Origin of the sequence: Enterobacter cloacae complex sp. ESBL7 (assembly GCF_041679625.1) — a bacterium.
GTDB classification, from domain to species: Bacteria; Pseudomonadota; Gammaproteobacteria; order Enterobacterales; family Enterobacteriaceae; genus Enterobacter; species Enterobacter asburiae_B.
In genome coordinates this window covers 57,401-99,929 of the sequence record NZ_JBGORN010000013.1, presented here as the reverse complement: position 1 = coordinate 99,929, position 42,529 = coordinate 57,401, and the positions used below count along the sequence as shown (strand labels likewise).

Genomic DNA, 42,529 nt, shown 5'->3' with positions numbered 1-42,529 from the left:
CCTGGCGGCTTTAGCGCGGTGGTCCCACCTGACCCCATGCCGAACTCAGAAGTGAAACGCCGTAGCGCCGATGGTAGTGTGGGGTCTCCCCATGTGAGAGTAGGGAACTGCCAGGCATCAAATAAGTAGAGAGGCCATCTGCAAGGATGGCCTTTTTGCGTTTAAGCATTCAGAAATTTGTAGGCCGGATAAGGCAAAGCTGCCACCCGGCAAGTCAGATCGCACTCCACTCCACAATAAACTCCGCAATCCCTTCCACATCATTTAAATCCAGCATCGGAACTTCAAGCGGCAATACAACATCACTGGCCACCGCAATCACATGCTCATCCAGCGTTAATTCGCTGAAATCATGCCCGGCATCGCTTCTGAACAGCAGGATCTTAGGCACGGCCTCATGCTTAAATCCCTCGACCAGCACCAGATCCAGCGTGGCGTGATCCATCCGGCTGACCAGATAAGCGAGATCCAGCGGTGCCTCATCCGGCGTTTCTGTCATCAGCGCCCAGCGTTGAGTACTTGCCACCATCGTTTGCGCTGCACCCGCTTTACGCAATGCATAGCTATCTTTTCCCGGTCTATCGACATCCATATTATGATGGGTGTGCTTAATCAATCCTGGACGGATACCTTTTGCACAAAGCGCAGGAATGAGCTTTTTCAGCAGAGTGGTTTTTCCGGTCCCACTCCAGGCAGAAATGGCGACAACAGATATCATCTTTTCTCCTGCATCATCTGCAAATCGTCAGGCGTATTCACATTCACAAAAGCTGATTTTAAATCGCTAAAATCAACGGGATGACCACCAGACTCGCGCATAAAAGCCATCACCCTGCGCTCTCCCGCAGCCAGATAGGACTGCAGGGCTGGCGCCAGGGATCGGTGCATCAATGCGATAGCAGGATGATCACGCTCGCCGTCATTTACCCAAACCACGGGAGCCGTACCCCGAAGCAGCAACAAACGTTCGACAAGACAGGACGGAATAAACGGGGTATCGCAGGGACAGAAGATGAACCACTCTCCGCGAGACTGTTGCATGACCGAAAGCATCCCGGCCAGCGGTCCCGGGTAATCCTCAAGGATATCCTGGTAAACGGCATACCCGCTGAGCTGGTAAGTGTCGATATGCCGGTTAGCACTGATGACCATTGTCGACACCTGGCCTGCGAGCGTATCAGCGACACATTGCCATAAGGGTTTGCCGTTCAGGCGTTGAAGCCCCTTATCTTTTCCCCCCATTCGCGTCGCTCTGCCACCTGCCAGAACGACCCCAATGATTTCCTGGCTAAGATTCACGAATATCGCCTCTTTTATTGTGGGATTGACCCTGCTAACGTGTCACTCTAAATGAAAGGAGCACCACCATGAAATGTAAACGTCTGAATGAAGTTATTGAACTCCTCCAGCCCGCCTGGCAAAAAGAGCCAGAGCTAAATCTGATGCAATTTTTACAGAAACTGGCGAAAGAGTCAGGTTTTGACGGCGATCTGGCAGACCTTTCTGACGACATCCTGATCTATCACCTTAAAATGCGTGACTCTGCCAAAGATGCTGTTATTCCTGGTATTCAGAAAGATTATGAGGAAGATTTTAAGACCGCATTACTGCGCGCCCGAGGCGTAATTAAAGAGTAAAAGCTTGTAAGCGGCGGCACCGAAATCGCCACAAGATGATATCCTGAATCATTCGTATAATTTCCGGATGATCGGATGAACGACCAGGCTTTTACTTTCCAGACATTACACCCGGACACCATTATGGATGCCCTGTTTGAACAGGGTATTCGGGTGGATTCCGGGCTAACACCGTTAAACAGCTACGAAAACCGCGTCTATCAGTTTCAGGATGAGGATCGTCAGCGCTTCGTCGTAAAATTCTATCGTCCTGAACGCTGGTCCGCAGAACAAATTCAGGAAGAGCATCAGTTTGCTCACGATCTGCTGGATGACGATGTTCCCGTTGCCGCACCGCTAAAATTCAATAACCAAACGCTCCTCACGCACGAAGGGTTTTACTACGCTGTATTCCCGAGCCTGGGTGGCCGCCAGTTTGAAGCGGATAATATCGATCAGATGGAGTGGGTTGCCCGCTATCTTGGGCGCATACACCAGACGGGACGCAAAAAAGCCTTTATTGCCCGCCCGACTATCGGGATTCAGGAATACCTTCTTGAGCCGCGCGGAATATTCGAAACGTCTGCCATGATCCCCACTGCGTTAAAGGATGATTTCCTCAACGCCACCGATAAGCTCATTGCTGCTGTTAAAACCTGCTGGCGCGACGATATTTCTGTCCTGCGCCTGCATGGCGATTGTCATGCCGGAAATATCCTCTGGCGTGATGGTCCGCTGTTTGTCGATCTCGATGATGCTCGTATGGGGCCAGCGGTTCAGGACCTATGGATGCTGCTCAATGGCGACAAAGCCGAGCAACGCATGCAGCTTGAAACCATTATTGAAGCTTATGAAGAATTTAGCCCGTTTAATTCAGACGAAATTGCCCTGATTGAGCCTTTACGTGCGATGCGTTTTGTTTATTATCTCGCATGGTTAATCAGGCGTTGGGACGATCCCGCATTTCCCCGGAATTTCCCGTGGCTTACCGGAGAGGATTACTGGCGTAGCCAGATATCTACATTTACTGAGCAGGTCAAGGTTCTTCAGGAACCCCCTCTGCAATTAACGCCGATGTATTAATTGGACACACCCAGGAGAGAGTTAATCATGAAAAAAATTTGGCTGGCGCTGGCAGGTATGATTCTGGCATTTAGCGCTTCTGCTGCGCAGTTTACCGACGGCAAACAGTTCATCACGCTGGACAAACCGGTTGCTGGCGAGCCACAGGTTCTGGAGTTCTTCTCGTTCTATTGCCCACACTGCTATCAGTTCGAGCAGGTTCTGCATGTTTCTGACAACGTGAAGAAAAAGCTGCCAGAAGGCACCAAAATGACCAAGTACCACGTCGAGTTCCTGGGCCCATTGGGTAAAGACCTGACCCAGGCGTGGGCGGTTGCGATGGCACTGGGCGTGGAAGATAAGATCACTGCGCCAATGTTTGAAGCCGTACAGAAAACCCAGACCGTTCAGACCACTGCGGATATCCGTAAAGTGTTCGTTGATGCCGGCGTGAAAGGGGAAGAGTATGACGCAGCATGGAACAGCTTTGTGGTGAAATCTCTGGTTGCTCAGCAGGAAAAAGCGGCTGCTGACCTCCAGCTTCAGGGCGTTCCGGCGATGTTTGTTAACGGCAAATACCAGCTGAACATGCAGGGCATGGACACCAGCAGCATGGATATCTTCGTACAGCAGTATGCTGATACCGTGAAATACCTGGTTGAGAAGAAGTAATTTCGCTGATGTAAAAACGCCGGTCACTGACCGGCGTTTTTGTATGAAGATTTAATATTGTTTATCTGTTCGTCTTTCTCTTTCCAGAGCGTATTAAGCCACTGCTGGAAACGACGCTTGAAATTCTTATCGTTAACGTAATCACCGTGCAGCCCGGCATCTATCGGGACCAGATCGACACGCACAACAATGCGCGTCAGTTTGCCGCTGAGCATATCGAAGAACGGCGTCTTATCGTTTTCCGGATAGCAGAGCGTGACGTTCAGGAGTTTATCGAACTGTGATCCCAGCACGTTAAGCGCCATCGCAATACCCGCAGCCTTTGGCGGCAGCAGATGCTGGTAAGGGGAGCGAGTTTGTTGATGCTTCTCTTCCGTAAACCGGGAGCCTTCAACAAAGTTAACGATGGTCGTTGGATGCGCACGAAACTTTTCGCAGGAACGGCGCGTGGTCTCCACATCTTTGCCGCGACGCTCGGGATGACGAATCAAATAGCTGCGCGAATAGCGTTTCATAAACGGCATATCAAGCGCCCAGCAGGCCAGCCCGATAAAAGGCACCCAGGCGAGCTGCTGTTTCAGAAAGTATTTGTTCATCGGGATGTGTTTGCGAAAAAGTACGCATAACACCACGATGTCCGCCCAGCTGTGGTGATTGCAGATCAGCAGATACCAGTTCTTCTTGTTAAGACTCTCCAGCCCTTTGATATCCCACTTCAGATACGGGTTCAGGCACAGCAGGATCGCCAGTCCTTCGCACCAGCAGTACATCATGAAGTTACAAAATGCGGACACGGCTCGCCACACCATGGGAACAGGCAGCAGCAGTTTAACGATCCCGGCGATAATGATCGGCACAGAGCAGGCGACAGTCACCAGGATAGTTAAAATGATGCTTAACAGTAATGTTATTGCAGCGAGCAATCTCGGCATGATGAGCTTTTTCAGGTAGTTAGCTGTAAGTGAGCGGTCGGCTATGCAACGCCGGGCGCTGATTTTACCAGAAAACAGACAAATTAATGGCGCTTTGACGTGATGATTTGGCCGCTTTTACCCTGTCGCAGACGATTTCTCTGTGATTGTGCGCTTAACAAGGCTTATATCCACATAGACTAAATTGCCATCAGTTGACCATATAGATAAGATCTAATGCTATAACAGCATGATAATTAAGATCTAAAAATTAACGCATATGTATTTTTTACGTCTGTTATTCATATGAAGTGAAAATATACACAAACTTATCCACAGTTTGATTTTTGCGAGCGATCCTCACGATCGCAAAATCTTTTCCTGTATCTGGCGCTAATACCTGATGTTTTCATCCTTCTGTGGCATCCTTTACCCATAAATTGATTAAAGGCACGGACATTATGGTTCAGATCCCAGAAAACCCTCTTATTCTCGTCGATGGCTCTTCTTACCTGTATCGGGCATATCATGCGTTTCCTCCTCTGACCAATAGCGCAGGGGAACCCACCGGCGCAATGTACGGCGTGCTGAACATGCTGCGCAGCCTGATCCTTCAGTATCAGCCAACCCATGCGGCTGTGGTCTTTGATGCGAAAGGTAAAACTTTCCGCGACGAGCTGTTTGAGCATTACAAATCTCACCGTCCGCCAATGCCTGACGATCTGCGCGCGCAGATTGAGCCGCTGCACACCATGGTAAAAGCGATGGGGCTGCCGCTGCTGGCCGTCTCTGGCGTTGAAGCCGATGACGTCATCGGTACGCTGGCGCGTGAAGCAGAAAAGATGGGGCGTCCTGTGCTGATCAGCACCGGTGATAAAGATATGGCGCAGCTGGTGACGCCAGGCATCACCCTGATTAACACCATGACCAACACCATTCTGGGGCCAGAAGAAGTGGTCACAAAGTACGGCGTGCCGCCTGAGTTGATTATCGACTTCCTCGCGTTGATGGGCGACTCCTCGGATAACATCCCGGGTGTCCCTGGTGTCGGTGAAAAAACCGCGCAGGCGCTGCTCCAGGGGCTGGGTGGTCTGGACACGCTCTACGCGGAATCGGATAAAATCGCCGGGCTCTCCTTCCGTGGCGCAAAAACCATGGCCGGAAAACTGGAAGAGAACAAAGAGGTGGCTTATCTCTCCTATAAGCTGGCCACAATCAAAACCGATGTCGAACTGGAGCTGGGCTGTGAGCAGCTTGAAGTGCAACAGCCTTCCGCTGACGGTCTGCTGAGCCTGTTTAAGAAATACGAATTCAAGCGCTGGACCGCTGACGTGGAAGCCGGTAAATGGCTGCAGGCGAAAGGGGCCAAACCTGCTGCAAAGCCGAAGGAGACAATCGTCGTTGACGCAGAAGAGCAGGCGGAAGAAGAAGCCGTGGCGCTTTCCTTCGACAACTACGAAACCATTCTTGAAGAGTCACGGCTGATCGCCTGGATCGAGAAGCTGAAAAAGGCGCCCGTCTTCGCCTTTGATACCGAAACCGACAGCCTCGATAACATCTCTGCCAATATGGTTGGCCTGTCATTTGCGACAGAGCCGGGTATTGCCGCCTACGTCCCTGTGGCGCACGATTACCTGGATGCGCCGGAGCAGATCTCCCGTGAACGCGTGCTTGAGCTGCTGAAGCCGATCCTGGAAGACGAAAAGGCGCTCAAGGTCGGGCAAAATCTCAAGTACGATCGCGGCATTCTGCAAAATTACGGCATTGAACTGCGCGGGATTGCCTTCGACACCATGCTTGAATCCTACATTCTGGACAGCGTCGCGGGCCGCCATGATATGGATTCCTTATCTGACCGCTGGCTCAAGCACAAAACGATCACCTTTGAAGAGATTGCCGGTAAAGGGAAAAATCAGCTCACCTTTAACCAGATCGCTCTGGAAGAAGCGGGGCGCTACGCGGCGGAAGACGCAGATGTCACGCTACAGCTGCACCTGAAGATGTGGCCAAAACTGCAGAAGCATGAAGGTCCGCTGAACGTGTTCCAGCATATCGAGATGCCGCTGGTGCCCGTGCTGTCACGCATTGAACGCAACGGCGTGAAGATTGACCCAACGGTGCTGCATAACCACTCCGGGGAGCTGGCGCAGCGTCTGACCGAGCTCGAGCAAAAAGCGCATGAGCTTGCAGGCGAGCCGTTTAACCTCTCTTCGCCGAAGCAGCTGCAAACCATTCTGTTTGAAAAGCAGGGCATCAAGCCGCTGAAGAAAACTCCTGGCGGCGCGCCGTCAACCTCTGAAGAGGTGCTGGAAGAGCTGGCGCTGGATTATCCGCTGCCAAAAGTGATTCTGCAGTACCGTGGTCTCGCGAAGCTGAAGTCTACCTACACCGACAAGCTTCCGCTGATGATCAACCCGAAAACGGGTCGCGTGCACACGTCGTACCATCAGGCTGTCGCGGCGACCGGTCGTCTCTCATCAACCGATCCCAACCTGCAGAACATCCCGGTACGTAACGAAGAAGGCCGCCGTATTCGCCAGGCTTTCATCGCACCAGAGGATTATCTGATTGTCTCTGCTGACTACTCGCAAATTGAGCTGCGCATTATGGCGCATCTGTCCCGCGACAAAGGCCTGCTGACCGCGTTTGCCGAAGGGAAGGATATCCACCGGGCAACCGCGGCGGAAGTCTTCGGCTTGCCGCTGGACAGCGTGACCAACGAGCAGCGCCGCAGTGCTAAGGCGATCAACTTCGGTCTGATTTACGGCATGAGCGCATTTGGTCTTTCGCGCCAGCTCAACATTCCGCGCAAAGAGTCGCAGAAGTATATGGATCTCTACTTCGAGCGTTATCCGGGCGTGCTGGAATATATGGAACGCACCCGCGCGCAGGCGAAGGAAAAAGGTTACGTCGAAACCCTGGATGGCCGCCGTCTCTACCTACCGGACATCAAATCCAGCAACGCGGCGCGTCGCGCTGGTGCAGAGCGTGCGGCGATCAACGCCCCGATGCAGGGTACCGCGGCGGACATTATTAAGCGTGCAATGATCGCCGTTGATGCCTGGCTGGAAGAAGAGAAGCCTCGCGTGAAAATGATCATGCAGGTACACGATGAACTGGTATTTGAAGTGCACAAAGACGACCTCGACGCCGTGTCGAAGAAGATCCACGAACTGATGGAAAGCAGCATGACGCTTGACGTGCCGTTGCTGGTGGAAGTGGGAAGTGGCGAAAACTGGGATCAGGCTCACTAAGGGTTCTTCGCATAACGCGCTTTTTATGTAAGTTTGCAACATAACAACGCGCGTTTTGTGACAATCATTAGAATTCCCTATGTAAAGAATGAAAAAAAACTACAAAAAGTGCTTTTTCTGCAGCACAAAAAGGGGTAGAGTTGTCGGCGTAGGGTACAGAGGTAAGATGTTCTATCTTTCAGACCTTTTACTTCACGTAATCGGATTTGGCTGAATATTTTAGCCGCCCCAGTCAGTAATGACTGGGGCGTTTTTTATTGCGTCAAAGAAAAATTCAGGCAAAAAAAACGCGGCTATCGCCGCGCTCGGTATTACTCTTCTTCCGCTTCCGTCGCGGGTTCCAGCTCGCTAAACCAGGTATCGAGCTTCTGACGCAGCTTGTCCACGCCCAGCTTTTTCAGCGAGGAGAACGGCTCAACCTGCACATCACCGTTGAACGCCAGCACCGCTTCGCGAACCATATTCACCTGCGCTTTACGCGCGCCGCTCGCCAGCTTATCGGCTTTCGTCAGCAGCACCAGCACGGCGATATCGCTTGCTACAGCCCAGTCGATCATCTGCTGATCCAGATCTTTCAGGGGATGGCGAATATCCATCAGCACCACCAGACCTTTCAGGCACAGGCGTTTTTCCAGGTATTCACCCAGCGCACGCTGCCACTTGATTTTCATCTCTTCCGGTACCTGCGCGTAACCGTAGCCCGGTAAGTCGACCAGGCGTTTGCCCTCTGCGACTTCAAACAGGTTGATCAGCTGGGTACGGCCAGGTGTTTTTGAGGTACGCGCCAGGCTCTTCTGATTGGTCAGCGTATTCAGGGCGCTGGATTTCCCCGCATTGGAGCGGCCAGCAAATGCCACTTCAATACCGGTATCAGAAGGAAGGTGGCGAATATCGGGCGCACTGGTGACAAAATGCGTCTGTTGGTAGTTCCAGGTAGTCACGTGGTCGTCTCCAAAATCGTAATCTGAAGGGGATTATACCCGAATGCAGCCAAAAGGCTTTTCTGATTGCTATGAGCTGTAGGCGAATGCCCCAACCTGTGTGAGAGATCGGCCAGTGATGCTATGGGAGATTTCAGAGAATTCGCAGGCGTCAAAAAATCCAAACTGTTTTAAATCATAAGCTTATTTCCGGGTGATTGTCTGAAAAATCCTTTTTGTACCGTTTCGTTGCTTGTTAGTTTAACGGAACAAGGTAAAGTGTGCGTCAGGGCGAGGAAGCCAACAGGAAATCGACTTAAGGATTAGGGTCAGGAGCGCCAGGAGGCGAAGACGCAGGATTGTCAGGATGACCAGCGCCTGGAGGCGTTTTAAAAGGAAATGGAACCGTATCACGGACGGTATTAGCCAAGGGATAAACAGGGTTTGTTGTTGGCAAACACGGAATGTCTGACCCGCTAAGGGTTGTGAGTCAGGAAAAAAGGCGACAGATTGCTCTGTCGCCTTTTTTCTTTGCTTGCTTTCTGCTAGATTTCGCCGCAATTCTATACTGAAGAAAACGACTTAAAGATAAAACATCATGAAAAAACCAACCTCCGCTGCGGGCGCGAAACGCCCTGCAAAAGCACGCCGCAAAACGCGCGAAGAACTGAACCAGGAAGCGCGCGATCGCAAACGCGACAAAAAACATCGCGGTCACGCTGCGGGTAGCCGTGCCAACGGTGGTGGTGCAGCGGGTGCTTCTGCAAAAGGCAAACAGCAGAAAGACCCTCGTATCGGCAGTAAAACTCCCATTCCACTGGGCGTGACAGACACCCCGGTCACTAAGCAGCACAAACCAAAGAGCGAGAAACCTATGCTTTCACCGCAGGCTGAGCTGGATTTGCTGGAGAACGATGAGCGCCTGGACGCGCTGCTGGAACGTCTTGAAGAGGGTGAAACCCTGACCGCTGAAGAGCAGTCATGGGTGGATGCCAAACTGGATCGTATCGATGAACTGATGCAGAAGCTGGGCCTGTCATACGACGATGACGAAGATGAAGAAGAAGACGAGAAGCAGGAAGATATGATGCGTCTTCTGAAGGGTGGAAACTAACATTTGCACCCGGCAGGCACGATAGTCCTGCTTATAACCCTTCCGGTTATATGTTATCTGGTGTGGTTATTCGTTAAACTACGGCGGTTGTCGCGGCGACAGAAGTGGCTGCGCACCCGAATGATGGCCCGCGATGGGGCCAGAACGGGCCGCCGTATACGAACGCGACACCAACGGAAGGAGTGAGCATGTCAGCACCAACTATCGACTGGGATTTGGCCCTAATCCAGAAATATAACTATTCCGGGCCGCGTTATACGTCATACCCCACCGCGCTGGAGTTCTCCGATGCCTTCGGCGAGGCTGATTTCCAGCAGGCTGTCGCGCGCTATCCTGAGCGTCCGCTGTCGCTCTACGTCCATATTCCGTTCTGCCACAAGCTGTGTTACTTCTGCGGCTGCAATAAAATCGTTACCCGTCAGCAGCACAAAGCCGACCAATATCTTGACGCGCTCGAACAAGAAACTGTGCATCGCGCGCCGCTGTTTGCCGGTCGTCACGTCAGCCAGCTGCACTGGGGCGGCGGCACGCCAACCTATCTGAACAAAGCGCAAATCAGCCGCCTGATGACCCTGCTGCGCGGCAATTTCAGTTTTAACGCCGACGCTGAAATCTCGATCGAAGTCGATCCGCGTGAAATTGAGCTGGATGTACTGGACCACTTACGCGCCGAAGGCTTCAATCGTCTGAGTATGGGCGTGCAGGATTTCAATAAAGAGGTTCAGCGTCTGGTGAACCGCGAGCAGGACGAAGAATTTATCTTTGCCTTACTCAATCACGCGCGCGAGATTGGTTTCACCTCGACCAATATTGACCTGATTTACGGCCTGCCAAAGCAAACGCCGGAAAGCTTCGCCTTCACCCTGAAGCGCGTGGCCGAACTCAACCCGGACCGCCTGAGCGTCTTTAACTATGCGCATCTGCCGACGCTCTTTGCCGCTCAGCGCAAAATCAAAGATGCCGATCTTCCTTCTGCCCAGCATAAGCTGGATATCCTGCAGGAAACCATCACCTCGCTGACCGAAACCGGCTATCAGTTTATCGGGATGGATCACTTTGCCCGTCCGGATGACGAGCTGGCGATTGCGCAGCGTGAAGGCGTTCTGCACCGTAACTTCCAGGGCTACACAACCCAGGGCGATACCGATTTGCTGGGGATGGGCGTCTCCGCTATCAGCATGATTGGCGACTGTTACGCGCAGAACCAGAAAGAGCTGAAGCTTTACTACCAGCAGGTTGATGAAACGGGCAACGCGCTGTGGCGCGGCATTGCGTTAACGCGCGACGACTGCATCCGACGCGATGTGATTAAGGCGCTAATCTGCAACTTCCGTCTCGATTTCAGCGACGTTGAGTCGCAGTGGGATCTTCACTTCAGCGATTATTTTGCGGAAGACCTGAAGCTGATTGCACCGCTGGCGAAAGACGGGCTGGTGGATGTGTCGGAGAGCGCGATTGAGGTCACGCCGAAAGGGCGTCTGTTGATCCGTAATATCTGCATGTGCTTTGACGCGTATCTACGTCAGAAAGCGCGACTGCAGCAGTTCTCGCGGGTGATTTAAGGCGCATTGCAAAATGCACGAAACGTAGGCCGGGTAAGGCGAAGCCGCCACCCGGCTTTTACGTTCAACTCCGCTAGCTAAACAGCCCAACCAGCGCCGCACACAACATAGCCGCAACGGCTGTCTGTGGCGTGTGGCTTTCAGCGGCTCCGCTAGAGAGCATATTCACGATTGTTTCCAGCATGATGTTCACCCCCAATTTCCGGGCACGATCATACAAAACTCATCGGAACAGTAAAGCGCAAAATAACGGCAATTTGCGCTCAATTAATAACCTTTACACAGCGGCGTGCGATCACTCCATTCCCAGCTCTTTAAGCTTGCGCGTCAGGGTATTACGTCCCCATCCCAGCAGGCGAGCGGCTTCCTGCTTATGACCCTGCGTATGACGAAGCGCGGTAGTTAACAGGGTACGCTCCATCTCCGGCTGAGCTTCAGACAGCAGGTTTTGATGACCGGAACGCAGCGCGCGGTCGGCCCACTGCGCCAGAAGCGTCGCCCAGCTGTCCGGCAGCGCGTGCCCGGTACTGCTTTCAGGCGCGGTCGCTTCAAACAGCTCGGCCGGTAAATCCTGAATCAGCACTTCCTGCCCGGCGGCCATCACGGTTAACCAGCGGCAGGTGTTTTCCAGCTGACGCACGTTGCCCGGCCACGCCAGACGCGTCAGAGCGGCATCGGTTTCCGGGTGAAGCTGCTTGGCTTCCACGCCCAGCTCGCGGGCGGCTACCTGCAGGAAATGACGCGCCAGGCGGGGAATATCTTCCCGACGCTCACGCAGCGGCGGCAGATGAACGCGGATGACGTTCAGACGGTGGAATAAATCCTCACGGAATTTTCCTTCCTGAACGCGTTGCTCCAGATTCTGGTGGGTCGCGGCGATAATGCGCACGTCCACCTTTACCGGCGCATAGCCTCCCACGCGATAAAACTGCCCGTCGGCCAGCACGCGCAGCAGGCGGGTCTGGACATCCAGCGGCATATCGCCAATTTCATCCAGGAACAGCGTACCGCCGTCAGCCTGTTCAAACCGGCCCTGGCGAATGGTATTGGCGCCGGTAAATGCCCCTTTTTCATGGCCGAACAGTTCGGACTCAATCAAATCCTTCGGGATCGCCGCCATATTCAGGGCGATGAACGGTGCTTTTGCCCGCGGGCTGTGGCGGTGCAATGCATGCGCCACAAGCTCTTTACCGGTTCCCGATTCACCGTTAATCAATACGCTGATGGACGAGCGGGACAAACGACCGATAATGCGAAACACGTCCTGCATCGCCGGCGCTTCGCCGATGATGTCTGTCGTTGGCCCAAAATCGGGTGCGTGGCGCGGCTGTTGCTGCTCCTGATAATGGCTAATCGCGCGCTCAACCAGCGCCACCGCTTCGTCGATATCAAAGGGTTTGGGCAGGTAATCGAACGCCCCTTGCTGATAGGCGCTCACTGCGGCATCCAGATCGGAGTGCGCGGTCATTATGATGACCGGAAGCATAGGGTGGCGTTGTTTGATCTGCTTTAACAGCGCCAGCCCGTCCATGCCCGGCATACGAATATCCGAAAGCAGAACATCTGGCGTTTTGGTGGTGAGTGCGTCGAGCACTTCGCTGCCGCTCTCAAACGTCGTGCAGCTTAATCCTGCCCCAGTGAGCGCGCGTTCAAGCACCCAACGGATGGAGCTATCGTCATCGACTACCCAGACTATCCCTCGTTGCATAAACGTCACCTTTATTTTTTAATCGGCAGGAAAACCGAAAACTCGGTATGTCCCGGCCAACTGGTAAATTCAATTTTCCCGGAGTGTTGATCGATCAAACTGCGGGCAATGGATAAGCCCAGGCCGGTCCCGCCTTCGCGACCGCTTACCATCGGGTAGAACAGGGTGTCCTGCAAATGCGATGGAATGCCGGGCCCGTTATCCTCAACGTCGATTCGGGCGGTCAGCCGGTAGCGCACGCCGTGTAACGTGAGCTGGAAGGCGGTGCGGGTGCGTAAAATAATCTCACCGCCTTCAGGCCCCAGCGCCTGCAGGGCATTACGCACAATATTCAACAGGACCTGCTCAATCTGGTCCGGGTCATGGGCCAGTTCCGGCAGGCTTGGGTCGTAATCACGTACCAGCGTGACGTTCTCCGGCAGCTCCATTGAAACGAGCTTCACCACCCGCTCAGCGACTTTATGGATGCTTTCCGTGACGTGCATTCCCGGCTGCTGCGGACCGAGAAGACGGTCTACCAGATTCCGCAGACGGTCCGCCTGCTCAATGATGACGTTGGTATACTCCGCCAGCGCGGGATCGGGCAGCGCCTTGGTCAGAAGCTGCGCCGCGCCGCGTAATCCACCCAGCGGGTTTTTGATTTCATGCGCCAGACCGCGCACCAGGTCACGGGCGGCAATCTGCTGCGCGTGCTGAAGCTGCTCCTGGCTCAGTCGACGCTGATTATCCATCGGCGCCATTTCCAGCAGGATCAGGCCTTCGGGAAGACGTTGCGCGGTTAGCGACAGAATATGCGAGCGCCCGTCGATCACCAGCGTCACTTCGTTATCGGTAAACCCCTGGCCGGCCTGCAAACTTTCCTGCATCAGGCCAATATTCAGCGAAAAATAGCTCAGGAGTTCAGGAAGCGGGGTGCCGAACAGTTTACGTGCGCTTTGGGCGAGCAGCTGCTGCGCCGCCGGGTTGGCGTAATGAACGGCCAGCTCGTCATCGACCAGCAATATGCTGTTAATCAAAGAATTGAGGATCTGCCCAGCATCGGGCAGCGTGCCAGTTGCCATTCAGCAGTCTCCTGGAGTCGTTTGCACTAATTTAGTGCAGTATAGCGTTTTCGGCGTAAAAAGCGCGTGAGATCAGGTTGTTGGTGGAGAAAAAAGCCCATCCGGAGATGGGCTAAAAGTTTCCACGGCAACTACCCCCGGCGCTTATCACGCCGGGTAAAACAACTTTTATTAAACGCTGTAGTACAGCTCGAACTCAACCGGGTGTGGCGTCATACGCACGCGGTCGTTCTCTTCCATACGCAGGGCGATGTAAGCATCGATAGCGTCGTCAGTGAATACGCCACCTGCAGTCAGGAACTCGCGGTCTGCGTCCAGCGCCTGCAGGGCTTCTTCCAGAGAGCCAGCAACCTGTGGGATCTCTTTCGCTTCTTCTGGCGGCAGGTCGTACAGGTTTTTGTCCATCGCTTCGCCCGGGTGGATCTTGTTCTTGATACCGTCCAGACCGGCCATCAGCAGTGCTGCGAAGCACAGGTATGGGTTAGCCGCTGGGTCCGGGAAGCGAACTTCGATACGACGTGCTTTAGGAGAAGCCACCACCGGAATACGGATAGAAGCAGAACGGTTACGTGCAGAGTAGGCCAGCATCACTGGCGCTTCGTAGCCCGGGACCAGACGCTTGTAGGAGTTCGTGGTTGGGTTCGCCAGGGCGTTGATCGCTTTAGCGTGTTTGATAACACCACCGATGTAATACAGCGCCTGCTCGGACAGACCGGCATATTTGTCGCCAGAGAACAGGTTGGTACCGTTCTTGGACAGAGACATGTGGCAGTGCATACCGGAACCGTTATCGCCAAACATTGGTTTTGGCATGAAGGTCGCGGTTTTACCGAAACGGTGCGCAACGTTGTGCACAACGTATTTGTAGATCTGAATTTCGTCCGCTTTTTTGGTCATGGTGTTGAAGCGGGTTGCCACTTCGTTCTGACCAGCAGTCGCCACTTCGTGGTGGTGAGCTTCAACAACCAGGCCCATCTCTTCCATCACCAGACACATGGTGGAACGGATGTCCTGTGCAGAGTCGACCGGAGGAACCGGGAAGTAACCGCCTTTCACGCCAGGACGGTGACCTTTGTTACCGCCTTCGTATTTAGTGGAGGAGTTCCATGCACCTTCGATGTCGTCGATAGCCACGTGGGAGCCAGAAATAGAGGCACCGAAGCGGATGTCATCGAACAGGAAGAATTCTGGCTCTGGCCCGAACAGAACGGTGTCTGCGATGCCGGTAGAACGCAGGTACTCTTCAGCGCGTTTCGCGATAGAACGTGGGTCGCGGTCGTAGCCCTGCAGCGTGCCTGGCTCGAGGATGTCGCAACGGATGATCAGGGTTGGTTCTTCGAAGAACGGATCAATGACCGCCGTGGTCGCGTCTGGCATCAGAACCATGTCGGATTCGTTAATGCCTTTCCAGCCACCAATGGAGGAGCCGTCAAACATTTTGCCTTCTTCAAAGAATTCGGCGTTCACCTGATGAGCAGGGATTGTGACGTGCTGTTCTTTACCTTTGGTATCGGTGAAGCGCAGATCAACAAACTTCACTTCATGTTCGTTCAGCATCGTCAAAACGTGTTCAGCGGACATACTTAACTCTCCAGATTGGTCATTGTCGTCGTGGTAACGAGGTCTTCAATTTCTGTTTGTACTGGCTGGTGCCATGTATTTTTTATAAAGCGAAATCTGTGCCAACTTTTAAATCACCCCAAAAAGGCGTTATCATGCGCACCATAGTGCAAAAGGGCTGCACCACAATGGATTTGTTGCACCAGTATAGTGCTTCAATGTGAACATTGAGCACCATATTGGTGCAATTTACGTTAAAGTGCCCTTTTACCGCTCCGTGAAAGCGATCACAAAGCATCTCTGCAATACTTGTTTGCGGGGGATGTTTGTGATCCTGTTTTGTAGTGCGATTAATCCGTGTACAATAACGCGCTATTTCTAAATGCCTGAGGCAAAGTTGTGATCGAAAATTTGCGTAACATCGCCATCATCGCGCACGTAGACCATGGTAAAACTACCCTGGTTGACAAGCTGCTGCAGCAATCCGGTACGTTTGATGCGCGTGCCGAAACCCAAGAACGCGTGATGGACTCCAACGATTTGGAGAAAGAGCGTGGGATTACCATCCTCGCGAAAAACACCGCGATTAAATGGAATGACTACCGTATCAACATCGTTGATACCCCAGGGCACGCCGACTTCGGTGGTGAAGTTGAACGTGTAATGTCCATGGTAGACTCCGTTCTGCTGGTCGTTGACGCAATGGATGGCCCAATGCCACAGACGCGCTTCGTGACCAAAAAAGCTTTTGCCCATGGTCTGAAGCCAATCGTTGTTATCAACAAAGTTGACCGCCCTGGCGCGCGTCCTGACTGGGTTGTTGACCAGGTCTTCGACCTGTTCGTTAACCTCGACGCGACCGACGAGCAGCTGGACTTCCCTATCGTTTACGCATCTGCGCTGAACGGTATCGCAGGTCTGGACCACGAAGACATGGCTGAAGACATGACCCCGCTGTATCAGGCGATTGTTGACCGTGTTCCTGCGCCAAACGTCGATCTCGACGGCACCCTGCAGATGCAGATCTCTCAGCTCGACTACAACAACTACGTTGGCGTAATCGGCATTGGTCGTATCAAGCGCGGTAAAGTGAAGCCTAACCAGCAGGTTACTATCATCGATAGCGAAGGCAAAACCCGTAACGGTAAAGTCGGTAAAGTACTGACTCACCTGGGTCTTGAGCGTATCGAGAGTGACGTTGCGGAAGCGGGCGACATCATCGCTATCACCGGTCTGGGTGAACTGAACATCTCCGACACCATCTGCGATCCGCAGAACGTCGAAGCGCTGCCAGCCCTGTCCGTTGATGAACCAACCGTATCCATGTTCTTCAACGTCAACACCTCTCCGTTCTGTGGTAAAGAAGGTAAATTCGTTACCTCTCGTCAGATCCTTGACCGCCTGAACAAAGAGCTGGTGCACAACGTTGCGCTGCGCGTTGAAGAAACCCAGGATGCCGATGCATTCCGCGTTTCTGGTCGTGGTGAGCTGCACCTGTCTGTTCTGATTGAGAACATGCGTCGTGAAGGTTTCGAAATGGCGGTTTCCCGTCCGAAAGTAATCTTCCGCGAGATCGACGGCCGTAAACAAGAGCCGTTCGAAAACGTAACGCTGGACGTTGAAGAGCAGCACCAGGGTTCTGTGATGCAGGCTCTGGGTGAGCGTAAAGGCGACCTGAAAAACATGAATCCAGATGGCAAAGGCCGCGTACGTCTCGACTACGTGATCCCAAGCCGTGGTCTGATCGGCTTCCGTTCTGAGTTCATGACCATGACCTCCGGTACCGGTCTGCTGTACTCCACCTTCAGCCACTACGACGACGTGCGTCCGGGCGAAGTGGGCCAGCGTAACAACGGCGTGCTGATCTCCAACGGTCAGGGTAAAGCGGTTGCGTTTGCGCTGTTCGGTCTGCAGGATCGCGGCAAGCTGTTCCTGGGTCACGGTGCTGAAGTTTACGAAGGCCAGATCATCGGTATTCACAGTCGTTCTAACGACCTGACCGTAAACTGCCTGACCGGTAAGAAACTGACCAACATGCGTGCGTCCGGTACTGACGAAGCAACGGTTCTGGTTCCACCGATCAAGATGACTCTGGAGCAGGCTCTGGAATTCATCGATGATGACGAACTGGTAGAAGTGACTCCACAGTCAATTCGTATCCGTAAACGTCACCTGACCGAGAACGATCGTAAACGTGCTATGCGCGGTGCGAAAGAAGAGTAATACGGTCAATCCGTAGGCCGGGTAAGCGTGAGCGCCACCCGGCAACTAAAAAGCCGCTGATCTCTCAGCGGCTTTTTTATTCGATGATCGCCAGAATTCTTCATTACCTGGGGCGTTATGTCCCGAAGCTATCTCTTTCCTGTGAAATTCACGGATTAGGGTAACTCTGCTCCATTTATCACGAACACCCGATCTGCCGATGCAATCGTGGTTTCGCGATGCGCGATAATAATCCTGGTGATGTTCATCTCCTGTATGGACTGATTGACCTCACTTTCACTGGTTTTATCAAGGTGGCTGGTCGCCTCGTCCATGAATAAAATACCCGGTTTGCGGTATAATGCCCGGGCAATATAAATCCGCTGTTTTTGACCCCCGGACAACCCTTCCCCAAGTTCACCAATCAGTGTCTCGTAACCCATTGGTAGCTTTAAAATGTCATTATGAATATGGCTTGCGATGGCGCATTGCACCAACCACTGCTCGTCAATGTCAGGCCGAAAACCGGCGATATTCTCTTTGATAGAGCCTGAAAACAACTTATCTTCCTGCATGATACAGGCAATGCGTTCAGCATAATGCTCAAAACCAAGTTGCTTAATATCAATGCCATTAATTCGGACGCAGCCGTTCGACGGTTCGAATAAACCGCACAACACTTTCATCAAGGTGCTTTTACCTGCACCCGATACGCCCGTAATAGCAATACTCTCCCCGGCATGAATGGTCAGATTCAGTTGGCTGAATATAGGGTCCGCATGGTTATCATAACGGTAGGTCAAATCCTGAGTTTCGAGCGTTAAGGCTCCGTGTGGTAAACGCAGCGGGCTGGTGGCCGTTGAAGAAGATGCTTCCTGCAGCGCAATATCGGCAACGCGTTCATTATGTAAGTTGATGAGCTTCAGCTGAATGATAAAGTTGATCAGGGCATTTATTCGGTCATAGAACTGACTCCTGAAGGTATTAAACGCGATAAACATACCGATGGTTAAATGACTATCCATCATCAGCCTGCCGCTAACCCACAGGATAACAATTTGATCGCAGGCGGCGATAAAAGAGACGACACCACCAAAGAAGAGATCCATTCGCGTCAAACGAATGCCGGTATTGACCTTATCTGAAAAAAGATTAAACCAGTTATTGATTCTCAGGTCAGTCATCCCCTGAATCTTAATCGTCGCGATACCGTACAGGGTTTCCATAAAATAAGAATTAAGACGTGCTTCCTTGATTAACTCTTCTTCGGATAACTGGCGATAGTATCGATAGGTAGCAAACCGAATGAAGGTGTATATTGCGGTAAAAGAGACCACTATCATGCTGAGCTGAAGGTTGTATAAAAACATCATTACCAGCAAACCCATGAGCATTAGCGTATCAATAATGCTACCAGTTAAACCTGTGGTAAAAGTGGCCCGTATAACATCAAGCGAGTGGAAACGAGACTGAATATCCCCCAGTTTGCGTCTTTCAAAATAGGTGGTTGGTAGCTTAATAAGGTGAGAAAAAAGGCTAAAACTCCACTGGACGTCGATGAGTGTACCCAGTATCAGCGTGGTCCAGGAGCGAATGATACTGACCGTCAAACGTAACAGAATCAGAATAAACAGCCCAAGACAGATGATATTAAGTAAACCGTAATCTCCGGATGCAATGACATGATCCGTGACTAATTGTGTTCCCACAGGCAACAGCAGGCTGATCAACTCAATCACCAGCGATAAGAAAAATATCTTCGCCAGTGATGTCATCAGTCCGTTGATATTCTTTAATAACGTGGAGGCTTTTAACCTGTTTTGCTTCTTTTGAACTGAGAAAGTGGTTCCCGGCCATACCTCAAGCACAACACCAGTAAAATGTTGGGACAATTCAGGAATGCTAATCACCCGTCGTCCAAACGCAGGGTCGTGGATCACCGCGCTGTTCTTATCGACCTTAATCAGTACGACAAAATGGTTAAAATCCCAATGCAATATGCAGGGCTTACGCACGGCATGTAATTCATGAAGGCCCACGGACAATGCGCGTGACGACATCTCCAGTTCACTGGCAATTGCTTTTATCGCATGAAGGTTGACCCCACGTGATGACAAATTGAATTGTTGCCGGAGTTGCAGTAGATCGACCTGCTTGCCATAAAAACTGCATATCATTGAAAGACAGGCCAGGCCACATTCAGACGCTTCAGTTTGAAAGACAACTGGGATGCGTTTAAATATCCTCAAATCCAACTTGTGCAGCAGCGTCTCAAGTGTATAAAGTTTATTCATTACCCGCGTCCGTTACGCTCATTTTCATTTCGTAAAATGGCGATAATAACCACTCATAGATATGTCTCTTTTCAAGGAAAAGAGAAATCTGCGCTTTGGCTCCCTGGCTCAGTGAGAGTTGTTTTCCATGAACTTGCACAGACTGTAGGTCAGGTTTGATCATGATTTTGTACCAGGACTTTTTATCGTCGTAGAATTCGTGTGCGATGGTCTGTTTTGACAGGAGTTCTGGCTTCGATGCCGGAAGCCTGGATATTGCTGATATTGATGCCCTGAACTGACCAAATTTTTCATAAGGAAAGGCGTCGTAACTGACATTAACGCGCTGGCCAATCGCCAGATAAGGAAGAACTTCATCGGGAACCCAGGTTTCGAGATAGCATGGTGAATGGATATTCTGCTGAACTCGCGCCAGTACATCGCCTGCGCCGATCATCTTACCTTGCGCCGTATTGATGGAGTCGATTAAGCCATCGGCTGTTGCCTCGATGACATAATTACCTTCCGCTTCTGTATTTAACTTTTCTTTTTCCAGCTCGTATTTTTGTTGCTCAAGCTGGTAAATCTGATGGTCATAATCGGCGCCCTGGGACTGGATCTGCTGATTGAGCGTATCGACCTGAACCTGGTCTTGTGATTTTCTGGCGACCAGGTCAGAAACATTGCTCTGCTGTTGATAGAGTAGTGCGTTTTGACTGCTCATCTGGTCTTTGGTGACCAGACCTTTTTCCTGATAACCACGGTAATCGTTAACGTTCTTCTCAATCTGATGCAGTTCCCGCTCAGCCTGCACCAGTAGCCCAGATGAGGTATTAAAACTGGACTGATAATGATCTTTTTGAGTCGTCAGCGCGTTGAGAGTACGTTTTTTCGAAGAGTTCAAATTTGCCATCATTACGCTGATACTCTTTATCTGTAGCGCGATCTCCTTTTTTTTATTCTCATCAACCAGGCCTGATTGCGTCGATACACCCGAATGAATGAGAAAGAGAGCATCACCTTTTTTTACGCGATCGCCTTCATTAACAAAACTCTGCACGACTGTACCCTGCATTGATGCAGAGATATTCACTGAGCCAGGGAAAGTGGTTATTTCACCGTGAACGATGACGCGACGGGTGTAGGAACCTTTGGTAATAAAAATAGAAATGGAAGCAATAAAAAAAATGCTGAGCAATATGATAAGAGCAAAAGGGATGCCCGGCAGAAGAACAGCTTTCCCTTCCCACCGTGTACTCTGATATTCAATAGCTTCCTTGCGAAACATATCTGGCCTCATGCGGGGTGGAAATAGCCGCCAAATATCAGCGGCTATGAGTTATAATGGTTCAGGAATTAATGTCTACCGTGATCATTACCCTGGCGGCCACCGCCACTTTTCGAACCACCATTACCTTTTGATGAACCACCGCTTTTACCACCAACGTTAACCGAGCAACCACCGCTAAAGGATGTGCTTTCAGAGTGAGAACCATCTTTGTTAGTGGTGCTGGTGTGAGAATAGCTGCCATTACAACCAGCGCTACCACCACCGAACATCCCACCAATCGCACTACCGATAGAACCCCACATTCCTGCACCGCTGACGTTACTTAATTCACTTTCATTGAGTTCACGCATTATTAATTTTCCTTGCAATAGTGAGCAAAAGGTATACCCATAATATCCATAGACTTTTTCCATACCATTTCACCATCCGTGAATGAAATGTTTTTTACGCCAAAACGCGTAAAATCCTTTTCGCTGTACGTCGACAGACCTGTGTCTGGATCACCAATATTTTCTTTTTGCCCGCAAAGTGGCATCATCCATGACACATTTATATCTTTGTAGAATGCTTTATCCGTTTTTCTTATTTCTGAGAAAATGCGATCTGTTATCGTTGTGTCTGTATTGATTTCTCCGTTAACCGTAGTTGTTAACTTATTGTCATCAGAATTAGGCGACCCATGGAAACCAATAATGGAACCATAGTTGATGATTTTGTTTTTTGCCGCTGGGAAAAGATAGTTAGCACAGGAAGAAAGGCATAATCGCCTGACCTCAATGTTAATTTCTTTATCATGAATAACTTGTGCTATTTTTATTGCAGTTTCGACATCGCCGCCACCACTGTTTATCGATATCGTTCTGACAGGGATAAGGTTTTTTCTGATAAGCCCCACAATGATTTTGTCATCATCTTTGGATATGTTTCCGTCGATATATAACGTATCAAAAACGAGGTGGGTTGAAAGTTTTGGTTCAAGCCCTTGCTTCACAATCAGTTGGCTAGAGAGTTGATATAAAATATCTCTGCTGGCTTTTTTAAATCGGTAGGCATTGTATGAATAAATAGCGAAAGCGCAGAGTAAAGCTATTAAAACGGCACTGAGGACGTATCCCTTTTTAATCTTCACGAAAGTGCAGCTCCATGTGTAAAGTAATGTAAACTTAGCATTATAAAAAAGAAGATAAATAGAGTATTTGTATCTAAATGTAAATTTAAGTAAAGTGAACTTGTTGCAATTTCTCGCAAAGCCGCGAGAAATGGGATTGCCATGGCAAAAACTGGGGGAATATGGTGATGAGAAAAAGTTTATGGAAGCGTTTTTCTATAATTTTTTGCAAAATGAACTAAAAAGTATATCTTCGCAAAAACGCACTTAAATAAAACCCATCCCAGCCTATCGCCCGAAAGCCAATATCATCTTCCTGGGCTAAATTTTTGTTCTTCATACTGCTCCCTCTCAGCTGAATCTCGTGCATAGCCAAACTTTATCTTTCCCGCTACAGTTACCTCTCCACGGCGAGCAGGAGATAACCATGCTTTATATCTTTGATTTAGGAAACGTAATCGTCGATATCGATTTTAATCGCGTGCTGGGTGCATGGAGCGACTTTAGCCGCGTTCCGCTGGCGACACTGAAGCAGAATTTCGCGATGGGCGAGACCTTCCATCAGCATGAACGCGGCGAGATCGGTGATGAAGAATTCGCTGAACGTTTCTGCCAGGAGATGGACCTACCGTTAAGCTACGAGCAGTTTTCTCACGGCTGGCAGGCAGTATTTGTCGCCATCCGGCCTGAAGCGATCGACATCATGCATAAGCTCCGCAAGCAGGGCCATCGGGTCGTTGTGCTGTCAAATACCAACCGTCTGCACACCACGTTCTGGCCTGAGGAATACCCTGAAGTTAAGGCGGCGGCCGATAAGATCTATCTTTCGCAAGAGATGGGGATGCGTAAGCCTGAAGCGCGAATTTATCAGGCTGTTCTCCAGTCGGAAGGATTCACCGCGGCCGATGCGGTCTTTTTTGACGACAACGCCGATAATATAGAGGGAGCTAACCAGTTGGGTATAACGTCAATTCTGGTGACCGGAAAAGAGACGATACCAAACTACTTTGCGAAGCAGCTATGCTAAAAACCGTTCATCAAAAAGCCACGCATCATACTCGCCCCCTGAGGGCCTGGCTGAAACTGCTCTGGCACCGTATTGATGAGGACAACATGACCACGCTGGCGGGTAACCTCGCCTACGTGTCGTTGCTCTCATTAGTGCCGCTGGTGGCGGTCATCTTTGCCCTGTTTTCCGCCTTTCCGATGTTTGCGGACGTCAGCCTGCAGCTTCGCCATTTTGTCTTCGCGAATTTCATTCCTGCAACAGGGGATGTCATCCAGAACTACATTGAGCAGTTTGTTGCCAATTCCAGCAAGATGACGGCAGTGGGGGCGTGCGGTCTTATCGTTACCGCGCTGCTGTTGATGTACGCCATTGATAATGCGCTGAACACGATCTGGCGGAGTAAAAAAGCGCGGCCAAAGGTCTATTCCTTTGCCGTGTACTGGATGATTCTCACGCTGGGGCCGCTGCTGGCCGGGGCGAGCCTGGCGATCAGTTCGTATCTTCTCTCCTTGCGCTGGGCGAGTGATTTAAACGGCGTAATTGATAATGCGCTTCGCATCTTCCCGTTAATCCTGTCGTGGCTCTCGTTCTGGCTGCTCTATAGCGTCGTGCCGACCACGCGCGTACCTAACCGCGATGCGGTTGTGGGAGCGCTGGTGGCGGCGTTGCTTTTTGAGCTCGGTAAAAAAGGGTTTGCCCTCTACATCACCATGTTTCCGTCCTATCAGCTGATTTACGGCGTGCTGGCGGTGATCCCCATTTTGTTTGTCTGGGTCTACTGGACCTGGTGTATCGTCTTGCTTGGTGCCGAAATAACTGTCACTCTCGGTGTGTACCGCGAACTTAAAAAAGCAGCAGAAGCTGAAAAACAATTAGAAGCAGACCAACCATGATTGCATTGATACAGCGCGTAACCCGTGCCAGCGTCACCGTGGAGGGAGAGGTGACGGGTGAAATTGGCCCAGGACTTTTGGTGTTGTTAGGTGTCGAAAAGGATGACGACGAACAAAAAGCCAACCGCTTGTGTGAGCGCGTGCTGGGCTACCGTATTTTCAGCGATGCGGAAGGCAAGATGAACCTGAACGTCCAGCAGGCGGGCGGCAGCGTGCTGGTGGTTTCCCAGTTTACGCTGGCTGCGGATACCGAGCGCGGCATGCGCCCGAGCTTCTCCAAAGGTGCCGCGCCGGATCGTGCAGAAGCACTTTACGAGTACTTTGTTGAGCGTTGTCGCCAGCAGGAAATGAATACGCAAACTGGACGATTCGCTGCAGATATGCAGGTTTCGCTGGTGAACGATGGCCCCGTCACATTCTGGCTCCAGGTATGAGCCAACTGGCGGCGTGGCCGCGGGTAACAAGAGAGAGTACAGCTATGTATCACCTTCGAGTACCGCAAACGGAAGAAGAGTTAGACGCTTATTACCAGTTCCGCTGGGAAATGCTGCGCAAGCCACTGCATCAGCCAAAAGGATCTGAACGCGACGCCTGGGATGCGATGGCCCACCATCAGATGGTGATGGACGAAGAGGGTAACCTCGTCGCCGTCGGGCGCCTGTATATCAACGCCGATAACGAAGCGTCGATTCGCTTTATGGCGGTTCATCCCTCCGTTCAGGACAAAGGTCTGGGAACGCTAATGGCGATGACCCTTGAGTCCGTCGCCCGTCAGGAAGGTGTTAAGCGCGTTACCTGTAGTGCCCGAGAAGATGCCGTAGATTTTTTCGCCAAGCTCGGCTTTGTGAATCAGGGGGAAATCACGACCCCACAAACCACGCCGATTCGTCATTTTTTGATGATCAAACCCATCGCCACGCTGGATGATATTCTTCATCGCGCCGACTGGTGTGGACAGCTGCAGCAGGCCTGGTATCAGCACATTCCGCTCAGCGAAAAAATGGGCGTGCGCATTCAGCAGTACACCGGACAAAAATTTATTACCACCATGCCGGAAACCGGCAATCAAAACCCGCACCACACTCTGTTTGCCGGAAGTCTTTTCTCACTTGCCACGCTCACCGGCTGGGGGCTCATCTGGCTGATGCTTCGCGAGCGCCATCTGGGCGGCACCATCATTCTTGCTGATGCTCACATTCGCTATAGCGCACCGATAAGCGGCAAGCCGAGCGCCGTGGCCGATCTGGGGTCACTGGGCGGCGATCTGGACCGCCTGGCGCGCGGCCGCAAAGCCCGCGTACAAATGCAGGTTGAACTGTTTGGCGATAAAACACCGGGTGCGGTGTTTGAAGGCACCTACATTGTTCTTCCAGCGAAGCCCTTCGGCGCGTATGAAGAGGGTGGGAACGAGGAGGAGTAACGGTCATCTGGAAAGTGGCTCGCAAATACACAACGTAGCAGGAAGTACCATTCGCTTTATTCAGCGTATCCGTTTAACGTAATCGGCCAGGGGTACGTCATTGACGTACATTGGGCATTTGTTACCATAAGCCAATGGCGTATGATTAATGCTATTCATTGAAACGGATATTTTCACAGAAGACGTCAAAACGTTACTGGATGACGACGAATATCATAGGTTCCAGGTATTCCTGGCTACGCAACCGGAGTTCGGCGATCTTATCCAGAATACGGGAGGCCTGCGAAAGATTCGCTGGCTTGCTGGCGGTAAGGGGAAGCGTGGTGGAGTCAGAGTCATCTATTTTCATCGTACGCGTGAGTATGAAATTAGACTGCTGCTCATCTACCGCAAAGGAATCAAAGATGACCTTTCTGCAAGTGAGAAAGCCATTCTGAAAAAGATGATTGAGAGGTGGTAAATGGATAAGGCGCTATTTGAGCGATTAACCAAAAGCATGGCGCAAATGAACGAAATTGCCGAGGGCAAACGTGAGCCATCGCGCACCTTTCAAATCGACGCGATAAAAATTAAAGAAATTCGTCAGGCGTCCGGGCTATCGCAGCGTAAATTCGCGAATTTAATTTCTGTTAGTGTCGATACACTGCGTAACTGGGAACAAGGCAGGCGCTCACCTACAGGTCCGGCTAAAGCGCTGCTGCGGGCTATTGCCAACGATCCTCAACATGTTATCCCTGCACTTTCGCAGTAATTAGCCCGGCAGCAAAGAGGCTGACCGGGCTAAATGGGAATTACTCCCCTTCACCCGGGAACAGGAACGGGTTGATCGAGCTGCGGGCAAAGCCCTCCTGCTCCATCTTCGCGTCCAGAATCAGCGAGGCGAGATCGTCGGCCACGGCTTCGACTTTCGGGTCTTTTTCCTGATACAGAATCTTCAGGTAGGTCCCGCAGTCGCCGCAGCTTTCGGCTTTCACTGCCGCTTCTTCATTTTCCAGCGACCAGTAATTCAGATCGCGGGTCTGCTCGCAGTTGCTGCACTTGATGCGCACCACGTGCCACTCGGTTTCACACAGGTTGCAGTGCAGGTAGCGCAGCCCCTGAGTGGTGCCGATTTGCACCATGCTGGAGACCGGCATGGAGCCGCAGACCGGGCAGAACTGGCGCGCCTCGCCGTATTCGGCGCGGGCTTTACCGGGGATCAGGCTTGCCATTTGCGCCCAGTAGAGCGACAGCGCAGCCCAGATAAACGGCGCTTTATCGCTGCTCACCAGAGCGAAGTCGGAGGCAAACAGCGCGCTCGCCATCTCTTCCAGCTCCAGGTCAGAGGCTTTTTCCAGATTCTCAATGACCGCCAGCGCGGTGCCGCTCATCTCCGGCTTCAGCTCGGCAATGAGCGAATGCAGCAGCTTTTGCCAGTGCTTGTCGCGCGGCAGGACGTGAATGTCCAGCGGCGGCTTGCCCTGCGCGTTGGCTTCTTTGATGTGCGCGGTCAGATCCATTTGCAGCGGGTGGTCGTACAGCACCACTTCCTGCGCGTGGGCAACCAGCGCGGCAAAGCGCAGAAAATCGCCCAGCGGGTTGTTCTCTGCCAGCTCGCGCAGACGCTCTGCGCGGCGGTTGTAGAGGTTCTTGAGTCTGGGGAATAACAACGGCGGAATATAATCCGCCGTGCGTTTCTCGCTCGACCCCAGCTCATCTTGCGGGATTATGCGAATACTCATTCAGATGACTTTTCCTGTTTCTGGCGGACTTCACGGTACCAGCGTGGGTGATGTTTCTTCGCCCACGTACTGGTTACCCATCCTTCCACCATCGCGGTAATGGTGCCTTTCACCCAGAGGGCGGCGTAGATATGCACCATGATAACCACAATTAACGCCACTGCGGCAAATGAATGCAGCATCAGCGCGAATCGGATCACCGGGATTGAGAAAGCAGGCGCAAAGTACGGACGCCAGATGATCACGCCGCTCACCAGCAACAGGACCAGGAAGATAATCGCCGCCCAGAATACGCATTTCTGGCCGAAGTTATAACGCCCGGTATCACCCACTTCCTCGTTGACGACGATCTTACGAATATTCTTCGCCCAAAAGATATCATCCCGATTGATTAGGTTATGGTGCCAGTAGCGGAAAAACATGATGATAAACGAGGCAAACATCACCACACCTACGAACGGGTGAAGGATGCGCGCCAGCTGTGGCGTACCCAGTACCTGCATCAGCCAGTTGAAGGACGGGAAGAAGAACCCCAGCCCGCTTATCGCCGCCAGCATGAAGCAGAAGGCGGTGACCCAGTGGTTGATGCGTTCCGGCGCGGTGTAGCGCACGATGGTGTCACGTTTTCTCATTTGCGCACCTCGTCTTTCTCTTCATGCAGGTTGTCGTCTTCCTCTTCCGCGCGGTTCGGACCAACGCCGACGTAGTGGAAGATGCTCGCTGCGAAGGTGGCAGCAAAACCGACCGCTGCCAGCGGTTTCCAGATGCCTTTCCAGAACTTCACGGTGGCGCTGATTTCCGGGTTCTCCGGCAGGCCGTGATACAGGTTCGGCTTGTCGGCGTGGTGCAACACGTACATCACGTGCGTACCGCCAACTCCGGCCGGATCGTACAGGCCCGCGTTGTCGTAACCACGGGTTTTCAGCTCGCCCACGCGCTCTGCCGCCAGCGTTTTCATATCCTCTTTGGAGCCAAAGTGGATTGCGCCGGTTGGGCAGGTCTTCACGCACGCTGGCTCCTGGCCGACGGTGACGCGGTCTACGCACAGCGTGCATTTGTAGACGCGGTTGTCTTCCGGGTTCAGGCGCGGTACGTCGAACGGGCAGCCCGCGATGCAGTAGCCGCAGCCGATGCACTGTTCGGACTGGAAGTCGACGATACCGTTGGCATACTGAATGATAGCCCCTTCTGACGGACATGCCTTCAGGCAGCCCGGATCCGCACAGTGCATACAGCCGTCTTTGCGGATAAGCCATTCCAGTTTGTCGTTCTGCTCAACTTCCGAGAAACGCATCACCGTCCATGACTTGGCGGTCAGGTCCGCCGGGTTGTCATACACCCCGACGTTATGACCCACTTCGTCACGCAGGTCGTTCCACTCAGAACACGCCACCTGACAGGCTTTGCAGCCGATACAGGTGGTCACGTCGATAAGCTTCGCCACTTCCTGCTGGTGGTCCCGCGCCTGAGGCGCGGGCGTGAAACCGTTAGTCGCGGAACGACGGATAATGTCTTGAGATTGATAAGCCATAAGTCGTCTCCGTTACACCTTTTCCACGTTCACGAGGAAGGCCTTAAACTCCGGCGTCTGCGTGTTCGCATCGCCGACGAACGGCGTCAGGGTATTCGCAATGAACCCTTTCTTCGCCACGCCCTCATAGCCCCAGTGGATCGGAATACCGATGGTATCCACCTGCTGACCGTGAACGTTCAGCGTGCGAATACGCTTGGTCACCACCGCCTTGGCCTTGATATAGCCGCGATTAGAGGAGACCTTCACGGTATCGCCATGGGCAATGCCGAGCTTGCCCGCCAGCTTCTCGCCGATCTCCACAAACTGTTCCGGCTGCGCGATGGCGTTAAGCAGCGCGTGCTTGGTCCAGTAGTGGAAGTGCTCGGTCAGACGGTAGGTGGTGCCCACGTACGGGAACTTGTCCTTTTTACCCAGCGCTTCGAAATCGCCCTTAAAGATACGGGCTGCCGGGTTAGAGACCACGTTCGGGTGCAGCGGGTTGGTACCCAGCGGCGTCTCAAACGGCTCGTAGTGTTCCGGGAACGGACCTTCCGCCATCTTATCGATAGCAAACAGACGTCCCATCCCTTCAGGCTGCATGATAAACGGCCCAACGTCGCTGCCCGGTGCGGCAGTGCTGTAGTCCGGAATATCCACGCCGCCCCATTTCGCGCCGTCCCACTTCAGAAGCTGACGCTTCGGATCCCACGGGTTGCCCTGCGGGTCAGCGGATGCGCGGTTATAAAGGATGCGGCGGTTGAGCGGCCACGCCCATGCCCAGCCCAGCGTATTGCCGAGGCCCGACGGGTCGGCGTTATCGCGGTTGGCCATCTGGTTGCCCTTCGGCGTCCAGCTACCGGCAAAGATCCAGCAGCCGCTTGACGTGGTACCGTCATCGCGCAGGTGTGCGAAGGTGCTGAGCTGATCGCCTTTCTTCGCCAGCACGGTACCGGTGGCCGGGTCGATAACATCCGCCAGCGCCTTACCGTTGCTCTCCATCGCCACTTCTTCCGGCGCTGGGTTTTCCGGCGTCGAGTAGTTCCAGCTCATATTAAGCACCGGTTCCGGGTTCGCGCCGCCTTCTTCCGCATACATCTTACGCAGGCGTAAGAAGATGCCGGCCAGGATCTCGCCGTCGTTCATGGCGATGCCCGGGGCGTCCGCGCCTTTCCAGTGCCACTGCAGCCAGCGTCCGGAGTTGACGATAGAACCGTTCTCTTCCGCGAAGCAGGTCGACGGCAGACGGAACACTTCGGTCTGGATCTTCGACGGATCGACGTCGTTCGATTCACCGTGGTTCTGCCAGAAGGTTGAGGTCTCGGTATTGAGCGGGTCAATCGTCACCAGGAATTTCAGCTTCGACAGAGACTCAACAACCTTGTTCTTGTTCGGGAACGAGGCAACCGGGTTAAAGCCCTGGCACAGATAGCCGTTCACTTTGCCCTGGTGCATCATCTCGAAATACTGCAGAACGTCGTAACCTTTGTCCCACTTCGGCAGCCAGTCAAAGCCCCAGCTGTTTTCAGCCGTCGCTTTATCGCCGAAGAAGGCTTTCATCATCGAGACGAAGAACTTCGGATAGTTGCCCCAGTAGTTTACCTGGCCTTCGAGCAGCGGTTTAGGCGTGCTGGCAGTCAGGTAGGTTTGCAGATCGGTCTGTTTCTCGCTTGGCAGGTTCATGTAACCCGGCAGGCTTTGAGACAGCAGGCCGAGGTCGGTCAGACCCTGAATGTTGGAGTGACCGCGCAGGGCGTTGACGCCGCCGCCTGCCATTCCCATGTTGCCGAGCAGGAGCTGAACCATTGCCATGGTACGGATGTTCTGCGCGCCGATGGAGTGCTGCGTCCAGCCGAGGGCGTACAGGAACGACGCGGTTTTATCTTTCGCGCTGGTTTCGGCGATAAGCTCGCACACCTTCAGGAAGTCAGCCTTCGGCGTACCGCAGATGTTTTCGACAACCTCCGGCGTGTAGCGGGAAACGTGCTCTTTCAGCAGGTTCCACACGCAGCGCGGGTGTTGCAGGGTGGTGTCGCGCTTCGCAAAGCCTTTTTCATCCAGCTCGTAGTTCCAGCTGGTTTTATCGTATTTGCGTTTTTCGGCGTCGTAACCGCTGAACAGGCCATCTTCGAAGTGGTAATCCTCACGCACGATCAGGCTGGCGTTGGTATAAGCTTCGGTGTATTCGCGGTTATATTTTTCGTTGGTCATCAGGTACAGCAATACGCCTGACAGGAAAGTGATGTCAGTACCTGAACGAATTGGGGTGTAGAAATCCGCCACTGACGCAGTACGCGTAAAGCGGGGATCGATCACAATCAGTTTCGCACCGTTGTGGATTTTGGCTTCCATCGCCCAGCGGAACCCGACAGGGTGCGCTTCAGCGGCGTTACCGCCCATCACCACAATGAGGTTGGCGTTCTTGATGTCGACCCAGTGGTTGGTCATCGCACCGCGACCAAATGTTGGAGCAAGACTTGCTACCGTTGGTCCGTGTCAGACACGCGCCTGGTTGTCGACCGCGAGCATACCGAGTGCGCGCGTAAATTTCTGGGTTAAATAACCGGTTTCGTTGCTGGAAGCAGAGGCACACAGCATCCCGGTGGAGAGCCAGCGGTTGACCGTGACGCCGTCGGCGTTCTTCTCAACAAAGTTGGCATCGCGGTCTTCTTTAATGTGTTTTGCGATGCGGTCAAACGCCTCTTCCCAGCTGATTTGCTGCCATTTATCGGAGCCAGGCGCGCGATATTCAGGGAACTTGAGGCGGCTTTCGGAGTGGATAAAGTCCACCAGACCGGCCCCTTTCGGGCACAATGCGCCGCGGTTGACCGGATGATCCGGGTCGCCTTCGATATGGAAAATAGACGCTTTGGCGTTTTTAGCACCGTCGCCGAGGCTATACATCAACAGCCCGCAACCGACAGAGCAGTACGTACAGGTATTACGGGTTTCACGGGTGCGCAGCAGTTTATACTGCCGCGTTTCCGCCAGCGCTACGCCGGGCGCAAAGCCCAGTGCCGCTGCCGTGGTGCCTGCCATACCGCCAGCGCAGATCTTAAAGAACTGCCTTCTGCTGACCTGCATGGGTCACTCCTTGTTTCGACATTGCTTACATATGTAGTTTTAACTTCGCAGTTGAGAATTGACCGCAAAGGAGAAAAATTTGCGTTAATCCCTCAATTCCACGAGGGATATCATCAGAATACCACAATGTCGGTACAGCTGTTCTAATGGCGTTAATACAAAGTGAACGTATTATCACCCTGTTGACTATAAAGTGTGATATTAATCACATTATTAACCCCGCATGTTAAAGGGGTGTAGCATGCGTTTTGTTGTACCTCTCACAAGTGAGTAGGTAAACTTGATGCTGAAAAGTTGATCCATACTATGCGTAAGCCCTGTTGTTTGTGATGCAATAGCAGGCTCACCTCCGTGGTTGTTCAGGAATACCGCTGTGTCTAAACAAAACCGTGCTCCCCACTCGTCACCCCTGCCTGCGGGCATTGTGGAACTGTCGGTACACAGACCGCCCCACATTACCCATGCCACGCCGGATTTTCTGGCGGAAGAGGTGCCCGTTGCGCTCGTTTACAACGGTATCTCCCATGTGGTGATGATGGCTTCGCCGAAAGATCTCGAGCTGTTCGCCATCGGTTTTTCCCTTTCGGAAGGCATCATTGACCATCCGCAGGAGATCTACGGCATGGACGTGGTGCAGGCTTGCAACGGCCTTGAAGTGCAAATCGAACTCTCCAGCCGCCGCTTTATGGGGCTGAAAGAGCGCCGCCGCGCGCTGGCCGGGCGTACCGGCTGCGGCGTGTGTGGCGTTGAGCAACTTAATGATATTGGCAAACCCGTTGCGCCACTGCCGTTTACTCAGACCTTTAATCTGGCTCACCTCGACCATGCGCTCGAGCACCTGAACGATGTACAGCCCATCGGCCAGCTGAGCGGCTGCACGCACGCGGCGGCATGGGTGTTGCCGTCGGGCGATATTGCCGGGGGCCACGAGGACGTGGGCCGCCACGTGGCGCTGGACAAGCTGCTCGGTCGCCGTGCGCGTGAAAGTGATGTCTGGAGGCAGGGGGCGGCACTCGTTTCCAGCCGCGCCAGCTATGAGATGGTGCAAAAATCGGCGATGTGCGGTGTGGAAATTCTCTTCGCGGTGTCGGCGGCGACCACGCTGGCGGTGGAGGTGGCGGAGCGCTGCAACCTGACGCTGGTGGGCTTCTGCAAGCCGGGAAGGGCGACCGTTTATACCCATCCGCAGCGATTAATAGTTAATCAATAATTTTGAATGATAATAGCAAATCCTTCCGCTTTTAGTTGTTCGTGATGAGGTCTAGTATTTATCTCATCAAGGCACGGTGCCTTACCTAAACAACTTAATGAAAGGGTTTATATAATGAAAAGCATCAAAACTTTTGTCGCTGTAATCGCTCTGGCTACTTCTTTCGGTTCTTTCGCTGCACAGACCGTGACTGCAACCGCCTCTACCATTGATGGCGCAGAAGCTAAAATCGCGGCTCAGGCTCAGGATGCTGGCGCATCATCTTACAAAATTACCCAGGCGTTCTCAGGTAACCGCGTACACATGACTGCTGAACTGACTAAATAAGCTGTCACACCGTCGAAAGAGCGCCCCCGGGGCGCTTTTTTTAGTTTATGCCCGCCACGCGCAGCAGCGCGGTTACCACTGCCGCCGCCACGATCACCACAATTAACGGCATTTTCCGCCAGGCCAGAAATACCGCAAACGCCACGCCCAGCACGCGCGCCATTCCGGCAAAGTGGTCACCTTCATAAAACGTGGTCGCCAGCGCCACGGAAAACAGCAATACCGTTGCCGCATCTGACAGCAGCGCCTGTGAACGCTCTGACAATGCCAGCCTGCTGCCCAGTTTCGCCCCGCCAAGACGCATCAGATACGTTCCCGCAGACAAAATGGCGATACCGAGAATAAAAAACGTCATATTTCCCATTATTTTTTCCTCGCAGCGAGACCCAGTAAGGAGAGCAGCACCGGTAATCCCACCGGGGCAAACGGCACGGCGGCCAGTGACAGCGCGGCGCCGCTGCAGGCGCGGATCAGCGTGGTACGGTTTTTAAACGCGGGAACCACCAGCGCCAGCAATATGGCCGGGAATACCGCATCCAGGCCAATGGTTTCCGGGTCCGGTAGCAGCTTGCCGACCATGGCACCCAGCAGGGCCCCCAGCGGCCAGACAATCGCCACGCCTAAACCACATAGCCAGTACGCCGCTTTGCGCTGTTCGGGCGTTTTTTGCGACAGGCCAAACACCACGCTTTCGTCATTCATGATGTGGCAGCCCAACAGGCTCAGGCCGCGTTTGCCGACCAGCTCACGCACCGTCACGCCAAACGGCACGTGCCGCGCGTTGACCAGTAACCCCGCGGCTGCGGCCGCCAGCGGGTTACCGCCGCTTGCCACGATGCCAATAAACATAAACTCTGACGCGCCCGCGAGTACGGTGATGGAGAGTACAAACGGTACCCAGACCGGGAAACCGTAGGCCATCGCCAGGGAGCCGTATGACATCCCGACCACGCCGACCGCGAGGCAGACCAGGATGATTGCTTTTATGGTGTCGCCATTCAGGCAAGAGAGATGATGCTTCATACATTTTTAGCCATATCGAACGGGTATCCATTATAATGAACGCAACAGAAGTGTTTTTCAAGATGAACGATTCGTTCGATTTAAAGAACAAAGAGGCCGTTTTATGACGCAGCCAATCAGCGTAATCGCAAAAAGCCTGGTGCGAGAACGCCTGCGAACCGGGCTTTCACTGGCGGAAATCGCTCGCCGTGCCGGGATCGCAAAATCCACGCTTTCTCAGCTTGAATCAGGCAACGGTAACCCGAGCCTCGAAACGCTGTGGTCGCTTTGCGTGGCGCTGGATATTCCTTTCGCCCGCCTGCTTGAACCACAGCAGCCTACCACTCAGGTGATCCGTCGTGGTGAAGGTACGAAGGTCGTTGCCGGACAGGCCAACTACGAGGCGATACTGCTGGCAGCATGTCCGCCGGGCGCGCGACGCGACGTATACCTCCTGCTTACCCAGCCGGGCGCAGACCGCATTTCCCAGCCGCATCCGCCGGGGTCCGTTGAACACATTATTGTGACGCAGGGGCGCGCGTTAGTCGGCCTGATCGACGCGGCGGAAGAACTCGGCCCGGGAGATTACATCTGTTATCCCGCCGATCTGCCGCATATTTTTAAGGCGCTGGAGCCGGATACGCACGCGCTGCTGGTGGCGGAACAAAACTAACAGAGATACGGAAACTCATGTCGCTTAAAGCCATTGCTAAAGAACTGGGGCTGTCAGTCACCACCGTCAGCCGCGCCCTCAACGGATATGACGACGTCTCCGCCGAGACGCGCGCACGCGTGGAAGCGGAGGCTCAGCGCCGTGGTTACCGACCGAACACCTTCGCCCGTCGCCTGAAGATGGGCAAAATTGACGCCGTCGGGCTGGTGTTTCCCGTACATCCTGTTCCGCTCAATAACAGCGTATTTATGGACATGGTCGGCGAAATTAGCCATGAACTGGCGCGACATGAGATCGACTTATTGCTCATCGCCGACGACGATCTGGCGGATAAGCACAGCTATATGCGCATGGTGCAAAGCCGACGCGTCGACGCGCTGATCGTGGCGCACACGCTGGATCACGATCCGCGTCTTGTGCAGCTTCAGGCCGCCGGTTTTCCTTTCCTGGCGCTTGGGCGCAGCCACCTCCCGCAGCCGTATGCGTGGTTTGACTTCGACAACTATGCCGGTACCTGGCAGGCGACCCGCTGGCTGATCGAGAAAGGCCATAAGCGTATCGCGCTACTTGGCGAAAGCAACAATCAGGCATTTATCACCCAGCGCCGTCAGGGTTATCTCGACGCCCTGCGGGAAGCCGGGCTTTCCAGCGAATGGCTGCGCGCCATGCCGCCTTCGCGCCGCGTCGGGTATGCCACCACGAAAGAACTGCTTGCCCTGCCGCAGCCGCCAACGGCCATCATCACCGACTGCAACACCCACGGCGACGGCGCGGCGATGGCGCTGGCGCAGCTGGGGCGTTTATCCGGTGACAACGCCGTCTCGCTGGTGGTCTATGATGGCCTGCCGCAGGACAGCATCGTTGATATTGAGGTGGCGTCGGTGATCCAGTCCACCCGCCAGGGCGTCGGGAAACAGATTGCCAATATGGTGCGTCAGCTGATTAACGGCGAAGATATTGAACAGCTTCAGGTGCTCTGGCAGCCTGAATTCTCTCCGGGCCAGACGGCCTAAATACCGCAAAATTTTAAACCCGATCACAGAACCGAAACGTTTTGGTTTGTATCCGAAACGTTTCGGATCAACACTCAGATCATCCCGATGACAGGAGATGTCTGATGCAAGATCCCGTTTTACGACTCGAAACCACGACGGTAGACGTGGTGATCAAAACCCATCCGTTCGCCGAAATTATCTACTGGGGGCCTCACCTTCAGCACTTTTCGCCGCAGGATGTTGCTACGCTCGCGCGTCCTGTTGCCAACGGCAGGCTTGACGTCGACTCCCCGGTCACGCTGATGGCCGAGCTGGGGCATGGTCTGTTTGGTTCGCCTGGCATTGAGGGTCATCGCCAGGGGCTGGACGGTTCCCCGGTGTTCAAAACCACGCAGGTGCAGCAGGACGTAAACACCCTGACGATTACCGCCGAAGATGAGCATGCGGGACTGCGCCTGACCAGCGAGCTGGCGCTGGATGCCAGCGGCGTGCTGGTGGTTCGTCACGGTTTAACGAACCTGAAAGCGATCCCCTGGCAGGTTGACCGTTTCGCCGTCACGCTGCCGGTGGCCGAGCGCGCGCAGGAGGTAATGGCCTTCCACGGACGCTGGATCAGGGAGTTTCAGCCGCACCGCGTTAAGCTTGAACACGACAGCTTCGTGATTGAAAATCGTCGGGGTAAAACCTCCCACGAGCACTTCCCGGCGCTGATTGCCGGTACGCCGTCGTTCAGCGAAATGCAGGGCGACGTCTGGGGCGTGCATCTGGGCTGGAGCGGTAATCACCGCCTGCGCGCGGAAGCGAAAACCGACGGTCGTCGCTATCTTCAGGCCGAAGCGCTCTACCTGCCGGGTGAAATGGCGGTTGAGGAGGGCGATACGCTCTGGACGCCGCGCCTGTACGCCAGCTACTCCACGCAGGGCCTGAACGGCATGAGCCAGCCGTTCCATCGCTACCTGCGCAACAACGTCATCCGCTTCCCGGAAAACAAACCGCGCCCGGTGCACCTCAATACCTGGGAAGGGATCTACTTCAACCACGATCCGGACTACATTAAGCGCATGGCCGACGAGGCTGCCGCGCTGGGCGTGGAGCGTTTCATCATTGATGACGGCTGGTTCAAAGGCCGTAACGACGACCATGCCGCGCTGGGCGACTGGTATCTGGACGAGAAAAAATACCCGAACGGCCTGACGCCGGTGATCGACCACGTCAAACGGCTCGGCATGGAGTTTGGCATCTGGGTTGAGCCGGAGATGATCAACCCGGATTCAGATTTGTACCGTGCGCATCCTGACTGGGTACTGGCGCTGCCGGGCTATCCCCGGGCGACCGGACGACACCAGCTGGTGCTCAATCTCAGCATCCCGGAGGCCTTTGATTACCTGGTAGAGCGCATGAGCTGGCTGCTGGGCGAGCATGCGGTCGACTACGTGAAGTGGGACATGAACCGCGAGCTGGTGCAGCCTGGACACAACGGTAAAGCCGCCGCCGACGCTCAGACCCGTCAGTTTTACCGCCTGCTGGACGTGCTGGGCGAGCGCTTCCCGCATATTGAGTTTGAATCCTGCTCCTCCGGCGGCGGGCGCATTGATTATGAGGTACTGACCCGCAGCCACCGCTTCTGGGCGTCCGACAACAACGACGCGCTGGAGCGCAGCACCATCCAGCGCGGCATGAGCTACTTCTTCCCGCCGGAGGTAATGGGCGCGCATATCGGTCATCATCAATGCCACGCCACCTTCCGCCAGCATAGTATCCAGTTTCGCGGGCTGACGGCTCTGTTTGGCCATATGGGGCTGGAGCTGGATCCGCTCACCGTGGACGCACAGGAGCGCGAAGGCTATCGCCATTACGCCGCGCTGCACAAGCAGTGGCGGGAGGTCATTCATCGCGGCACCCAGTGGCGAATTGATATGCCGGACGCCACCACGCTGGCGCAGGGTATTGTGAGCGAAGACAAGGCGCAGGGGCTGTTTATGGTCAGCCAGCTCGCGATGCCGGACTACAGCCTGATGATGCCGCTGCGCATGGCGGGGCTGGAGTCCAGCGCGCGGTACCGCGTCACGCTGCTCGATCACCCGAATATTCAGATTACGGGCGAGGGAGGGCACACCATGCGCAAGCTGCCGGCGTGGATGGAAACGCCGCAAACGGTGAGCGGCGAGTGGCTGATGCAGGCGGGCATTGCGCTGCCGATTCTGGATCCGGAAACCGCCATTCTGATTGGCGTTGAACGCGTGTAAGGGTGACGGGCCGGGCAGCCGGCCCTCCGTTGAGGATAAAAATAATGAACACAACAACCTGTACCCACAAAGACAACCCTAACTTCTGGATTTTTGGGCTGTTCTTCTTTCTCTACTTCTTCATCATGGCCACCTGCTTTCCGTTCCTGCCGATTTGGCTGTCGGACATCATCGGCCTGAATAAAACCCACACTGGGATTGTCTTCTCCTGCATCTCGCTGTCGGCTATCGCCTTCCAGCCAGTGCTGGGCGTGATTTCGGACAAGCTGGGGCTGAAAAAACACCTTCTGTGGATCATCGCGGTGCTGCTGTTTCTGTTCGCGCCGTTCTTCCTGTACGTCTTCGCGCCGCTGCTGAAAGCCAATATCTGGCTGGGCGCGCTGAGCGGCGGGCTGTATATCGGTTTTGTATTTTCGGCCGGATCGGGGGCGATTGAGGCCTACATTGAGCGCGTGAGCCGCAACAGCTTCTTTGAGTACGGCAAGGCGCGGATGTTTGGCTGCCTCGGCTGGGGCTTGTGCGCCTCAACGGGCGGCATCCTGTTCGGCATCGATCCGTCGTACGTTTTCTGGATGGGATCGGGAGCGGCATTGCTGCTGATGCTGCTGCTGGTGGTGGCGAAGCCAAAGCCCAACCAGACGGCGCAGGTCATGGATGCCCTGGGCGCGAACCAGCCGCAAATCACCGCCAAAACCGTGTTCAACCTGTTCCGCCAGCGCAGAATGTGGATGTTTATCCTCTATGTGATTGGCGTGGCCTGCGTGTATGACGTTTTCGACCAGCAGTTTGCCACCTTCTTTAAAACCTTCTTCGCCACGCCGCAGGAAGGGACCCGCGCCTTTGGTTTCGCAACCACTGCGGGGGAAATCTGTAACGCCATCATTATGTTCTGTTCGCCGTGGATCATTAACCGCATCGGCGCGAAGAACACGCTGCTGATCGCCGGGGTGATTATGGCGACGCGTATTATCGGCTCCTCGTTCGCCACCACCGCCGTGGAGGTGATTGCCCTCAAGATGCTGCACGCGCTGGAAGTCCCGTTCCTGCTGGTGGGCGCATTTAAGTACATCACCGGGGTGTTTGATACCCGACTGTCAGCGACTATCTATCTGATCGGCTTCCAGTTCGCCAAGCAGTCGGCGGCCATTTTCCTCTCCGCTTTTGCCGGGAATATGTATGACCGGATCGGCTTCCAGGAGACGTATCTGATGCTGGGCTGTTTCGTGCTGGCGATTACGGTGGTGTCGGCGTTTACGCTGAGCAGCAGGCAGGAGATCGCCGCCGCCGCGGGGGCAGCAGCGTTAACACATCAGTCCAGGTAAAAGACCTCTTTCAGCTCGGTACTCACCGGGCTGTTATCCGGGTTCGACGGCATGACGTCGCCCATATGTTTCCACCAGCGCTGGCAGACGTCGGTATTGGCTACCGCGCTCCAGCGCTCTTCTGATTCAATCTCTACAGTCGCAAACAGCAGGCTGCGGGCCCTATCGAGATAAATGGCGTAGTGGTGTGCGCCGTGGTCTTTCAACACCTTTTCCAGCTCCGGCCAGATCGGATTGTGTCGACGCGCGTACTCCTCGTGCGCGTCCGGGTTTACCTGCATCACAAAGGCTTTGCGGATCATAGTGCCTCCAGGTACAGCTCGCGGACCTCATCGCGGCTGGCGGCGCGCGGGTTGCACGGCGCACACGGATCGGCGAGCGCTTTATCCAGCCAGCCTTCAATATCGGCTTTGGTCACGCCGAGCTGGCTAAAGCCCGCAGGGATGCCGACGCGAGCGCTCAGGTCGCGAATCGCCTGAATGGCGGACATGCTGGCGGCTTCATCGCTCATGCCGCGGGTATCGACGCCCATCGCCTGCGCCACGCGGGCAAAACGCGCGACCGCGTTCGGGCGGTTAAAGCTTTCGACGATCGGCAGCAGGATGGCGTTGCATACGCCGTGCGGCAGGTTGTGCGTCGCGCCCGGCTGGTGCGCCAGGGCATGCACAAGGCCGAGACCCGCACTGTTAAACGCCATGCCCGCCAGATACTGACCAAATGCCATCTGCTCGCGCGCCTCAAGGTTATGACCGTCTTCGACCGCTTCCGGCAGCCACAGGTTGATCAGGCGAATGGCTTCCAGCGCGTTGGCGTCGGTCAGCGGGTGCGCGCCAACGGATACGTAGGCTTCAATGGCATGGGTTAGCGCATCCATACCGGTTGCGGCAGTCACGGAGGCGGGAATATCGAGCATCACGCTGGCATCGTCCACGGCGATGTCCGGGATGATGTTTGGGTCAATAATCACCTCTTTCACCTGACGCGCGGAGTCGACGATCACCGCATTGCTGGTCATCTCCGCCGCCGTGCCTGCGGTGGTGTTAATTGCCACCAGCGGCACGCCCGCATTTTTCACCTTGCCGACGCCGGAATAATCGGTTGACGGGCCGGGGTTGGCGGTGAGGATTTTAATCGCCTTGGCGGTATCAATCGGGCTGCCGCCGCCGAAGGCAATCACGTAATCACACTCCGCGTCCCGGTAAGCCGAAATTCCTTTTTGCACCAGCGCTTCCGTCGGGTTCGGGAACACCTCATCGAACAGGTGATACGACATCTGATGGGCGTCCAGCACGGTAAACAGGCTGTCGAGCAGACCCAGCTTTACCAGCTGGCCGTCGGTGACAATCAGCGCTTTTCCCCACTGCTTGTTCGCAACCAGGTTGACCATATCGCCGATTGCGCCCGCGCCGTGAAGGCTGATTTTTGGAAGTGCCAACATAAAGCTCATGATAATTCTCCTTAACGATCAACGTTTTTCCTGCGAAGGCGTTATGCGTATAAATCCAGCGCGGATTGCAGCGGACTCACGCCAAAGCGCTTGCCGAGGGCGATGAGTTCTTCCCGGGAAATGGTCTGCTTCATGCCGCCCATGGAGTACACCTTCACCAGCACTTCCGCTGATTTCTCGGCGGTGTCGATCAGGCCAAAGGTTTCATCCAGCGTTGGGCCGCTGCCGAATACGCCGTGGAACGGCCACAGCACCAGAGAGTGTTTTTGCATATCGACGGCGGTTGCCTGGCCGATTTCGTCGGTACCCGGCACCATCCACGGCAGAATGCCCACGCCGTCCGGGAACACCACCAGACACTCGGTACTGCCTTCCCACAGCTTGCGGGTGATGAAGTCGGCGCTGTTTTCCAGCACGTAGGTCAGGGCGATCAGGTTGGTGGCGTGGCAGTGCATGATCACGCGGTCTTTGCCGTTAGTCGCCCTGATGCGCTCGCAGTGGGAGAGGAAATGCGCCGGCAGTTCGGAGGTAGGCACCGCCTCGTCGGTCAGGCCCCACAGAATGTGGTAGCCCGCGCCGTCGCTGTCCACTTTCACCACGCCGAGGTTGGCCTCCGGGTCGAGCTGGACGTTACGGAAGAACTTGCCGGAACCGGTGACGATAAACGGCGTGTTGGCGAGCAGCGGCATCGGCTGGCTCAGCGCGATATAGCGCGGCTTCTGGTGAAAATCGGCCGCGAACGGTTCGATATCCGCGTCGTCCAGGCGCAGCGTCAGGTTGCCGCCGTTGCGCTCGTCCCAGCCCTTCAGCCAGGCGTCGGAGGTGGCTTTGATCATGCCCTGGACGAACCAGGAAGTGGTGATGGTCTGCATAGTCTTCATTTTCCAGTTATCGCGGTGAGGTTGAACCCTCTCCCCGGCCCTCTCCCACAGGGAGAGGGGGTAAAAGTTTCCTCTCCCTGTGGGAGAGGGTTAGGGTGAGGGCAAAATTACCCGCGCTGACTCAACACGTCTTTCTCGTATGCCCGCACGTTGTCCAGCCACTGGCTGCCCGCCGGGGCGTCGTTACGCTGACAGTACATCTCCCACACCGCCTGCCACGGCAGGGATTTCTGCTCTTCCAGCAGCGCCAGACGGGCGGTGTAGTCGCCGTTAGCCTCCAGCTGTTTCAGCGCGGCGACAGGCTCCAGCAGCGCGCGCAGCAGGGCTTTCTTCATGTTGCGGGTGCCGATAACCCACGCCGCGATGCGGTTGATGGAGGCATCGAAGAAGTCGAGGCCGATATGTACGCGGTCAAAGAGGTCGTGACGGATGATTTCGCTGGCAATCGCCTGGGTTTCGTCATCCAGCAGCACCA

Annotated in this window: 41 protein-coding genes and 1 rRNA gene (1 of these 42 only partly in view); 20 read left to right on the top strand and 22 right to left on the bottom strand. The window is 54.1% G+C overall.

The window, feature by feature from the left end:
* Positions 1 to 116: ribosomal RNA gene (gene rrf / locus ACERY3_RS23425) — 5S ribosomal RNA — on the top strand.
* 98 nt (positions 117 to 214) lie between these two features.
* On the opposite strand, the gene mobB is transcribed toward rrf, so the two are convergent.
* Positions 215 to 718, bottom strand: coding sequence for a molybdopterin-guanine dinucleotide biosynthesis protein MobB (mobB, locus tag ACERY3_RS23420; RefSeq protein ID WP_373226585.1), 504 nt, complete (start codon positions 716 to 718; stop codon positions 215 to 217).
* Positions 715 to 1,299, bottom strand: a complete 585-nt coding sequence (gene mobA / locus ACERY3_RS23415; RefSeq protein WP_211138145.1) for a molybdenum cofactor guanylyltransferase MobA — start codon at positions 1,297 to 1,299, stop codon at positions 715 to 717. Before mobA ends, mobB begins: the two co-directional genes overlap by 4 nt.
* Positions 1,300 to 1,367: 68 nt before the next feature.
* Between mobA and ACERY3_RS23410 the strand changes: the two genes are divergently transcribed.
* The 3 genes from ACERY3_RS23410 to dsbA all read left to right on the top strand — a co-directional run bounded on the left by ACERY3_RS23410 (position 1,368) and on the right by dsbA (position 3,350).
* The gene (locus tag ACERY3_RS23410) at positions 1,368 to 1,637 is read left to right on the top strand and encodes a YihD family protein (protein ID WP_008501866.1); all 270 of its coding nucleotides are present in this window, start codon (positions 1,368 to 1,370) and stop codon (positions 1,635 to 1,637) included.
* Between the two features lie 75 nt (positions 1,638 to 1,712).
* Positions 1,713 to 2,699, top strand: coding sequence for a serine/threonine protein kinase (locus ACERY3_RS23405; RefSeq protein ID WP_039264179.1), 987 nt, complete (start codon positions 1,713 to 1,715; stop codon positions 2,697 to 2,699).
* Positions 2,700 to 2,726: 27 nt separating this feature from the next.
* Positions 2,727 to 3,350: a thiol:disulfide interchange protein DsbA gene (dsbA, locus tag ACERY3_RS23400; RefSeq protein ID WP_033146975.1), complete on the top strand. Its 624-nt coding sequence runs from the start codon at positions 2,727 to 2,729 to the stop codon at positions 3,348 to 3,350.
* A gap of 23 nt (positions 3,351 to 3,373) precedes the next feature.
* Here the strand turns inward: dsbA and ACERY3_RS23395 are convergent, their stop codons facing one another.
* Positions 3,374 to 4,282, bottom strand: coding sequence for an acyltransferase (locus tag ACERY3_RS23395; protein WP_373226584.1), 909 nt, complete (start codon positions 4,280 to 4,282; stop codon positions 3,374 to 3,376).
* A 440-nt stretch (positions 4,283 to 4,722) separates the two neighbouring features.
* On the opposite strand from ACERY3_RS23395, the gene polA reads away from it, so the two are divergent.
* On the top strand, positions 4,723 to 7,515 hold the full coding sequence (gene polA / locus ACERY3_RS23390) for a DNA polymerase I (RefSeq protein ID WP_214586770.1): 2,793 nt from the start codon (positions 4,723 to 4,725) through the stop codon (positions 7,513 to 7,515).
* Positions 7,516 to 7,826: 311 nt separating this feature from the next.
* Here polA and yihA read toward each other — a convergent pair whose 3' ends face one another.
* Positions 7,827 to 8,456, bottom strand: coding sequence for a ribosome biogenesis GTP-binding protein YihA/YsxC (yihA, locus tag ACERY3_RS23385; RefSeq protein WP_029741470.1), 630 nt, complete (start codon positions 8,454 to 8,456; stop codon positions 7,827 to 7,829).
* A 577-nt stretch (positions 8,457 to 9,033) separates the two neighbouring features.
* On the opposite strand from yihA, the gene yihI reads away from it, so the two are divergent.
* Both yihI and hemN read left to right on the top strand, forming a co-directional pair.
* On the top strand, positions 9,034 to 9,549 hold the full coding sequence (yihI, locus tag ACERY3_RS23380; RefSeq protein ID WP_032644299.1) for a Der GTPase-activating protein YihI: 516 nt from the start codon (positions 9,034 to 9,036) through the stop codon (positions 9,547 to 9,549).
* Between the two features lie 188 nt (positions 9,550 to 9,737).
* A complete protein-coding gene (hemN, locus tag ACERY3_RS23375; protein WP_058841941.1) occupies positions 9,738 to 11,111 on the top strand; it encodes an oxygen-independent coproporphyrinogen III oxidase in 1,374 nt (457 codons plus the stop codon).
* A 73-nt stretch (positions 11,112 to 11,184) separates the two neighbouring features.
* Here the strand turns inward: hemN and ACERY3_RS23370 are convergent, their stop codons facing one another.
* The 4 genes from ACERY3_RS23370 to glnA form a co-directional block, all read right to left on the bottom strand.
* The gene (locus ACERY3_RS23370; RefSeq protein ID WP_023333898.1) at positions 11,185 to 11,295 is read right to left on the bottom strand and encodes a YshB family small membrane protein; all 111 of its coding nucleotides are present in this window, start codon (positions 11,293 to 11,295) and stop codon (positions 11,185 to 11,187) included.
* 111 nt (positions 11,296 to 11,406) lie between these two features.
* On the bottom strand, positions 11,407 to 12,819 hold the full coding sequence (glnG, locus tag ACERY3_RS23365; protein WP_023309765.1) for a nitrogen regulation protein NR(I): 1,413 nt from the start codon (positions 12,817 to 12,819) through the stop codon (positions 11,407 to 11,409).
* 11 nt (positions 12,820 to 12,830) lie between these two features.
* Positions 12,831 to 13,880 carry a nitrogen regulation protein NR(II) gene (glnL, locus tag ACERY3_RS23360; protein ID WP_373226582.1) on the bottom strand — a complete coding sequence of 350 codons (1,050 nt, stop codon included), beginning with the start codon at positions 13,878 to 13,880 and terminating at the stop codon, positions 12,831 to 12,833.
* A 171-nt stretch (positions 13,881 to 14,051) separates the two neighbouring features.
* Positions 14,052 to 15,461, bottom strand: a complete 1,410-nt coding sequence (glnA, locus tag ACERY3_RS23355; RefSeq protein WP_023309763.1) for a glutamate--ammonia ligase — start codon at positions 15,459 to 15,461, stop codon at positions 14,052 to 14,054.
* Between the two features lie 378 nt (positions 15,462 to 15,839).
* On the opposite strand from glnA, the gene typA reads away from it, so the two are divergent.
* Positions 15,840 to 17,663, top strand: coding sequence for a ribosome-dependent GTPase TypA (gene typA, locus ACERY3_RS23350; protein ID WP_023333895.1), 1,824 nt, complete (start codon positions 15,840 to 15,842; stop codon positions 17,661 to 17,663).
* Between the two features lie 155 nt (positions 17,664 to 17,818).
* On the opposite strand, the gene ACERY3_RS23345 is transcribed toward typA, so the two are convergent.
* The 4 genes from ACERY3_RS23345 to ACERY3_RS23330 form a co-directional block, all read right to left on the bottom strand.
* A complete protein-coding gene (locus tag ACERY3_RS23345) occupies positions 17,819 to 19,936 on the bottom strand; it encodes a peptidase domain-containing ABC transporter (RefSeq protein WP_058841942.1) in 2,118 nt (705 codons plus the stop codon).
* Positions 19,929 to 21,203: an HlyD family secretion protein gene (locus ACERY3_RS23340; RefSeq protein WP_058841943.1), complete on the bottom strand. Its 1,275-nt coding sequence runs from the start codon at positions 21,201 to 21,203 to the stop codon at positions 19,929 to 19,931. Before ACERY3_RS23340 ends, ACERY3_RS23345 begins: the two co-directional genes overlap by 8 nt.
* Positions 21,204 to 21,271: 68 nt before the next feature.
* Entirely contained in the window at positions 21,272 to 21,556 is a 285-nt protein-coding gene (locus ACERY3_RS23335; protein WP_023309759.1) for a hypothetical protein, read from the bottom strand.
* Positions 21,557 to 21,558: 2 nt separating this feature from the next.
* Positions 21,559 to 22,335 carry a hypothetical protein gene (locus ACERY3_RS23330; RefSeq protein WP_058841944.1) on the bottom strand — a complete coding sequence of 259 codons (777 nt, stop codon included), beginning with the start codon at positions 22,333 to 22,335 and terminating at the stop codon, positions 21,559 to 21,561.
* Positions 22,336 to 22,741: 406 nt separating this feature from the next.
* Here ACERY3_RS23330 and yihX point away from each other — a divergent pair, with 406 nt between their 5' ends.
* The 6 genes from yihX (at position 22,742) to nadS (ending at position 26,387) form a co-directional block, all read left to right on the top strand.
* Positions 22,742 to 23,341, top strand: a complete 600-nt coding sequence (gene yihX / locus ACERY3_RS23325) for a glucose-1-phosphatase (RefSeq protein ID WP_039264189.1) — start codon at positions 22,742 to 22,744, stop codon at positions 23,339 to 23,341.
* On the top strand, positions 23,335 to 24,216 hold the full coding sequence (locus ACERY3_RS23320) for a virulence factor BrkB family protein (RefSeq protein ID WP_033146965.1): 882 nt from the start codon (positions 23,335 to 23,337) through the stop codon (positions 24,214 to 24,216). The genes yihX and ACERY3_RS23320 overlap by 7 nt, the downstream gene beginning before the upstream one ends.
* Positions 24,213 to 24,650, top strand: coding sequence for a D-aminoacyl-tRNA deacylase (gene dtd, locus ACERY3_RS23315; protein ID WP_008501836.1), 438 nt, complete (start codon positions 24,213 to 24,215; stop codon positions 24,648 to 24,650). The genes ACERY3_RS23320 and dtd overlap by 4 nt, the downstream gene beginning before the upstream one ends.
* A 44-nt stretch (positions 24,651 to 24,694) precedes the next feature.
* Positions 24,695 to 25,636, top strand: a complete 942-nt coding sequence (fabY, locus tag ACERY3_RS23310; protein WP_039264191.1) for a fatty acid biosynthesis protein FabY — start codon at positions 24,695 to 24,697, stop codon at positions 25,634 to 25,636.
* A gap of 148 nt (positions 25,637 to 25,784) precedes the next feature.
* Positions 25,785 to 26,096 carry a hypothetical protein gene (locus ACERY3_RS23305; protein ID WP_045888501.1) on the top strand — a complete coding sequence of 104 codons (312 nt, stop codon included), beginning with the start codon at positions 25,785 to 25,787 and terminating at the stop codon, positions 26,094 to 26,096.
* A complete protein-coding gene (nadS, locus tag ACERY3_RS23300; protein WP_045888502.1) occupies positions 26,097 to 26,387 on the top strand; it encodes a NadS family protein in 291 nt (96 codons plus the stop codon).
* Positions 26,388 to 26,427: 40 nt separating this feature from the next.
* Here the strand turns inward: nadS and fdhE are convergent, their stop codons facing one another.
* Genes fdhE through fdnG form a run of 4 tightly spaced genes read right to left on the bottom strand, consistent with a single transcriptional unit; the run spans position 26,428 to position 31,951 of the window.
* Positions 26,428 to 27,357: a formate dehydrogenase accessory protein FdhE gene (fdhE, locus tag ACERY3_RS23295; protein WP_058841945.1), complete on the bottom strand. Its 930-nt coding sequence runs from the start codon at positions 27,355 to 27,357 to the stop codon at positions 26,428 to 26,430.
* Positions 27,354 to 27,989 carry a formate dehydrogenase cytochrome b556 subunit gene (gene fdoI, locus ACERY3_RS23290; protein ID WP_010436852.1) on the bottom strand — a complete coding sequence of 212 codons (636 nt, stop codon included), beginning with the start codon at positions 27,987 to 27,989 and terminating at the stop codon, positions 27,354 to 27,356. Before fdoI ends, fdhE begins: the two co-directional genes overlap by 4 nt.
* A complete protein-coding gene (fdxH, locus tag ACERY3_RS23285) occupies positions 27,986 to 28,888 on the bottom strand; it encodes a formate dehydrogenase subunit beta (RefSeq protein WP_008501831.1) in 903 nt (300 codons plus the stop codon). The genes fdoI and fdxH overlap by 4 nt, the downstream gene beginning before the upstream one ends.
* Positions 28,889 to 28,900: 12 nt before the next feature.
* Entirely contained in the window at positions 28,901 to 31,951 is a 3,051-nt protein-coding gene (fdnG, locus tag ACERY3_RS23280; protein WP_087822910.1) for a formate dehydrogenase-N subunit alpha, read from the bottom strand.
* Positions 31,952 to 32,324: 373 nt separating this feature from the next.
* Here fdnG and fdhD point away from each other — a divergent pair, with 373 nt between their 5' ends.
* Positions 32,325 to 33,161 carry a formate dehydrogenase accessory sulfurtransferase FdhD gene (gene fdhD, locus ACERY3_RS23275; protein WP_320711365.1) on the top strand — a complete coding sequence of 279 codons (837 nt, stop codon included), beginning with the start codon at positions 32,325 to 32,327 and terminating at the stop codon, positions 33,159 to 33,161.
* A 114-nt stretch (positions 33,162 to 33,275) separates the two neighbouring features.
* Positions 33,276 to 33,488 (top strand): DUF1471 domain-containing protein, encoded by a 213-nt coding sequence (locus ACERY3_RS23270; protein ID WP_033146958.1) that lies wholly within the window; start codon positions 33,276 to 33,278, stop codon positions 33,486 to 33,488.
* 40 nt (positions 33,489 to 33,528) lie between these two features.
* Here ACERY3_RS23270 and ACERY3_RS23265 read toward each other — a convergent pair whose 3' ends face one another.
* Entirely contained in the window at positions 33,529 to 33,852 is a 324-nt protein-coding gene (locus ACERY3_RS23265; protein ID WP_033146957.1) for an AzlD domain-containing protein, read from the bottom strand.
* Positions 33,852 to 34,511 (bottom strand): AzlC family ABC transporter permease, encoded by a 660-nt coding sequence (locus tag ACERY3_RS23260; protein WP_373226581.1) that lies wholly within the window; start codon positions 34,509 to 34,511, stop codon positions 33,852 to 33,854. The genes ACERY3_RS23265 and ACERY3_RS23260 overlap by 1 nt, the downstream gene beginning before the upstream one ends.
* 103 nt (positions 34,512 to 34,614) lie before the next feature.
* Between ACERY3_RS23260 and ACERY3_RS23255 the strand changes: the two genes are divergently transcribed.
* The 4 genes from ACERY3_RS23255 to ACERY3_RS23240 all read left to right on the top strand — a co-directional run bounded on the left by ACERY3_RS23255 (position 34,615) and on the right by ACERY3_RS23240 (position 39,726).
* A complete protein-coding gene (locus ACERY3_RS23255; RefSeq protein WP_033146956.1) occupies positions 34,615 to 35,163 on the top strand; it encodes a helix-turn-helix domain-containing protein in 549 nt (182 codons plus the stop codon).
* Positions 35,164 to 35,180: 17 nt separating this feature from the next.
* Positions 35,181 to 36,176, top strand: coding sequence for a LacI family DNA-binding transcriptional regulator (locus tag ACERY3_RS23250; protein ID WP_373226580.1), 996 nt, complete (start codon positions 35,181 to 35,183; stop codon positions 36,174 to 36,176).
* Positions 36,177 to 36,280: 104 nt separating this feature from the next.
* Positions 36,281 to 38,404 (top strand): alpha-galactosidase, encoded by a 2,124-nt coding sequence (locus tag ACERY3_RS23245; RefSeq protein WP_373226579.1) that lies wholly within the window; start codon positions 36,281 to 36,283, stop codon positions 38,402 to 38,404.
* Positions 38,405 to 38,448: 44 nt separating this feature from the next.
* A complete protein-coding gene (locus ACERY3_RS23240) occupies positions 38,449 to 39,726 on the top strand; it encodes an MFS transporter (protein ID WP_045888507.1) in 1,278 nt (425 codons plus the stop codon).
* Here the strand turns inward: ACERY3_RS23240 and rhaM are convergent.
* The 4 genes from rhaM to rhaA all read right to left on the bottom strand — a co-directional run.
* Positions 39,714 to 40,028, bottom strand: coding sequence for an L-rhamnose mutarotase (gene rhaM, locus ACERY3_RS23235; RefSeq protein ID WP_045888508.1), 315 nt, complete (start codon positions 40,026 to 40,028; stop codon positions 39,714 to 39,716). The two genes, ACERY3_RS23240 and rhaM, sit on opposite strands and share 13 nt — an antisense overlap.
* On the bottom strand, positions 40,025 to 41,173 hold the full coding sequence (gene fucO, locus ACERY3_RS23230) for a lactaldehyde reductase (RefSeq protein ID WP_058841948.1): 1,149 nt from the start codon (positions 41,171 to 41,173) through the stop codon (positions 40,025 to 40,027). The genes rhaM and fucO overlap by 4 nt, the downstream gene beginning before the upstream one ends.
* Before the next feature lie 41 nt (positions 41,174 to 41,214).
* Positions 41,215 to 42,045, bottom strand: coding sequence for a rhamnulose-1-phosphate aldolase (gene rhaD, locus ACERY3_RS23225; protein ID WP_058841949.1), 831 nt, complete (start codon positions 42,043 to 42,045; stop codon positions 41,215 to 41,217).
* A 116-nt stretch (positions 42,046 to 42,161) separates the two neighbouring features.
* Positions 42,162 to 42,529, bottom strand: the 3' portion of a protein-coding gene (gene rhaA, locus ACERY3_RS23220) for an L-rhamnose isomerase (RefSeq protein ID WP_058841950.1). Its footprint extends 892 nt past the window's final position; only the last 368 of its 1,260 coding nucleotides appear in the window; its start codon lies beyond the right edge, outside the window; it ends in the stop codon at positions 42,162 to 42,164.

Coding starts and splice junctions, on each gene's coding strand:
- mobB (WP_373226585.1), bottom strand. CDS start 718: ATGATATCTGTTGTCGCCATTTCTGCCTGGAGTGGGACCGGAAAAACC.
- ACERY3_RS23410 (WP_008501866.1), top strand. CDS start 1,368: ATGAAATGTAAACGTCTGAATGAAGTTATTGAACTCCTCCAGCCCGCC.
- ACERY3_RS23405 (WP_039264179.1), top strand. CDS start 1,713: ATGAACGACCAGGCTTTTACTTTCCAGACATTACACCCGGACACCATT.
- dsbA (WP_033146975.1), top strand. CDS start 2,727: ATGAAAAAAATTTGGCTGGCGCTGGCAGGTATGATTCTGGCATTTAGC.
- ACERY3_RS23395 (WP_373226584.1), bottom strand. CDS start 4,282: ATGCCGAGATTGCTCGCTGCAATAACATTACTGTTAAGCATCATTTTA.
- polA (WP_214586770.1), top strand. CDS start 4,723: ATGGTTCAGATCCCAGAAAACCCTCTTATTCTCGTCGATGGCTCTTCT.
- yihI (WP_032644299.1), top strand. CDS start 9,034: ATGAAAAAACCAACCTCCGCTGCGGGCGCGAAACGCCCTGCAAAAGCA.
- hemN (WP_058841941.1), top strand. CDS start 9,738: ATGTCAGCACCAACTATCGACTGGGATTTGGCCCTAATCCAGAAATAT.
- ACERY3_RS23370 (WP_023333898.1), bottom strand. CDS start 11,295: ATGCTGGAAACAATCGTGAATATGCTCTCTAGCGGAGCCGCTGAAAGC.
- glnG (WP_023309765.1), bottom strand. CDS start 12,819: ATGCAACGAGGGATAGTCTGGGTAGTCGATGACGATAGCTCCATCCGT.
- glnL (WP_373226582.1), bottom strand. CDS start 13,880: ATGGCAACTGGCACGCTGCCCGATGCTGGGCAGATCCTCAATTCTTTG.
- glnA (WP_023309763.1), bottom strand. CDS start 15,461: ATGTCCGCTGAACACGTTTTGACGATGCTGAACGAACATGAAGTGAAG.
- ACERY3_RS23345 (WP_058841942.1), bottom strand. CDS start 19,936: ATGAATAAACTTTATACACTTGAGACGCTGCTGCACAAGTTGGATTTG.
- ACERY3_RS23340 (WP_058841943.1), bottom strand. CDS start 21,203: ATGTTTCGCAAGGAAGCTATTGAATATCAGAGTACACGGTGGGAAGGG.
- ACERY3_RS23335 (WP_023309759.1), bottom strand. CDS start 21,556: ATGCGTGAACTCAATGAAAGTGAATTAAGTAACGTCAGCGGTGCAGGA.
- yihX (WP_039264189.1), top strand. CDS start 22,742: ATGCTTTATATCTTTGATTTAGGAAACGTAATCGTCGATATCGATTTT.
- ACERY3_RS23320 (WP_033146965.1), top strand. CDS start 23,335: ATGCTAAAAACCGTTCATCAAAAAGCCACGCATCATACTCGCCCCCTG.
- dtd (WP_008501836.1), top strand. CDS start 24,213: ATGATTGCATTGATACAGCGCGTAACCCGTGCCAGCGTCACCGTGGAG.
- fabY (WP_039264191.1), top strand. CDS start 24,695: ATGTATCACCTTCGAGTACCGCAAACGGAAGAAGAGTTAGACGCTTAT.
- ACERY3_RS23305 (WP_045888501.1), top strand. CDS start 25,785: ATGCTATTCATTGAAACGGATATTTTCACAGAAGACGTCAAAACGTTA.
- nadS (WP_045888502.1), top strand. CDS start 26,097: ATGGATAAGGCGCTATTTGAGCGATTAACCAAAAGCATGGCGCAAATG.
- fdhE (WP_058841945.1), bottom strand. CDS start 27,357: ATGAGTATTCGCATAATCCCGCAAGATGAGCTGGGGTCGAGCGAGAAA.
- fdoI (WP_010436852.1), bottom strand. CDS start 27,989: ATGAGAAAACGTGACACCATCGTGCGCTACACCGCGCCGGAACGCATC.
- fdxH (WP_008501831.1), bottom strand. CDS start 28,888: ATGGCTTATCAATCTCAAGACATTATCCGTCGTTCCGCGACTAACGGT.
- ACERY3_RS23270 (WP_033146958.1), top strand. CDS start 33,276: ATGAAAAGCATCAAAACTTTTGTCGCTGTAATCGCTCTGGCTACTTCT.
- ACERY3_RS23265 (WP_033146957.1), bottom strand. CDS start 33,852: ATGGGAAATATGACGTTTTTTATTCTCGGTATCGCCATTTTGTCTGCG.
- ACERY3_RS23260 (WP_373226581.1), bottom strand. CDS start 34,511: ATGAAGCATCATCTCTCTTGCCTGAATGGCGACACCATAAAAGCAATC.
- ACERY3_RS23255 (WP_033146956.1), top strand. CDS start 34,615: ATGACGCAGCCAATCAGCGTAATCGCAAAAAGCCTGGTGCGAGAACGC.
- ACERY3_RS23250 (WP_373226580.1), top strand. CDS start 35,181: ATGTCGCTTAAAGCCATTGCTAAAGAACTGGGGCTGTCAGTCACCACC.
- ACERY3_RS23245 (WP_373226579.1), top strand. CDS start 36,281: ATGCAAGATCCCGTTTTACGACTCGAAACCACGACGGTAGACGTGGTG.
- ACERY3_RS23240 (WP_045888507.1), top strand. CDS start 38,449: ATGAACACAACAACCTGTACCCACAAAGACAACCCTAACTTCTGGATT.
- rhaM (WP_045888508.1), bottom strand. CDS start 40,028: ATGATCCGCAAAGCCTTTGTGATGCAGGTAAACCCGGACGCGCACGAG.
- fucO (WP_058841948.1), bottom strand. CDS start 41,173: ATGAGCTTTATGTTGGCACTTCCAAAAATCAGCCTTCACGGCGCGGGC.
- rhaD (WP_058841949.1), bottom strand. CDS start 42,045: ATGCAGACCATCACCACTTCCTGGTTCGTCCAGGGCATGATCAAAGCC.